This window comes from Sulfurimonas sp., assembly GCF_023229025.1.
Lineage (GTDB): Bacteria > Campylobacterota > Campylobacteria > Campylobacterales > Sulfurimonadaceae > Sulfurimonas.
Map to the genome: position 1 here is coordinate 1 of NZ_JALOAA010000010.1, position 57,671 is coordinate 57,671.

Consider the following 57,671-nt stretch of genomic DNA (forward strand, 5'->3'; position numbering starts at 1 on the left):
TGATTGGAAGAAGGCTTGTAGAATTAGCCAAAGTGCCCTTAGCTTCTTTAGCCCCTTTTGATTTACTACGCCCGTTGTGTTTAGGAAATAGACATGGCTAAAGGTGCTGTGACTCTCAAAATATTTTCTATCTTGTCCACTAGCTGAGCCTATAAATATCGCTTCGTGCCCCTCCTGCACCGCTGCTTCTACCAGAGCTTCTGCAATCATCAAGTGCCCGCCTGTTCCTCCTCCGGTTATGCAAAATTTCATCTCTTATCCAATCCTTGCATTATTGCATCTTCGCTTTTTTTGATGCCATCAATACCATACCTACTCCAATAGAAGCTGCTAAAATAGATGAACCCCCATAGCTTAGAAATGGAACTGAAATTCCTTTAATAGGGGTTATACCGCTAATCCCATACGCATTTACTAAAAAAGCAAATGAGAGAAGAAGTCCTACTCCAAGGCTAAAGAGGTAAACTCTTGAGTCCTTTGTACGGTTAGCTATCTTAAAAATTCTCTGAAGCATCCACATAAAGAGTACTACTACAACTAAAACTCCAAAAAAACCAAACTCCTCTGCAAGTCCTGCTAAGACAAAATCTGTGTGAATTTCACTTAAAAAACCGAGCTTAAAGGTTCCGTTTGCTACTCCTACGCCAAAGAGTCCGCCGTTATGTATGGCATTTAAAGAGTGTCCTATCTGATATGGTTCAACCTCGGTCGGGACTCTAAGCTGCGCGGCAATAGCATCCGGAAAAAGCTCCAATACACTATTTTGCGCAAGTGCCCACCATGATTTTATACGCAATATTCTATGCTCTGCGCTTACGATAAAAAAGACAAAAAGCATCATTGTTCCAACTAAGAGAGTCAAGAAAAATCTAAAACTACTACCGGCAAACATAAGCATAAACAGAAGTGTAAGTCCAATAACTACAACCTGCCCCAAATCATTTTGTACAAAAGCTATTATAAACATAGCTCCCACAAACACTACTCCATATGGAGCGAATCTTATATACTCCTCTTTTACGCCCATACCGTCATGATGACCAAGCTTTCTTGAGAAACTCCATGCCAAAAAATATACAAATCCAATCTTAAAAAACTCAACCGGAGCAAAGGAGAATCCAAAAACCTTTATCCATCTTTTTGCTCCTCCTACAGCTGAGACTAGATACTCCGGTAAAAAAGGCATAGCTATCATCAAGAGTGTTGAGCCAATAAAAAGCGTAAACCCGATAGGAGTCAGATGTTTATCAGGATCTCCTTGAGCTAAAATCCAAATAACAAGTATACTAAAGAGACCAAATATTGCCTGACGTAGCGCAAAATGGAACTCATTTACACCAAAAAGTATGGTTGTATAAACCGACAATGTATATGCAAGAATGATACTTATGCCGATAAGTGTCGACACAAGGGTAAAGAGTTTTCTATCTGCCATAAAGAGCTACTTTATTTTGTTGATTTTAAGAACAAACTCAACTTCTGCTTTAGATATATGAAGCTCTTTTGAAATAGTCTCTAAGGATACTCCCTGTTTATAAAGAGAGATGATTTTTTCATCATCATTTCCGTGAATTGAGGCAGGAATAGATATCTGTTTTACTCCGCTCTCTAATGAGGATATTCTTGAATTTACGTGCTCATCTATCATCAAAACGCTCTCTTCAAGCCTTTTTAAACTAAGAGATATCGGTTTGACCATATCATAAACAGTTCTCTCAACCTCTTGGTAAATCTCATCATCACTCATGCGATTTGTATTTTTTTTAATCCCTGCTTGCGTATCTCCGAGCTGTTTTTTAAGATAAAAAATCTCTCTGTTTAACTCCTCGGCAACCGTTGCTACCGAGCGAATATTTTTATTGTACTCTGAATCTTTTGTAAAAACATAGTAGATAAGGTACAAAATCATAGCTGCCATGGCAACTACTAAATATTCGACGTTTATCACTTCTAGATTCATTTTTTGCTCTCTTTTGCTTCACGTATAAGAACTCTCTCACGTGCAGTAAGATATGCGCCCCACTCTTTCTCATCACGTTCATGTATTTTTGTTATTTTTGCCAGAGACTCATCAAGGGCTGTAAAAAATATCCCTACATCTCTTCTTGGATGAACAGGCATATCAACCCTTCCGTAATATTCTGTACCCGCCTTTAAGAGCTTCTCCTCTAGTTTAAAATGCTCAAAACCTATAGACTCAATGGCAACTTTATGTGTTAGGGATACTCTCTTTGGCTCTTCATTTTTCAAAAATCTCTCTAAAGCGTCTATCTTCTTATGCAACTCAACCATAAGATTAAGTAAAACAGGATCGGTGTCGCTTGTATCGCCTTTGGCACGCGCTAGCTTTAACCACTGATTTATAGGGTCATCATCACTCTCGCTTAGCTGTTGATACTCTCTTATATATGCCTCTTCATCCGTCTGTAGTTCACTAAAGGCTATATCAATAGGTGCTTTTACTAATCTTACGCTCATAATAAAACCTTATCTAAAATAATTAAGATGAAAAAAACAATTCCAAGATAACCGTTGACTGTAAAAAAAGCACGATCTATTTTTGTAAAATCTTTTCTAACTAGATAGTGCTCATAACTAAGCAAAACAGCACTAAATAGTACTGCACTATATGCAAATGTATTAAGCTCTGCGACCCATACAAAGAGTGCCCAAAATATTATAGTTAGCACATGAAAAAGTGCAGATAAGAGCAGAGTTGCCTCTGCACCGTATTTTGAAGGGATAGAGTGCAAACCTCTCTCTTTATCAAACTCCATATCCTGCAAGGAGTATAGCAGATCAAAGCCTGCAACCCAAAACACAACTCCCATACTAAGCAAAACAGACCATGAAGTTATCTCGCCACTCACAGCTACAACTCCCGCTATAGGAGCAAGACCAAGCGAGAGTCCTAAAACTACATGCGCCAAGGATGAGAATCTTTTAAAATATGAGTAGCTTCCCAATATAAAAAGGATAGGAAAACTTAGAGCAAATGCTAGCGGATTTATCATATATGCAACCGCTACAAATACAAAGGCATTAACTAGAGTAAAAATCATAATGCTTGCAGCATCCAATCTTCCATCAACATTTGGTCTTGATTGTGTTCTTGGGTTTAGCGCATCTATCTCTCTGTCGGCAAATCTATTTAACCCCATTGCAAAATTTCTGGCACTTAATGCAGCAAAAACCCCTAAAATAAGCAACATGAACCCAAACCAGCCATCAGCCGCTACTACCATTGCAATAAAGATAAACGGCAACGAAAAGATTGAGTGTTCAAACATAACGAGTTCATTAAAGTCTCTAAGTTTGCTTATATACTGCTTCAAATTTTACCTTGGCGCTTTTTTGTTTTATTTTACCCAAAGTTGATTTAAAATGATATAATTTTGCCATGATTCAGCTCGCAATTATAGGTCCTACTGCATCGGGAAAAAGTGATTTGGCAATTAAAATCGCAAAAAAAATAGATGCTTACATCCTCTCAATCGACTCACTTAGTATATACAAAGAGATTGACATAGTCTCTGCTAAACCATCAAAAGAGGAACTAGAGGAGGTAAGGCATTTTGGCATAAACCTTCTAAACCCTGATGAATATTTTAGTGTTGAGATTTTTATAAACCTCTACAAAGAGGTAGTTACTGCATGTAAAAGAGATAAAAAAAATCTTATCATTGTCGGCGGTACATCATTTTATCTAAAATCACTCCTACAAGGATTATCAGATATCCCAAAAATTACACAAGAGTTGTCTCTGCATGTAAAAGCAAAACTAAAAAATCTGCAAAACTGCTATGAGTTTTTATCATCTCTTGATAAAGAGTATATGAAAAGTATATCTCCAAATGACAGCTATAGAATCGAAAAAGCACTTCTTATTTATGAGGCTTCAAAACTAACTCCAAGTGAGTGGTTTAAACAAAACCCAAAAAAGCCGGTTATAGAAAATCTGCCGATATTTAACATTGATGTCGGTAGAGATATTTTAAGAGATAGAATTAAAAAACGCACCCAAAAGATGCTGGCGTCAGGTCTTATCGATGAAGTATGTCGTCTAGAGCAGCGCTACAGAAGACTTCCGCACTCTATGGGTTCTATAGGCATTATCGAGGTTTTGGAGTATCTAGACGGCAGAGTGACGATTGAGCAGATGATAGAGAACATCTCAACACACACAGCGCAGCTTGCAAAAAGACAACAGACTTTTAACCGTACTCAGTTTGAGAGTGTAGTAAGTGCTCCGCTTGAGGAGTTAGAAGATATTATATTATCTTCTATACATTCTCAAAAGTGATCATATTTTTCCATTTTCTTTGCTCTTATATAGTGCCGAATCAGCAATATTCAATAGCTCACTAACTACAATATCTGTCTGTCTATTAAAAGTATATTTTAAAATATTAGAAACAGAATGTATTACCTCGTCACCTTTTATATGACCATAATTATCGTTATACAATTTAAAACTATCTATGTCACATATACCTAATGTGAAACTTGTGCCACCCCTCAATGCTCTATCGCATTCAATCTGCAAATTATCATCGAAATACCTTCTGTTATATAAGCCACTTAGTCCATCTGTAGTAGCAAGCTTGTCTAGTTCAATATTTCTTTGATTTAACTCTTGCAGTATAGAAACCTCAGTAGTAATATCTTTAAATACGACTACCACTCCATTATTTTCAAAAGGGGAAATATTAAGGCTAAGATGCATTGAAGTTCCATTTTTCTTAATAATTTGCTCTTTTACAACTCTCTTTTTTTTGTCTTTTATAGTCTTAAATATCGAGCATTCCTCTTTTGTGTGCGTGTCGTTTTTTAATATGCCATCATAAAATATAGCTTCAATGCTATTGTTTAAAATCTCATGTTTTAAAACACCTAATATTTCAAGAGCACTCTCATTTATGGATAAGAAGCGTCCATTATTATCAACAGTACAAGCACCATAACCTACCGCATCTAGCATTAAATTGTTTTGCAACTGATAGTCAAATCTATTTTTACAACAATCACTGTAAAACTTAACTCTCTTTAACAAATATAAAATTAAAATAATCAACAAAACTAAAATTGTATCAATAATCTTCACTTTAATTCCATATATTAATTTACTATATATATCAATATTATATACAGTATTGTTATATGTCATTATATATTGATAAACTTAAATTACAATACATAGCTTTTAATAAAGTGATTTTTATGAAAAATTTATCTGCAGTAAATGAGCAAGAATTAAAAAAATTTTACGCAATAGTATCTAGCAATGTCAAAAAAATAAGAAAACAAAAAAATAAACCGCAGCTAGATTTAGTATTAGAGATGGGATTAAAATCAACATCTTTTTTTAGTAAATGTGAAAATGTCAAAGATAATCACCATTTCAATCTGGAGCATATATACAAAATAGCAGTTGCTCTAAATGTTGATATTTCAGAGTTTTTTGAGGGAGTTAATACTATCTAAAAAACTCTCTATCTCCTCAGCTATCTCATCAACAGCCTCGGTCGCTTTTTTGTAGAGCACTTTTGAAAAGTAGGCGTCGTTTATGGCACTGCTTGGCTCATAGTTGTTTAAAATCGACCTAGTTGCAAACTGCGCCATCGTATTTACGCCTATGACATTACCGCTTGTGCCGATTACGACTAACAGTTCACAATCTTGAACATGTCTGCCCAGCTCCTCGTACTTGGGTGCCTGCTCGCCGAAAAAGACGATGTTTGGTCTAAGTTTTGAGCCACATGACGGACATCCTCCACCGTTAAACTCTCTTTGCTTTGTGTACCCTATGTCAAAGATTTGCTCACAATATGGGTCTTGACATCTAATCTCTCTTAAAAAACCGTGAAGATGTATGATATCACTGCTCTTTAGCCCAGCTTTTTCAAAAAGATTATCTACATTTTGTGTAATTACAACTATATCTCTGCCGTATCGCCTCTTCAGGTCGGCTATGACTTTATGGGCATAGTTAGGCTCTTTACTCTCTAGTTCAGCTCTTCTTTTGTCGTAAAACTCTATGGTAAGCTCTTCATGCTTTTGCATACTGTCGTAGTTACACACTACGCTCACGTCGTACTCTTCCCAAAGCCCACCGCTATCTCTAAATGTGCTTATGCCAGACTCCGCACTAATCCCCGCACCGCTTAAAATCAAAACTTTTGCCATCTATCTCTCCTAAGACAAAGCTACTGAGTTTAAAGAGTTTTTGCACTCTTTGCCAACTCTGCCCATGCCGAATTTGGTTCGGTATCTATCGCTTCTTGATACGCTTTTTGTGACTCCTCGTCTCTCCATAGCTTCTCTAACACGCTTCCTAGAAGATACTTCTGCCTTGCTCTATCGTTTTTATTTAGCTCTACTGCTTCTAAGGACTCAATAACCTCTAAGGCTTTACTATAGTTCTCTTTATCAATATATGCCTGATACAACGCAAACTCAACAAACGGGCTCTGTGCATATGAGCCTGAGTTCTTCTGTATAGCCATTATCTTCTCGCCGTACTCTATGACCATATTGCTATCTTTTATGTCACTTCCAACCGCCATAACTGCAACATACCTCTCTATATCTATGTAATCCTCTTTGTATTCTTGCACAAGTCTAGTTATGGATTCAATCATCTTTTGTTGATTTTCAAGTCTATGGTAGGTATCAAAGATGACTCTATATATATCTTTGTATTTAGAGTTTTTATCATCTTTTATAAGTGATACGAGCTCCTTGGAAGCCTCTATAACATTTGAGTAGTTTCCTGTAGCAAAATCAACTTTTATATATCTATATAGCCACTTCTTTCTCTCATTTATGTTTTTTGATTTGAGGTTTTTCTCAGCCATCTTTTTAGCCAACTCAAAGTCTGCACCCTTCATAGCGCACTCATAGACTCCGTCATCCCACTCGTCGGATAACTCTACTTTATAGCGCGAGGAGATAACAAGCACACTGTTGCACTCTTTTATTTCAAGTGCTTGTTTCATAGCTCCAATGGCTGCTTGAGTGATTAGCTCTGCAACATCTTGATACTCTTGAGGATTTAACTCTAAAAGTTCGCTCTCCATAGCAAGTGCTTCTGAGAATCTCTCATTTTGCATAAGAAGCTTCGCCTTCTCATATATCGCTTTGTTGCCGATGCTATCTCCATAATACTCATCTATGAGCTTATTATAGGTAGAGAGTTTAACGGAAGTGTTCTCATCATTTACATCAAAAAAGAGCCCATCTTTTGCAATCTGAACCTCTTGTGAATACATGCCGTCTCCAAAGAGTTCAATGTACTTATTAAGAGCAGCTAGAGCCTCTTTTTTATTATCTGTTTTACTTAGCCAGATTCCTATATTTCTAGAGAGCTCTTCATACCCATCCTCTACCGGCTCCATTCTCTCAAATAAAGCTTTTGCGATAGCTGCAGCTTGAGCAAACTCTCCGTTATCTGCTAAATCATACATCATATCCATTGATTTGTAGATGCCGATATTATAGAAATACTCCGGCTTTGCTTTTACTATTTTATCTATATGCAAAGCCGCCTCTTTTGGACTTGAATTATAGATATAATTTTGTGCCAACTTAAATGCAGCTTCTGCCGCAACATCTATATCGTCACTATTAGATAGCACTTTCTCATACAGAGTTCTAGCCCTTGACGTACTTCCTGAGAGCTCTAAAGACTCAGCCAAGTATATATATCCCCAATATGCATGAGCAGAGTTTGGGTGCTCACTAAATAGCCTATCAAAGAAATAATCAGCATCACTGCTCATACCTAATTTAGTATATGATTTTGCAATAAGAGAGAGTACCTCGGCAATATTCTCATCCGAGGAGTAATTTCTTAAGTACTCCTTTGCAACCTCGATAAGATTCTCATTCTCATCTAGTTTTGAGTAAACCCTGATTTTATAAAAGAGTAGTTCGGCTCTAAAAAGTGAGTTTGGATACTCTTTCATAATATCATTTATTAAATCAAGCGTAAAATCATAATTTTTCTCTTCATAATAGTTTTTGATTTTTATATATTCGGTTACATCTGCAACTTTTTTAATATATACAGGATTACCTTTTATATCTAAACTGCCAACATGCGGCAACATATCTTCTTGGTACGTAAAGGGGAAGTTTATGGCGTACTCTGTCTCTTCATACCCTTGGATATATGGTATCTCATCGGTGTAACCCACTATCATCCAATGGTTTGAGAGTTTAACATCTGAGCTAAATGTCGTATCTTCTTTGGTTAAATCAAATACAATAGCAAAGAGTTTCATTTTAAAATGTGGCTTAATAACTAAGAAAAAGGTCTCTTTTTTTGTCTGAGTATCTATCTCAAAAAAACTATTTTGTAGCTTTTGTAGCTTTTGTGAGGGGGATTTAGAAAATGCACAAACTATCTTAGAGACCTCTTTAAAGTCATCTTTAAACTCTTGACATAAAAACTTATTTGCATCTTTTATATGAAGTGTAGAGTATGGTTTATGATTCTCTTTTGCGCCTTGAAGAGATATTTCAAGGGCAAAAACATTGAGTGATAAAAAAAGAAGAAGTATTATCTTTAACAAATTAAATACCCCTATTTTCTAATATTATGCACCAAAACGAAAAACAGGTTTTTCGAGATTTACAAGGTAGTTTAATAACCGCTATTATATACAAATACCGTAATAAAATCTAAAAGTTGGTTCACTACTAAAAAAGCAAATATAGTTCCTATGGCTGCAATACCGATAATAGTTTTAAGCGGAAGTGTAGCATTAGAACTAAAAACTCGCCCATCATATCCGGCAACAGGCTCTCTCATAAACATATATACAATAAGTTTTAAGTAGTAATACCCTGCTATTGCAGAGTTAAGTGCCATTATAAGTGCTAAAACTGTATATCCACCCGTAACTGCTGAACTTATCATATAGAGTTTACCCCAAAACAGAGCAAATGGAGGAATACCTGCTAAGCTTAGCATAAAAAGGGCCATAATTGAAGCCGCTATAGGAGAGGCTTTAACCATTCCTGCAAATTTATCATAACTATGGTCTGACTGCTGATGAGCAGGAAGGTTTTTCTGTCTGCTTATCCAAAGCATAGAGAAGGATCCTAAGTTTGTAAAGCTAAAGAGTATCCAATATAGAAACAGTGCGCTGTTTGACTGCGTTGTGCCTATTAGAATCGCTGCCATAACAAAACCTGCATGTGAAATTGAACTATATGCCAACATTCTCTTTACATCTGTTTGTACTAGTGCCCAGATGTTTGCCATAGTCATAGTCAGTACTACCCCCATATAGAGGATTACTTCTAACCAAACAACACCACTGTGAATTAAAAACTCAAAAAATCTCATAACAACTATAAAAGCGGCTATCTTTGGAACTATTGACATATATCCTGCGAGTGCAGCTGATGAGCCCTCATAAACATCCGGTGTCCATGTATGAAACGGAACCATTGAGAGTTTAAAACCAAATGATGCAAGCAAGAAAACAACTCCGATAAGAACAAAGCCTATATCTTCATAGCTATTAGCAGATAATACTGCTGCTATTTGATTAATCTCAATAGAGCCTGTAAGTGCATAAAATATCATTGAGCCGAAGCTAAAAAATCCAGCTGCGAGTGCGCCCATTGTAAAATATTTTACAGCCGCTTCAAATGACTTGTCACGGTTATGCATAGCTATTAGCGTATATAGTGCTAAAGATGCCGTCTCTAATCCTACAAAAATAAGTATCAGATTATCCGTCGCAACCATAAATTGGAAGCCTGCAATCATGAAGAGAAATAGTGCAAAAAACTCAGGGTATGAGAACTCATGGAATCTTTTGTGCGTAAGTGCTAATGGTATAAAAAGCATTGAAGCAACAACAATGATAAATTGTGACAAAATAGCTAAGCCGTCTATCAACATAACGTCAAAGAGACCCATCACGGTTCCATTCTTCTCAAATACTCCAGCCGAATCGATTAAGGCTACAAAATCAATCCCTAAAATAAGAAGACTCAACATTACATATAGAGACTTATGTTGATTGCTTTTAAACAGATCAATAATTATGATTAGTAAGGCACCAACGATTGGAATCAACATTGGCACGAGAGTCATTAAGTTTAACGACTCTATAGAAACATTTATTGGTGATAACATTATTGTGCCTCCTTAGCCGAAGTTTTATTAATCAGAATATCCAAACTAGGAATTCTTTTTTTAGCTTCCTCTGAAATCGCTTTTTCATGCATTAATTGAACAACGCCTTCAACACTTGTGTTTATGGTTCCCAAAACAGGTTTAGGGTATATACCCAACCAAACTGTTATAATTGCCAATGGAATCAGAGCAAAGAGCTCTCTTCTGTTTACATCAGGAAGATTTCTATTCTCCTCTTTGGTAATTTCACCAAAAAACATCTTTTTATAAGCCGCCAACATATAGATAGCACCGACTATAATAGCTATACCTGCAAGAAGCGTCAATATATGAGACTGTTTATAAAAACCAAGAAGGCTTAAAAACTCACCTACAAAGTTAATAGTCAAAGGAAGTCCGACAGACGCCATCAACATAAGTCCAAATATTGTTGCATATCTAGGCATTACCGAAGCCAAGCCTCCAAACTCACTCATAAGTTTTGTATGTCTTCTATCATAGATTACACCTACAAGAAAGAAGAGTGCACCTGAGACGACACCATGAGCTATCATCAAAAAGACTGAACCCGTTATACCCTCAACATTGAGTGCAAATGTACCGAGTATGATAACACCCATATGTGATACTGAAGAGTAAGCTACAACCTGCTTAATATCTTTTTGCGCATACGCAACCATTGCAGTATAGATAATCATAATAATTGCTAACACTGCTATTGGGAACATAAAATAGACAGACGCATCCGGAAACAGCGGAAGTGAAAAACGGATAAATGCGTATGTACCCATTTTTAACAAAATTGCAGCAAGTATTACAGAACCGATAGTTGGTGCTTGCCCGTGAGCATATGGCAACCATGTATGAAATGGAAACATCGGTACTTTGATTGCAAAACCGACAAAAAATGCCAAAAAGAGCCAAATCTGAAAAGACTCAGGTAAAATCAGGCGATACCACTCTAAAATCGAGAAACTCCATTGTCCGGTTGCTTGGTAGTAAAAATATGCCATAAATAAAATACCCACAAGCATAACAAGTGAACCTGCAAATGTATATAAAAAGAATTTTACCGAAGCATAAATTCTAAGAGGTCCACCCCAAGCACCGATAATATAGAGCATAGGAACAAGAGAGAGTTCCCAAAATATATAAAATACGATAGCATCAAGAGCAGCAAATACACCAACCATAGTCATCTGTAAAAACAGAAGCGTGATTATCATATTTTTTACATCTTTTGTCTCGCCAAGAGAAGCGATACCTATCATTGTAAAGAATGCTGCAAGTATAATGATAAAGAGTGAAATTCCATCAACCCCTACAATGTAGTTAATACCGAATGTCGGAACAAGCGCAATCTGCTCCATAAACTGCATTCCCGATACATTACTATCAAACGCAAACCATAACCAAAGTGCAAGAAAAAACTCAATAGCAGCAACAGCTATCCCGTAAGAGCGCATGCTATCTTTGTTTACAACAAATCCAAGCATTCCTGCAAGTGCCGGGAAGAAAATTAAAATTGATAATATATGATCTAGCATCTATTAAACTCCTAAACCTGAGAGAAATGTTTTTATTTCTCCAGAATGTCTTGCTGCTAGTCCAAAGACTACAGCTAATGAGAGCAGAACAACCATTCCCGCTACCATCCACTTAAGCATCGTCGATAGATTACCGCTTTGCATATCTCTTGTTTTCTCGCCTGTTTGATAAAATATATTTGCTATGCCATCAACAGTTGCATCAACAACTTTCTGATCCACTTTTGTCCAGAATACTTCTGAGAGTTCCCTATACGCTTTTACAATATAATTTTCATAAAAATGTGGAATATAGTACTGGTTTATAAGCAGTTTATACCCAAAGCTATTCTCCATCTTAGAGGTTCCGTCAGGTACTTTAATATCTTTGCTTGTGTACTTTTTGTATGCATAAGCAATCGCTGCTATTACAAAAAGCTGTGTTCCTATAGTCATAATCCAGTATGTCGTAGCTGAGTGTACATGATACTCAGTTGCAGGAAGCAACTCCGTGACCATATTGAAGTATCCCATCTTAAACGCACCTGCAATAACAGCAAGAAGAAGAAGCGGACTCATCGCAACAAGCATAAATCTGTAAGCCTCATGCGGATCAATTCCAAAGTGCTTATATCTATCTTCACCATGAAAAATCAGTGCAACAAGTCTAAATGAATAAAATGCCGTCAGACCCGCAGTTAATAATAGTACAGCGTAGATAATAAAGTGATGTTCAATAAATGCGACCTCTAAGATTAAATCTTTTGAGAAGAAGCCCGCTAGTGGAAAAATTCCAGCTAGTGCAACGGAAGCTAACGTCATCATAATAAACGTTCCCTTCATCACCTTACCAAGTCCTCCCATCTTAAACGGGTCAAGCTCATCATGCATAGCATGCATAACGTTACCTGCACCCAAAAATAGAAGCGCTTTAAAGAACGCATGAGCCATAAGGTGAAAGAGTGCAACCCAGTAAGCGCCTAGACCTGCAGCTGCAAACATATATCCAAGCTGTGAAAGCGTAGAGTATGCAATAACTCTCTTCATATCGCGGTTTACAAGTGCCATTGATGCTGCAAAAAGTGCTACAAACGCACCTAGAGATGCTATAAATAGCCCCACATTAGGAATTAAGTCATAAAGCGGATTAGCACGAACTACAAGGTAAACACCCGCCGTAACCATTGTTGCCGCGTGGATAAGAGCTGAGACCGGAGTAGGACCCTCCATCGCATCTGCAAGCCAAGTGTGAAGCGGGAACTGAGCCGATTTACCCATAGCACCGATAAAGAGGAAGATTCCCATCCAGGTTAGTACTGCAGTATCAAGTGACGGCATTGCAGCAAAAGCCTCTTCATATTGAAGAGTGCCTGTGTTCCAGTAAATCAAGAAGATACCGATAAGCATCCCAAGGTCAGCAATACGGTTCATAATAAATGCTTCATTAGCTGCCCATGTAGCACTCTCTTTCTTATACCAAAAACCGATAAGTCCCCAAGAACAAAGACCAACACCTTCCCAACCGATAAATAGACCGGCAAAGTTATCACTCATAACAAGAACCATCATAGAGAACACAAACGCCGATAGCCAAGCAAAGAATCTATTGAAACCTTTATCGTGATCCATATAGCCGATTGCGTAGACATGAACAACAGTAGAGACTAAAGTCACCACTATCATCATTGTAACGCTTACCTGATCTACAACAAAGCCAAACGGAATGTAAAGATCCCCGGTAGCCATCCACGTCATCATCTCAACATGGATTGTATGCCCTGTCATCATGACAAGTATTAGAAGTACAAGACTGCTTAGAAATGAGACACCAAGTAAAATACTTGGAACAATCCCTGCAATCTTACTCTTTGGGGAAGCTCCAAAAAGTGCCGCAAACAAAGAACCAACTAGAGGTGAAAATAGTGCAGTATATAAAAATAATTCCATCTTTTATCCTCTCATCGTTGACATACTGTCAAGATCTATATTGTTATGTTTTTTATGCCAAACAATTAAAAGACCAAGACCTACTGCAACTTCTGATGCAGCAATAGCTATTACAAAAAATGCAAACATCTGCCCGGTCAAGTCACCATAGTAGTGTGAAATTGCAGCAAAAGAGATATTTACGGAGTTTAAAAGTATCTCCGTCGCAAAAAAGAGCATAAGCAGATTCTTTCTTCTCATAACTCCAACTAAACCTATTGCAAAAAGGATTGTTGAGAGTACAAGATAGTGATTAAGTCCTATTTCCATCATGGGAGCACCTTCTTACTTTTACTTTCTTCTCTCATTTCTAAAATCTCTTGTTCATTCATAAGAGTAAGAGAGAGATCCATTTTCTTTCCGGCAAGTACGATTCCGGCAATCATAGCAACTAAAAGCATTACAGCAGCTACCTCAAACGGAACAAGGTACTTCGTAAAGAGAACCATACCTACTTCTTGAACATTACCTGCACCCTCTGTAACAGGATAGAATGCCTCAATATTACTGCCAATGATAGGAGCAGAAACAATAAGAACAACCAAAACAGCACTGATTACACTTAAGCCAATAACTATAGCTTTGTTACCCTGCTTCTCTTTTACATCTCTTGTCGTATCAAAAAACATCATACCAAAAGCATAAAGAGCCATGACCGCACCTGAGTAAACAACGATTTGTACCGCACCTAAAAAGTCAGCACCTAAAATAAAGAAAAATGCCGATATAAAAATCATACCTGCCGCTAATGCCGATAGAGCGTATAACGCTTGTGAAGTTGTCACCGCTATATAAAACATCGAAATAGTCAAAAAGGCAAACAGATAAAATGCAACTGCTTCAAACATAACCAAACTCCTTAATATGCTAGAGGTGTTTTTTTAACACGCTCATCTTCATGTGGTGTAACTGCGCCAAAACCTTCAAACTCTAACTGAGTTCCGGCTTTCATCTTATCTAGTGGCGTTAACATGTCTTGATACATTATGTAGTGCTCTCTCTGATCAGATGCATTTTCATACTCTCCGCCGTGAGTAATCGCAAGCTCCGGACAAACTTCTGCACAGTAACCGCAGAAGATACAGCGACCGAGGTTGATGCTATATTCGGTTACCTCTTTACGAGAGTTCTCATCTAGTTTTGTATCTATTCTAATACAGTTACTTATACAAATCTTCTCACAAAGACCACACCCAATGCAGCGCTCAGTGTCTGACTCCCAAAGTCTTTTCATCTCATGTACAGCACGGTATCTAGGACCAATTGGCATCTTCTCCTCAGGGTACTTTATCGTGTGAGTATCAAACTTTATCATCTCACGCAGAACTACCCATAGACCTACAAAAAGTTCACCTCTAAAGCTTCTTTTGAGTACTCTTTTAAACTTACCCCATCCATCTGTAGGATAAGGCGCAATATCTACCATATAGTAGTTGCTATCTATCTCCGTGACATTTCTGTTTTTAAAATGTTCTTCTATCTGTTCGTTATGCATATCTATCCCTTACATCATTACTATACCGGTGATAACTATATTTATCACTGCTATAGGCATTAAAACTTTCCAACACAACCACATCAATTGGTCTGGTCTTACATCAGGCCAAGCTGCTCTTGTCCATAAGAAAAAGAAGAAAAAGAACGCAACTTTAGCTAACAATCCAAGTGCTCCCAAGAAACTTCCGTCTCCATATCCACCCAAGAAGATAAGAGCCATAACAAAAGAGATAAAGAACATATTTGCATACTCGCCTATAAAGAAAAGTCCCCATCTCATACCTGAGTACTCTGTTCCAAAACCGTCAATAATCTCATGGTCGTTTGCTATTAGGTGAAACGGGGTACGACCGGTTTCGGCAAATGCCGCTATCCAAAAAAGGATAAATGCTACCGGCTGAGACCATACTATCCAGTCAGTAATTCCACCTGCTTGATACTCATTAAAGTCAATTAAAGAGAGTGAGCCAACCATCATAATAGGAGCTAAGATCGATAATCCTGTAATTACCTCATATGAGATAAATATAGCCGCACCACGTGCAGCTGAGAGAAGTGAAAATTTATTTGCAGAAGCCATACCGCCAAGGAGCGGACCATATAAGCCAATACCCATGACTCCAAGTATATATAAAATTCCGATATTAATATCTGCGACTATCGGGTGAACTTCATATCCAAAGAGTGTAAAAGATGGTAGAAAAGGGATAGCAGCTGCAGCCATAAAAGCAGTTGCTGCTGTAATTACAGGTGCAATTTTAAATATTCTGCCGACTACGTTTTTTGGAACGATATCCTCTTTTGTGAAGAGTTTAATACCATCAGCCGCAACTTGAAGTAGTCCAAAAGGTCCAACATTTACAGGTCCTAAACGACGCTGCATAAATGCAAGAACTTTTCTCTCAAAATATGTTCCGATTCCCGCTAATGCAGAAAATATGAGTAAAATTACGACAATTTTTATAACTGTCTCAATCAAATATGCTGTTTCCATATATTACACCTTTTCAATCGAAGCTGTTGTAAAGCGGTATGAGCTAAACAGTGCCTCTGAATTTATTTTAGAATCAAATGTCGGTAACAGTATGATGTCGCCGCTTATTTTATTATCACTTACAATATTTGCTACAAGTTCACCGCTATCGCTCTTAACTCTCACAATATCTCCCTCATTAAAATCAGATGTACTTAAGAACTCTTCACTCATATAGACACCGCTTACCTCATCAAGGTTTGTAGTCTTGTATGTAAAAGGAGTAAACTGTCTTACAGGGTTTGCCATATAAATCAGAGTTCCCTCTAGTTTATCTTCATTAAATTTCTCTACACTCTCATCTCCACTTTGCGCAACTGCAATATTGTCTAGAAGATAGCCACGATGTTCAGTGCCGTCATTGTCGTAGTGATTTGGCAAATCATCAAACTCTTCTGCTCTAAACCCTTGTTCTACAGGAAGCATTTTGGTATATTCAATAACAAGCTCAGCTTTTAAACCAAGAGCATTTGCTATGTCGTTTAGCTCATAACCGTTGTAACCGATAGCGGCATTTGTAGGGTTAGCTCTCTTGTTTATACTAGTTAATGTTCCCTCTTGCTGATTGATAGCAGGCATATCTAAATCACCATCACCTAAAGCTGAGAGCGTAAAGTCGCCTTTTGTGTTATAACCTACCGTATATGAACCGACTTCATCATCAAGCTCACATATAAGTGCAACACCTAGCGAGTTTGTAAGCGTAGGTATCATAGTTAACTCAAACGGACTATACTTCTCAATAAGCGCTAAAAGACGTGCAAGGTTTTTCGAGTTTGGATGAGTATATAAGTCCGGTCCTGCAATAAGAGCAAAGGTATCTTTTTTCTTAAGGTTTTTCTCTAGTGTCTCCATAAAATTATCATCAGCACCTAAAATCTCTAAAAGACGGTTATCATCTACTTCAACCTCTTTTGATACTTTTTTAGGAACCATCTTCTTCTTCTCTTCCTCTACCTCTTCCTCTTCGCCCGTCTCTTCATTTTTCTTCATAACCTTAACTATTTCGGTAATCTCTTCTTTAATTACCTCTTCAACGGTTATAGTTTTTGTTGAGTGAAATGAAGCTAGATACTCAACTATCTCTGAAGGCAGTCTCTCTTTATCCCCAAATAAATCAAGAATCAGATACAAAACTATCTCTTCTTGAAGTGGAGCGTGATACATAGTCATGATACTCTTGCCAAGCCCTTCAATAACAGGATCTTTTACAGGATGGAAGTAAAGTCCTGCACCCTTGTTGACGGTCATAGAGTTATTTAACGCATATCTTGCATTTGGATTGTCACTTTTAATAGCAGTTCCTACCGAGATGACAAAGTTTGCATTGTGTGTTGCTTCAAGGTCATAACCGTAAAGTTTTGTTCCGCTAATTTCGCTGTAATTTTTTAAGAATGTCTGAAACGCTTTTGCCTCACTGTTTACAAGTTTATAGCCATACTTCTCTTTTAGCTTCTGAAGCACTAAAGCCTCTTCATTTGTAATAGTAGAAGTAAACTTTATCGTATCTGCTTTTTTAAACGCTTCTACTGCATTTGCAAATGCCGCCTCGTCTTTAGCTTCAACTCTATTTTGATAATCAAATCCGTATCTTCCCGCGCCACAAAGTGAAACATAATTCCACTCATTCATAACACGGTAAATTTTATCATCTGTGTTATCAATGCTTGTATGTTTTACGTCATAACTTATCTGGCATCCAGCAGAACAGTGTCCGCATGTTGCAGGAATCTGTTTGCACTCCCACGCATTTGTAGTGTATATATAGTGAGTATCTACTAGTGCGCCAACAGGACAAACCGCAGCACACTCACCACAACTAGTACAATCAAGCATCTCTTCACCGCTTGTTAAGCCTATAAGAGATTTATTTAACTTGTTCCACATAGCGTATGCATCTTTTGGCATACTCTCTTTATATTCAGCTTCTAGTGCATCGGCACCGCGAGGTACGGTTTTGAGCGAGTTGTCACCAATCATATCTTTACATGCAGTCACACATCTCTCACAAACGATACATAGACCCGGATTGTAGTGAATATGTCCCCAGTCAATATCGCTTCTATCTACATCTTTAACGGCATAGTTCTGTGCATCTACGCCCATCTCCAGAGTATAATTTTGAAGTTCACACTCCCCGGATTGGTCACAAACACCGCACTGCAACGGGTGGTTTACATCATAAACCTCCATAATAGCGCGACGCTCTTTTATAATATTTTCGGTAGATGTTACAACACTCATACCCTCTTTTGACTTCGCATTACAAGCATATACCTGCTTGCCGTCTGCTTCAACTAGACATAATCTACATGCAAGCGTAGGACTACATCTTGTCAAGTAGCATATTGCCGGTATAAAGATATCATTTGCACGAGCGGCATTGAGTATATACTCACCCTCTTGCGTCTGAACATCTTTCCCATCAATGTTTATAGTAATTTTACTCATTACATTACTCTCGCTATTTTTGATTTTTCAAATCTGTATCTACCTGCATCTACACTTATGTCAAATGTAGGATTTAGAGCTACAGTTCCTTTAAGTTCATCATCTAACTTAAATTTTCTCTGGATTTTTCTTCCCCCAAAGCTAATCTCAACTATATCCCCGTCGCTTATCCTAGCAGCTACGCTAAATTGAGCAGAGCCATGTAGGAAGTTGTCCTTAGGAAGTTGCTGAGCTTTTAGAGTGTAGTTATTAAACTGCAGTACAGGGTCGCAGTGGTAGATAATCGTACCGTTAAACTCAGGCAGGTCATCAAGCTCTTCAAGCTCTGCGTTTGCTTCACAAAAAACCTCATCAAGCAGATAACCGCGGTTATCTTCACCCATTGACGATAAGAAGTTCTCTAAATCATCAAAAGCTACCTCTTTAAAACCGGCGCTCTTGCTTAACTCTTTTGTATACTCAACAGTCTCCTCTTTTTCAATACCAAAAGAGCGAGCTATATCATTTAGGATATATCCATCAAACTCAAGTGAAACATTTGTAGGAAGCACTCTGTTATCTATGCTTACTACCGTCCCTTCTTGTTGATTTAGTGCCGGTACTGCCAAGTGGGCACCATCTAATGAGGAGATTACAAATGAACCTTTTGCATTGTATCCCACTACATTTGAGATATCCTCATCACGATCTAGTGAGTTAATAAGCGATACGCCAAGAGTGTTTACCTCACGAGGAACAACAACTAAAGAGAAGTCGCTGTACTTCTCGATAAGTGCCGCAAGTTTAGCGATATTTGCAGCTCTCTCATGAGCTATAAGGTCGTTGCCTATTATAAGTGTTCGTTTTTTAGCCCTTGAGAAAGATTTCATCATTAAAGAGAACTCCTCTTCTCCAATGTTTGTCTCTGCGTACAAATAACCAAAATCTAAATCCTCAAAAAATGCTCTCTCTTTGTCATCTAAGTCTGCATCTTTAAGTATTGAGTGAGCCAGAAGTGCCATAACACCCTCTTCAGTTCCCACTTCGTACTTCATCATCTGGGTAGTAACATTTTGCATCAGAGCATCTTCCATAGGGTGCGCATAAACGATCTTTGCACCGTTATGTTTTGCAGCGGTTGTCATAGCATATCTAACACCCGGATTGTCAGTTGCTATTCTACTCCCTATAACTATCACCGCGTCTGATTGCTTGATTGCATCAAGAGAGCCGCTGTGATGCAGCTTACCGCTTATAGAGCTGTATGATTTCATAAACTCTGCAAAGACTCTTGCATCTTCATTAAATAATTTTATGCCGAGCTTATCTTTTAAAAGCTCCAGTATATGCGCCTCTTCATTTGTTATTATTGAAGAAAATCTAATAGCCTTTGCCTCCTTAAGAGCCTCTATAGCACTATTAAATGCACTCTCATCTTTTATGGCTTTATTATCAAAGTCAAAACCAAATCGTCCTGCTCCGCAAAGGGAGGTAAACTCAAAGTTGTTTTTAACTCTATATATCTCATCATCGCCATTAATAGAGCTGTGTCTAGTCTCATACTCAAGCGGACATCCGGCAGAACAGTGCGCACATGTCGCAGGAACACGGTTAAGCTCCCAAGCATTTGCTCTATACTTAAAACCGCTGCTTGTAAGCGCGCCAACAGGACAAACTGCAATACACTCACCACAGAATGTACAATCAAGAACGTCGCTTCCTTTTGGAACTATAGTAGATTTATAACCACCTAGCTGTATCTCGATAGCATCGTCACCTATAACCTCATTACAGACATGAACACACTTCTCACACATAATACAAAGCGAAGGCTCATAGTCGATAAGTCCCCACTTTTTCAAAGGGCGAAGCTGGTCACGAGCAGAGAAACTTTGACGCTCTACATCAAACTCTAGAGTCTTATTTTGAAGGTCACACTCTCCTGATTTATCACAAACACCACACTCTAAAGGGTGGTTAACATCATAAAGTTTCATAATGTTTGTTCGCTCATGATTAAGCGCTTGAGAGTTTGTAGTTATCTCTATACCCTCGACAGGCGGTGTGTTACAGCTAAGAACAAAACCATCCATACCGCTTGCTTCAACAACGCACATACGACATGATGCACATGGAGTTGTCTTGGAGATATAGCACATTGTTGGGATATAGATGCTATTTTTTCGAGCTACTGTTAGTATTGTCTCGCCTTTTTTTGCAACTACCGAGATACCATCAATTTTAAAATTAATCTCTTTATTCATCTCGCCCATCCTTATGCCTGCACCATTGCTATATAGTAACAACGCATACAGCGCTCTGCTTCACTTAGCGCCTCTTCTTGGGTAAATCCCAAATTAACTTCTTTGTTGTTGTATTTACGATCTTCTACTTCAAGAACTTGACTATGCTCTCTAGGAACTCCGGCCATCCATCCTGTGATTTTCTCTTTTTTATCATAAACACGAAGCTTTCTAAGATGGTCTTCCATAATCTCTTCGTCTGTTAAAGTAATCTCACCGGTTTGCACATAACGCGCTATAACAGATGCTGCACGTTTTGCTTGTCCTACGGCATTGACAATAGTCATAGGACCATATTCACAATCCCCAGAAGCAAAGATACCCTTGCGAGATGTCATGTAATCCTTGCCATTTGTCTTAATAGTCGCCCATGAAGTCTTCTCAATCTCCCACTCTTCAGGAAGAAGCTGTAAATCAGCTGATTGAGAAACTGCAGGGATAAGATAATCAGCCTCTATCTCATATGAAGCACCCTCGATTTTAACAAGCTCTGCACGTCCTCCATCAGGATTTGGAACTAACTCAAACTTATCTATCAAGAGAGATTTAACTACATCATCTTCATCTCTTAAATCAGCTACTGCGGAGTGAAACAAAAACTCAACTCCCTCTTCTACTGCCTCATGGTACTCTTCATAAGTAGTATTGCGAATAATTGTTTTCTCATCTCTACGATATATCATATAAACTTTTTTCGCATTTGCACGAATTGCACATCTTACAACATCCATAGAAGTAAAACCGCCTCCTACACAGACAACAGTTTTACCTGTTAAATCAACATATGGAGTTGTTAAAAGGTTCTTCTCTTGCTCCTCTTTTGAGATTTCATAACCATACTTCTCATAAAGGTTTACTTTATCGAGGAAGTCTATTGCGCCCCAGTACCCTTTTATCTCCGCTCTTTCGTTGTTACAGTAAACTTTTTTTGAGATTCTAGTTCCGGTTGCAACCATAATTGCATCATACTCGCTCTCAAACCTTCTCATGTCATCGGCATTTATCTTAGAGTTAGTTATAAAGTTAACTCCCATATCTCTTACACACTCTATATCTTGATTGTACTTATCAATCGGCATTCTATACTCAGGAACACCTACGGCAACTTCACCGCCTAAAACAGGAAGCTCCTCATAAACATCAATATCCACGCCCTCTGCCGCAAGATAGTAAGCAGTAGTTAGTCCTGCAGGACCTGCACCGATAACCGCAACTCTTTTGCCTACGTTTGGTTTTTTCTCCATAGGGTGAAAGAAATCATATCCGTGGTCGGTCTCCCAATCTGCACCAAGACGCTTGAGTGCCATAATAGATATAGGCTCATCAAGGTTACTGCGGCGACATGCATCTTCACATGGATGTGGACATACACGCCCACAAACATGCGCTAACGGCATAGTTTGGCGAGTTGCAATAAGAGAATCATCCATCCTAAGGTCTCTTACTCCCTCAATGTATGCAGGAATATCTACATGAGAAGGGCAAGCATCAGAACAAGGTGATGTAATCTTTGCGATATAACCTATTGTCTCATGATAATGTTTTGATGGCTTCTGCTCATTTATGCACTCTAAAAAAGTATCTTCAAAATGAGTCATAAGATCAATTATTGGATTTGGAACGGTTTTTCCAATCTCACACTTTGAAGTAATCTGCATACTTTTACCGATCTCTTTTAGATGGTCCAAATCAGCTATGCTTCCCTCTCCGCGAGCAATCTTATCTAGTTGATCATATAAAATTCGTCCACCCCAACGTCCCGGTGCGCATCTTCCACACGCTTCAGAATACTCCTGATACTGTGCTGCATACTCCATTGCCAGACGGATGACATCTACATTTTCATCAAAAAGTGCCACGCCGTCCCAGCCTATAAAAGCTCTAGATTCACGGTGACTATCATACTGCGCGGGCAGATTGTAAGCTGATTCTTCCCACTCCTCTTGCGGCTTGTTGATGTTGTTGATAAACTCACCGTTCCAAGTAGAAAAATATACTTTACTCAAAATTCAAATCCCACTTATTTTTTTGTTACGATAGTCCAGTCGACTTCGTTAAACTTTAAAGAGTTTAATAACTCATATCCGCACTCTTTTACCAGATCTGCCGATCTTTGAATCGGAGAAAAATCCCCGATTTCAAATAAAAAAATTGCTACCTCACCAGCTTTATGAGTTGCTAAAATCTCTCTCATTCTAGGCTCAAAACCATCCTTTAAGTGTCTTAAATCATATCTTTTCATTAGCGATCAACCTCTCCAAATACGATATTTGTCGTACCGATTATTGAAACGACATCCGGAATATAGTGCCCCGGTAGAAGATCAGTTAAAATTCCTGTATGCCAAAATGACGGTGCACGAAGTTTAAGTCTGTATGGATAAGGTCCGCCTTGAGAGTTGATGTAAAAACCAAGCTCCCCTTTTGGAGACTCAGTCGCTACGTAAACTTCTCCAACAGGTGGTCTCATACCTTGAGTAACAAGAACAAAGTGCTGCATCAAGGAGTAGTTCTGCGTCATTATGTCAAGCTTTGGAGCAGAGACATATTTAGGCGCATGAGCCATCAACTCGGTTTGATTACTCTTAACACACTCTTCATACATGTCTATAGTTTGATAAAGAATCTTTGCAGACTCTCTCATCTCTTCCATATAGATGCGGTATCTTGCAAAGTTGTCACCCTTATCTGAATATGGCACTTTAAACTCTACTTCATCATAAAGCTCATACGGCTCCTCTTTACGAATATCCCAAGCAACACCGCTAGCCCTTAACATTGGTCCTGTACATCCCCATGAAAGTGCCATCTCTTTAGATATTACTCCAACCTCTTCCATTCTCATAAGCCAGATACGGTTAGTGTCAAGAAGATCTTCATAATCTTTGATATTTTGAGGAAGTTTATCTAAAAATGTTTTGAGCTGAGCGATAAATGTATCTTGAATATCAAGCGGAACACCGCCTATACGGATAGCGGCGTGAGTAAGTCTCGCTCCACAATATCCTTCGATGATATCCATAAGATATTCTCTCTCGCGAAATGCAAAAAGGAAAACCGTCATAGCACCGATATCAAGTGCAGTAGTTGCTAACCAAAAGAGGTGACTCATCAAGCGGTTAATCTCTAGAAGCATCATACGAATTACTTTAGCGCGGCGTGGCACTTCAAGACCGATTAGCTTCTCAACCGCAAGAGCAAATCCATAGTTGTTTGAAGATGAAGCAATGTAGTCCATACGGTCTGTTGTGGGCATAAACTCATTATAAATCATATTTTCAGCCATCTTCTCCATACCACGGTGAAGATATCCGATATCCGGATGTGCTTTTACAATCATCTCTTGTTGAAGGTGAAGCATTAAACGAAGTTGTCCGTGAGCAGAAGGGTGCTGAGGACCGAAGTTGAGTATCATCTCATTATCTTCTCGATCAAAGGTAATATTTTCAAAAAACGGGGTTAATCTATTTTTTACTTGCATGTCACCACCTATCTTTGAGGGTCGTCAACGACAACCGAATCTTTTTTATCAAATTTTTTAATCATAAATACGCCGCCCTCTTCTTGATAATTCTGCTCATTCTTAGGCTCATTACCGGTAATCTTAGTTCCCTTAGGCACCTCATGTCCAAGACGTGCAAATCGCTCAGAGTCATATCTATCGACTTTTGCGGTGTCACGAAGTTCAGGCCCTATAATATCGCGCGCCTCTTTTCCGTAAATCTTGTCAACTTCATACCATGCAGCAAACTCATCGCCTTGAAGCGGATATGTTTTTAGAAGTGGATATCCTTGCCAATCATATGGCATAAGAATTCTTTTCATAAACGGGTGTCCGTTTGCTTCAATACCAAACATATCAAACATCTCACGTTCAGACCAGTCAGCTGAGCGAAAAAGCTTCTCAACGCTATTTACCGCTTCACCCTTGTTAATGAACATCTTTATACGAATGCGCTTGCGTTTGTTCATACTAAGCATCTGATAAAAAATCTCAAAACCGCCTCTATCTGCAAGCCAGTCAATTGCGCTCATCTCGCTTAGTTGAGTATAGTCGCACTCATCTCTTAAAAGCTCTAGTACTTTATAGTTATCAGAAGGGTTGATAAAAACAACCATCTGCTCAACTTGGATATAGGCATCAAGAACATCTACTTTTGCTTTTATAGCCTCTAAATCTGCGGCAAAAATCTCATCACTCTCTACATGTAGTTTCGGAACTTGTGGAGAGACATAGTATCTATCGGTATAGTAGGCTTTTGCCTGTACATTATCTTTAGGTTTATAAGCTCTCATTACATCAACCTTTTAGCAGTTTGTGCTCTTGAAGCTTTGTTGGCACGAATTTTTTTCTGAAGTAGCATTACTCCATATTGAAGCGTCTCAGGACGAGGAGCACAACCCGGAAGATACAAATCAACCGGGATGATTCTATCTACCCCTTGAACAGTAGCGTAAGTGTTAAACATTCCACCCGTATTTGCACATGAACCCATAGAGATAACCCATTTTGGCTCAGTCATCTGATCATAAAGTCTTTTAATAAACTCTGCATGTTTTTTTGTAAGCGTTCCTGCAACTATCATAACGTCTGCTTGACGAGGAGATGCTCTAAAGATTGTTCCAAATCTATCGAAGTCATATCTTGAAGCACCCGAAGCCATCATCTCAATACCACAGCATGCAAGACCGTAAGTTAGAGCCCAAATCGAGTTTGAACGTCCCCAGTTTACAATCTTGTCTATGCTTGTAAGTGCAACCGGCAAACCACCGTTTTGCGTATAATTTATTTTATGTTGTGCCATTCAAGCGCTCCTTTTTTCCATGCATAAATAAAACCTATCGTTAAAAGCAGTATAAACATTAACATCTCGGCAAAACCGAACCATCCAAGCAGTTTAAAATCAACAGCCCAAGGAAACATAAAGATTATCTCTACATCAAATAGTAAAAAAAGCAGTGCAAATAGATAAAACTGCGGAGAGATTCTGTTTGGCTGTTTTGTAACCTCAGGTCCACACTCATAAACTGAGAGTTTAATTTTTTCATTACTTTTAGCCGCTAACGCACGACTTGCCAAACGCGCTATTATTGTTGTTACTATAAATGCACCGAATGTTAGAAGGAAAAGTACAAATACCCCGAAATAAGGATTTGAAGTCACTACATGCTCCATATAACCTACCTTTATTATAATTATTTTTTAAAACGCATAAAAACATAAGCCGTTTGACTTAAATATTTTCATATATTTTTAGAAAAAACAGTTAGGGGGATTGTAGCAAAAAGAGTATTAAATAAAACATTAAGGCGCTATTTGAAGAAGTCTGTGTTACTAAATACTACATATTTTTCTGACTTATTCTATGCAATGTGTAAATCAGAAACACAAATAAAAGAGAATTATTGTAAAGTGACATTTTTCATTTCTCAAGATATATAAAAAAAGTATTTTAATTGTTTAATTATGGACGAGAGTCTAGTAAGGTACTCAAAAGTATTTAGGAGTTATACTCTACTTACCTAATTAAGAATAAAAAGGAGTTCTAATGTATTTTTCTAAAACAGCAGCAGTTTTATTGCTAACAGGTTCTTTGGCTTTTGCTCAAACTCTAGAGAGTGGAAAGTTTTATGTAGGCGCAAACTTAGGGATAAACATACCGTCTGTAGATTCACGAAGTAACGATGCTGGGAGAGTAACAAGTATGTCACTTGGTGAGGTTGGTGCAATATATGATTTGCATGCGGGATGGCGTGTATATCTAGAAAATAGTTTTCATGGTCTGGAGTTCTCATTTAAAGATACAAACGGCGAAGGAAATTATGTGGTAAACTCTTCATCAAATTTAGGCGGCAGTTTTTATACTAATGAATCATATGAGCTAAGCTATAAAGGCGGTTACGAATTTACACCCAAAACTTATGTAACAGGGCGTTTTGGATATGGAAGAATTGATGTTGATCACGCTATCAGGGGTAGTACAGAAATTCAAAATGGTACATTTAGTAACTCCTTAGACCTTTTTATTTTAGGTTTAGGTATGGAGTATTCCATCACCTCAAATATAAATATAACTGCTGAGTACAGCTACCGTTTTGCAGAAGATATTGACAAACGACATATGTATTTAGATAATAGTGGAGACTACACGGATATAAAAGCTGAGTTTACAGATCACTCTATTTTATTGGGTGTAAATTATATATTTTAAAACTTTAATTACAAAAGAGCCTTAGAAGCTCTTTTGTTTTTAATTTTAGTACTAAAGTATACACCGCTTCTTAAAACCAAAATCTAAATCCCGTAGTTATATAAACTTCATCTAATGGTACAACGTCATCCGTATTACCAAAATTTTTACTCCATTGTATTCCTATATAGGGAGCAAACTCTCTTACAAACTCATATCTAAGTCTCGCTCCTAAAGTAAGGTTTGAAAAACCGCTTCCTATACCCATCTCTAAGTTATCTTTTGAGTATGCTTCCATCTCTATACTGGGTGTCAGAATTAGTTTTTGAGTAAAAAGTGCTTCATATTCGGCTTCTGCTCTAAAACCTATATTTCCTTCATCGCCTACTAATACAACTGCTCTTATTTCAAAAAAGTATGGAGCTAAACCTTGAACACCTATCACACCCCAAGTTTTGTCTGACTCTTCTGTTTTATCATAAGCAACCCCAAGTTGAACATCCCAGTAAGGCGTTGTTGCTCGAGAATAAACTAGCTGATTCTCACTCTTAAGTGAACTTACATTATCAACCTTTTCTCCTTCACTATAGATATAAATCTTGTTTAAATCATACCCCACATAGGCATAACTCTCCCAAGCAGTTGCTTTTTCATCATTAAACTGATACTCTAACTTATCTACCATAACAGTTGCTCTTAAAATATCTCCACCACTTCCATCCGCAAATGCAGATTTACTCAAGACTAATGCTAATACTGCTGCTAATAATAAATTTTTCATAATAACTCCCACCCTAAAGCACTACAACTTTTCTAAACATATCTCTCATATGATAAAGAAGGTGACAATGATAAGCCCAAGAACCTTTTGCATCTACATTTACGCGAAAGCTTATTTTTGAACCTGGTTGTGCTATAACAGTATGTTTTCTAGGTAAATGATTATCATCTCCCGTCTCTAAATCACTCCACATTCCATGAAGGTGCATAGGGTGATTCATCATTGTGTCATTAATGTATGTAATCCTTAATCTCTCCCCATATTTAAACTCCAGCGGTTTTGCATCTTTATATGCTATGCCGTTGATAGTCCATATATATCTATGCATATTGCCGGTTAACCTTAGTATGATTTCTCTATCCGGATATCTGTCATGTGTTGTAGGTGCTAGAGATCTTAAATCAGCATACGTTAGAACTTTTCTGCCGTTTGCTCTTAATCCAACCCCTGGGTCATTTAGTCTATATTGTGGGTCTATTGCTCTCATGGTAGTTTGCACCCCTCTATCTTCCTCTAAAGGAGTTATAGGAATATTTACGTTATTCATATTCATCTCCATTTTAGAACTACTTGCAGACATATCCATACCTCCACCACACTTCATAACACTCTCATGCTTCTTTGGAGGCTCTTTCATTGATGACATATCATGCTCTTGTTTTGCTTCTTTCATCCCAGACATATTCATACCCATATCAGCATGCGATAAAATACCGACCTCATCCATTTTGGGCGTCGGTGCGACTATTGATGCATCATATGTTAAAGCCCCAAGAGCATATCCGCTTCTATCAAGAGATTGTGCAAAGATTGCATAAGCTTTGTTATCTTCCGGCTCAACTATTACATCATAAGTCTCTGCAACGCCAATTCTAAACTCATCTACCTCTACAGGTTGAACATAGTTTCCATCTGCTGCTACCACCCTCATTTTAAGTCCGGGGATTCTTACATCAAAAAATGTCATTGCCGCTGAGTTAATAAAACGAAGCCTTATCTTTTGAGAATTTTTAAATATTGCTTTAAAGTTTGTTGCCGGATTTTGCCCATTCATCAGATAGGTATATGTATATCCTGTTACATCAGATAAATCCCTATCCGTCATAGCCATATTGTTCCACATTTTTCTCTGGTTAAATGCGGTAAAAAAACCTTTTTCCCTCACTTCTGTAAGAAAATCTCCTACAGTTCTTTGATTAAAGTTGTAGTAATCAGCTGAGAGTTTAAGTTTTCTATATATGGAAGATGGCTTCTCATCTGAGTAATCTGAGAGTAAGATGACATACTCTTTATCATAATCAAGTATCTCCTCTTTTGGCTCTATAATTATTGCACCATAAACACCTGTTTGCTCTTGAAATCCAGAGTGTGAGTGATACCAATATGTCCCACTTTGAACAACTGGAAACTTATATGTAAAAGTCTCCCCGGGGCGGATTCCATCAAAACTAATCCCAGGAACACCATCCATAGATGCTGGGAGAATAATACCATGCCAGTGAATTGATGAATCTTCTTCAAGGTTATTTGTTACGTTTATGGTAATTTCATCACCCTCTCTCCATCTGAGAGTTGGACCTGCTAGCATTGAGTTTACTGCAGTAGCTACCGACGGTTCGCCTGTTATGTTTACACTTATTTTATCTATTGTAAGATTAAATTCAGTTGCGCTTAACTCCTCTGTATCTCTACGAGTTAAAATTTTCGTGCTTGCGTTTAGACTTATAGGAACAGTGGTAGCCAACGCAGATGCTACAACACCTTTTACAAATACTCTTCTAGAGATGTTTAAAGTTTTATTACTCATCTAGGACTCCTACTATTTTGTCTGTAACTCTTTTGAGGCCTTTTTAATCTTATCTTATTTTAGTAAAAAGTATAAATATTTTAGCAATGTAGCTCTTAAATCAGAAGATACAATACTTGCTTGCATTTTTAGGATAAAATCATAAACTTAATTACTTTTTCAAGAGGGGGAAGGCATTATGGAGCATTTAGAAGCAACTCTTCATGAACTTCTGCTTAATAGAGAGTGGGGTAAGCTCAGGCGTTTACTAGCAGAGCACGACTCCTTTAATCTGGCAAATCTTATCGAATATAGAGAGGATGAAAATGAAATAATCCTCTTTAGACTTTTAAAAAGAGCGCAGACAAAAGAGACTTTTTCTCTTCTTTCTCATGAGAAACAACTTGAAATTATTCAAAAATTAGCACAAAGCAATCATAAGCTCTCCCTCTTACTAAATGATATGGATCCCGATGATAGAACCGCACTTTTTAAAGAGCTTCCAAAAGATATAGCACAAAGGCTTATCAACTCTTTGTCTCCAAAAGAGCAAACGATAGCGATACAGCTACTTAAATATCCCAAGGATAGTATCGGGCGTTTGATGACACCTGAATATGTCGCAATAAAGCCTCACAACACGGTAGAAGAAGCCTTTGCTCATATTAGAAAATATGGCAGAGATTCTGAAACATTAAATGTGATTTATGTTGTAGATGAGAAGCGAAAACTTTTAGATGATTTGCGTATCAAAGAGCTTATTCTTGCCTCACCGACGCAAAAAATTACCGAGCTACTTGATTACCGTTTTATTGCTCTTAATGCGATGGATGACCAAGAAAAGGCTATCGCAACATTTCAAGATTACGACAGAGTAGCGCTTCCTGTTTTAAATGCCGATGGCACTCTTGTGGGCATCGTATCCATCGATGACATCATGGATGTTGTAGAAGAGGAGTCAACTGAGGACTTCCATAAATTTGGTTCTTTTTCAAAAGCAATTAGTAATCCCCTCAAAGAGCGCATTATTAATCTTTATAAAAAGCGTATAGTTTGGCTTGTGCTGCTTGTTTTTATGAATATCTTCTCAGGCGCGGCACTCGCAAACTTTGAGGCTCTTATACAATCAACCGTTGCTTTAGTTTTCTTTTTGCCGCTTCTAATAGATAGCGGAGGAAATGCCGGTTCCCAATCAGCAACGCTCATGATTCGCTCCTTAGCCATCGGAGATGTTAAGCTTACCGACTGGTACAAGCTCATAGCAAAGGAGATAGGCGTGGCTTTGTTGCTCGGTATAACGATGGCATTGGCGATTGGAGTTGTAGCTAGTTTTAGAGCCCCTGAGGTTATGTTTGTTGTATGTTTAACTATGGTTATTGTTGTTTTAGTTGGAAGCCTTATAGGACTACTTTTACCATTTATCTTTACAAAACTCAAGTTAGATCCGGCAACAGCAAGTGCTCCGCTTATTACCTCCATAGCAGATATTAGTGGTGTTTTAATCTACTTCTCTATAGCATCATGGTATTTTGGGGTTATTTAGAAGCTTCTTGATTGTGTAGTATTATTAGTTATTAAGGTGCTAAACTATACACTAAAAGCGTAATTATTTTACTAAAATATTTTTACTGCCTTACTCATTAAAGATAGAAGAGTTTAAAAAGGTACTGAGACCAAATATAAAAAGGAATCAATACATGGATATAGACAAAACAATTTTTCATGAGACAGAGGAGAAGATATAGATGGAGACACCACTTTTAATCTCATTTTCTCTATATATGTTAGTTATGTTAGGCATTGGGTTTTACTTCTACTTTAAAACTGATGATTTGAGCGATTATGTTCTTGGTGGTAGAGGCTTGGGTCCGGGGGTAACAGCCCTTAGTGCCGGTGCATCTGACATGAGCGGATGGCTACTTTTAGGGCTTCCGGGGATGATGTATAGTGATGGTTTAGTTGGTAGTTGGATTGCTGTTGGACTTTTTATTGGAGCATTTTTGAACTGGCACTTCGTTGCAAAACCGCTTAGAGTCTATACTCACTATCTTCATGACGCTATTACTATTCCTGATTATTTCTCAAACAGATTTAAAGATAACAAAAACTCTCTAAGAGTTATAACTGCTATTGTTATTTTAGTTTTTTACACCCTCTATACATCTTCAGGACTTGTCGGCGGTGCTAAACTTTTTGAAGCTACATTTAACTTAGAGTATTCAACTGCACTAATTGTCGGTAGTTTTATTATAGTCTCTTACACATTTTTAGGCGGATACAACGCTGTTAGCTGGACAGATTTTATTCAAGGTATCCTTATGATGTTAGCTCTTGTAATCACGCCTATGGTAGTCTTATATGATGTCGGCGGATTAGGTGAAGCCATAAGAGTCATAAATATTCATGAAGCAGAGATGCTAGATATTTTTAGAGGAAGCTCCATTATTGGAGTTATTTCACTTCTAGCTTGGGGGCTTGGATATTTTGGTCAGCCTCACATCTTGGTGCGTTTTATGTCCATAAGAGATGAGAATGAGATGCATCGCGCAAAAACTATAGGCATGACTTGGATGGGATTATCAATACTTGGCTCACTAGCTGTTGGTTTCTTTGGTTTTGTCTATGTTATGGCAAATGGAGTTGACTTACAAGATAGTGAGAAGATTTTTATAACTCTCTCTCAACTACTTTTTAACCCTTGGATTGCAGGATTCTTACTCGCTGCTATTTTAGCTGCTATCATGAGCACTATTGACTCTCAACTTCTAGTTTCATCTTCAGTTTTAACAAGAGATATCTACCATGCACTCTTAAGAGAAGAGGCAAGCAACAAAGAGCTTGTTTGGGTTGGTCGTGCTACTGTTATAGCTATTGCACTCATCGCTTGGTATATCTCAACAGATGAAAATTCGAGTGTCTTGCAGCTCGTCTCTTACGCTTGGGCCGGTTTTGGTGCAGCCTTTGGACCGCTTGTGATTTTATCTCTATATAACCAAAACATAACAAGAGTAGGAGCAATAGCAGGAATGGTAGTTGGCTCTTTAACAGTCATAATCTATAAAAATCTAGAGGGTGGTATATTTGATCTATACGAACTCTTGCCTGGATTTATCTTTGCGTGGATTGCTATTTTACTCTTTAGTAGAGTTGGCGAGAGTGCGTCAGATGATTCCAAAAAGATATTTCAAGAGGTTCAGGATAAACTAAAAGCGTAGCTTGCAGCTACCTTTTAGTACTAACTCTATTTCTACCGCTATTTTTTGCCTCATAAAGAGCATCATCGGCTCTTTTTAAAGCCTGCTCAATATCTGCCTCATTCTCTACATCTATTTGAGCTACGCCTATGCTTACCGTAAAGTTAAAATCTTCATTTTTTGGAGAGATGAGAGTTAGTGACTCTACTAGTTTGCGTAACTTCTCGGCTAAATAAGTGGCATCTTGGAGTGCAGTATTTGGCAGCAGTATAACAAACTCCTCGCCTCCATATCTACAAACTATGTCGCTTTGTCTTTGAGTATCAAGTAGAAGCCGTGATAAATTAATCAACACTTCATCGCCAAATTGGTGTCCATAAGTATCGTTTACCCTCTTAAACCTATCTATATCAATCATGAGAATAGATAGATGTTTCTTCTCTCTTTTAGAGATATTTAAAACCTCTTTAGATATCTCGGTAAAATATCTTCTATTGTAGAGCTTAGTCATAGGGTCAGTTGATGCTAAGAGCTTTAACTCTATCTGTTTTAGTCTCTCTTGCTCTTTTTCCTCTTCCATGATTTTAAATTTATGTGCAACCAAGTAAGAGAGTAGTAGCGCCTCAATAATAAGACCGATACTTGTACCACGAGACGATATATAGTTAGAGTCCGCAAAACCGGTAAAATACATAAGGGCATAAATGCTAAAAAATAGATAAAATGTATGGGCAAACAGAAATATTTTTACAAGCTTATCCCCTCTTATGTAGAGGTTAACAGCAACCCACAAAAATACAATAAGAGCATAATTATGGGATAAAGCTAAAATCTCTAAAGCAGTAGTAAAATCTACAATGCCATATAAAAAGTTCAATAGCGAAACAACTATGATGCTAGATAATAGCTTATGCTCAAATTTATACTTCTCTTCTGTTTTAAAAATTGTTTGAATAAAAAGTGCTAAAAAAATGGGAGCTAACATTATCCCAAAGTTAAATCTTGCAGGAGTATCCCCATATATTTGAAAATAGTGTGCCAATGAGCCATAGACATAAAGTATCCACATAGTTGAGGAGATGAGATACAAAGAGTAGTAGAGATACTCTCTATACCTCGAAGAGATAAAGATGAGCAGGTTGTATAGAGCCAAAGCCAAAAGAAGCCCAGAGATTAGCACTGCATCTACTTTTTCATATATTAAATATCTAATAGACTCTTTTTGTGAATATATTAAAAAGTTGTAAAAATGGTAGGCGGGAGTTTTTTGATGCAGATATATTGTCTTGTACTTATCTGGCTTGATTGAAAACTCAAAAACTGCATCTGCGCCGTTGAGTTGCTCTTTGGCAAGTGGACCATATGGAACAATAGCTTGATGATTTACAAGTTTATCACTACTGTCTACTTCAAAATACTCTATGCTTGTAAATTTAAAAGCTGTGTCTTGATGTAAAAATATAGTCTGTTCTCTCTTTGTTTCATTAAAGAGTTTTATTTTTACCCAAACGTCTTTAACTTTAATACCCAAAGAGTCCCTGTTTGGACCTTGCTTAAACTGCTTAGATTTAATATCTTCAAACTTTACTTCATTCGTTTTATCAACAAGATAACTTAGCTCAAAATCTGTAATGCTAAAAGTATCAGAATCTATTTTTACGACAGGCTCTGCCAATAAGAGTGAAAAGAGCGATAAAAATAGTACTACCAATCTCATATGCTTTTTCTTATATTTTATTTAACTACTCTATAATATCTAAATTGAGTTTATATAAGACACTATTGTCTCTTAAGCTCTATTTTATAAGCAATTTTTGGATTGACTAAACTTCTATAACTTGCCTATACTAACGCTAAATTTATATTTAAAAAGGGGCAAACATGAGACATAGGACTAAAACACACCTCTTAAGCAAAGAGCAGATAGAGGAGCTATTTTTGCGAGCTGAAGTTGGGCGGCTTGGAACTTTTTCTCAAGATGGTTTTCCATATATCCTGCCTATGCATTTTGTATATTTTGAAGATAAAATATATATGCACGGCTTACCAAAGGGTAAAAAAATTGACAACATTGCGTTTAACCAAAATGTCTGTTTTGAGATAGATGAGATGTTCTCTTTATTGCATGAAGGTGTTAAAAATCCTTGCGATGTAAACACGGAGTTCAATAGTATTATCGCTAACGGTACAGCTTCAATCGTAACTGATTTTGATGAGAAAAAAATCGCACTATCTAAAATCATAGAAAAATTCACTCCTCATCTAGCAGATAAAGAGATGCCTCTTAAGATGATAAATACAACCGCTGTTATAAGAGTGGATATTTTAGAGTGCGTAGGAAGATATTACAAATAAGGGAGAAATCTCTCCTTTTAAAGTTCATTAAACTTCTCTGTTTTGTTTATTTAAAGACTCATAAGCAATCAGTATTTTTTTGCGCTCAATTCCCCATCTATAGCCACTCATAGCTCCACTTTTAGCTATGACTCTATGGCAGGGGATAAGATACCCTATGTGGTTTTTTCCAATGGCACTCGCTACCGCTCTGGCTGCTTTTGGTTTATCTACAAAATTTGCTATATCTTGGTAGGTTGCTACTACCCCGTTTGGCAGGTTTAAAAGAGCTCTCCAGACATTTACTTGAAGATTTGTCCCCTTTACGTAAAGGGAGTATTTTTTATTTTTTATAAAGATATTTTCTAGGTACTCATTTGCGGCTTTTTCATCAAAACAGAGATTTGCATTTTCCCAAAGCTCTTTAAATCTACTGAAAATCTCATTTTTATTATTATCAATAAAACCCAAATAACAGATGCCTTTGTCCGTAAATCCTATCAAAGCCTCTCCAAAAGGAGTTTCTCCAAATCCGTAAGTTATTAAAACATCTCTGCCCTTTTCTCTCCACTCCCTTGGAGTTACCCCGATTAGGTTTACAAAAAGTTCATGCAGTCTGCTTGAGCTTGAGAGTCCCATATCTAAACTGCTCTCAAGTATGGATTTGGACTCTTTTATATGCTCTTTTGCATAGTTTAGTGTGACGCTGTGTAAAAACTGCATAGGAGTAACACCTACATACTCTTTAAATACTCTTATAAAGTGGTATTTGCTCATGCCGATATTTTTAGCGACTTCATCAATTGAAGGGTGCTCTTTGAAATTCTCATCAATATATTTGATTGCTTTTTCTATCTGTATATAGTTGCTATTAAAAGTATGCATCGCCTCTCCAAACTCTCAAAAAAACCTTAGTAAGTCGATTGATTGTAAATCACAAAATTCCTAGCTAATTCTTCTAACTCTCTGTTTATTTTAGCATGGAGAACTTTATCTTCAATATTATCTAAAACATCGCAGATTTTATTTGCGATAAACTCAAACTCTTTTTCTTTCATACCTCTTGCCGTTAATGCAGGGCTTCCTATTCTGATACCCGAGGTTATAAACGGTGTTCTCTTCTCTCCCGGAACTGTGTTTTTATTTACAGTTATTCCCGCATCTGCTAAAGCAGCATCTGCATCTTTACCCGAAAAAGGTCTGTTTAAAAATGATACCAAAACAAGATGATTGTCCGTTCCGCCTGAGACAAGCTCAAAACCTCTTGCAAGCAGTACTCTCTCAAGCACTTTAGCATTTGCCTTTACTTGTTTTGCGTACTCTCTCCATGATGAATCTAGCACCTCTTTAAATGCAACTGCCTTCGCAGCTATAACGTGGACAAGCGGTCCACCTTGAGTTCCGGGGAAAATGGCTGAGTTGATTTTTTTAGCAATCTCCTCATTATTTGTCATAATCACACCGCCTCTTGGACCTCTTAGAGTTTTATGTGTAGTAGTTGTTACAACATCGGCATAAGGAAATGGGCTAATATGCTCGTTCGCTGCAACAAGACCTGCAACGTGGGCAATGTCGGCAAATAAAATAGCACCAACCTCATCGGCTATCTCTTTGAACTTTTTAAAGTCTATCTCTCTTGCGTATGCACTAGCACCGCAAACTATAATTTTTGGTTGAGTGATTTTTGCAATCTCTAAAACTCTCTCATAGTTGATTCTTCCATCAAGCTCTACCCCATAATAAAATGCCGAGTAGTTTTTACCTGAAAAAGATGGTTTGCTTCCATGAGTTAAATGTCCACCATCAGAGAGATTCATACCTAAAATTCTATCTCCTGCTTGAAGGAGTGCCGCATACACGGCAGCATTTGCTTGACTTCCTGAGTGGGGCTGAACGTTGGCATAAGTACAACCAAAGATTTTACAAACCCTCTCAATCGCCAACTGCTCAATGGCATCAGCTTCCTCACAACCACTGTAGTATCTCTTATATGGATACCCCTCAGCATATTTGTTAGTAAAAACACTTCCCATTGCCTGCATAACCGCTGGGCTTGTAAAGTTCTCACTAGCAATCATCTCAAGGTGATTAGTTTGTCTCTTTAGCTCTTTTTCAATAATTGAAAAAACTTCACTATCTGCAACATCCAAGCTTGCGTTTGATATAAAACTCATCTTTTTTCTCCAACCTTTGATTTTTAAAAGGATAACCGAATTAAAAAGATTTAACAATCCAAAAATTGCTATTTTAGTAGAGTGTTTTATCCTCTTTTGCACTCCATGCTACAAAGGGTTTTAAGCACTCCTCTCTGTCGATATTTTTTAGCTTTAAAGTCTCTTTTTCATAAAACTCTTTATCTCTAAAGCCTATCTTATCGGCATCTTCACTTGTCGCCCCATAATATACTGTTTTTATATTTGCCCACTTTATAGCACCCAAGCACATCGGACATGGCATACATGTAGTATATAGTTCGCATCCACTCAGATCAAACGTATTAAGCTTTTTTGAGGCTTTTCTTATAGCATTTATCTCTGCATGAGCAGTTGCATCGTTTTGTTTTAAAACTTGATTATGAGCTTTTGAGATAACCTTGCCGTTTTTTACAACAACTGCACCAAAGGGTCCGCCATGATTATGTTTCACACCGTCAAATGCCTCTTTTATCGCTTGGAGCATAAAGTTATTCATCTTATTTATTTAAAAACCCCATAAGTTTTTCACTGTCAAAACTTGCGTCTTTCTCTTTTTTAATCTCTTGCTCAAAATCTTCTAAAGTAAAGAGCGGTTCTTCTCTTACTGCGACTCTATATGCCGTATTTTTTATAATTAGATTTATCTGCCCGCCCGTTAGTGAGTAACTTGCAAGCTCATTTACATCAAAACCGTCCTCATAAGGAGCATTTACGGGAAGCATCTTGTTCCAAAGAGAGAGTCTCTGCTCTTTGTTTGGTTTTTTAAACTCTATCTTGTAGTTGAAGCGTCTTGAGAATGCCTTGTCTATGTTTTCTAAAAGGTTTGTAGTAGCGATAAGTACGCCCCTAAACTTCTCTATCTGCTCCAAAAAGATATTTTGCATCTGGTTATGCATCTGATCAGCTCCGCTGCTTGCTCCGCTTGAGCGTGCACCCAAAAACTGATCTGCTTCATTTAGTAGAAGTATCGGCTCTGTCTTTGTTTTTTCACACAAATCGTAAAAAGTATCAAAAATCTTACGAACATTTTTTTCACTCTCTCCTACATACATAGAAAGAATCTTTGAGCAGTCAAATGCTAAAACCTGACGCTTTAGAGATTTTGCAAGCGAATATGCCGTCATGGTTTTACCCGTTCCTGCTGCTCCGTAGAAGATTATTCTTGCATCAATACCGCTCTTTTTATCTTTTACACCCCACTCTACAAGTCTGCCAACAACCTCTTTATCTAGCTGTCTCATAAGATTTTGGAGTGTCTCTTGAGTATCATGCGCAAGTACGACATCTTCTAGTGAGGTCTCAGGCTCTACAAGCTCAAAAATATCCTGCTCATCTATAAGAGTATTAAGTTTTATACGACGAACTTTTTTGTTTTTTTGTGGATGAATAATGCTTTGAAGAACATCATCGACAATATAAAATGCACGTGAAATTCCTCCAAAAGGATTAAGCATCTCCTCATAATCAATAATTCCCTCATTTATAAGGTTTGAGCCATCCTCTAAAAGAGAGCGGTTTTTTATACGCTCATACTCATCAAGCGATATCAGCTCAATTAGCGTGTTCATATCACGCAGGGATGAGTCTGTGGCACTATACTCCTCACGAAGAAGGGCTAGAAAAATAACCTGCTCTTTTGAGTCCATCTTTTTTTGCTTGAAAAACTTATCAAGCACCAATTTTTCCGGAGTCTGTGCGACTCTATCTTCTATACGCTTTTCTAATATTTTCAACTTAGCCTGAGTTCTATCAATCCCCAAAGAGTGCTCATGTACATTTTGGCGGATTGCACTCATCTTTTGGTAGAGGTCTATTCGTAAAAACTGATCTTGAAGATACTCAAGATGATCAGAGTATGGCTTAATGTCAGGCAGTTCACTCTCTAAGGCTCCCTCTTGAAGCAGTTTTAAAAATGACGGCGAGAGACCGACTGCGCTGTTTAAAAGCTCTAGAGGTGTTACTTCTGAAATCTTTATAGGCGTAAAGCTTTGCTGATGAAGCCAGCCTAGTTCTAAGAGAAGCTTTACCTCTGAAATATGCTTAATTGCTTCATACTTTTCTTCGCCGTAAATCTCTTGCAAAAGATCAAGTATAACAGCATCATCTTCTCCTCGCATATATCTTTTCGCAAGTGTCTGCAACAAGCGTGCTTCTGTTTTGCTACACTTTAGCTGTGCGTAAATAAGCGTTTTTTCTATATCTTTCGCTTCTAAAAAATCGATTAATGTTTCCAATTATTTCCTTAAAATTTATATTCTATTGCAGATGAGATTATCAATACATTTGAGTTTGAAAACTCTCCATCTAGCTTAGCGTTTGAGACCGTTCTATCTTCTCTTATGGAGTAAAGAGCGGCTAACCCTATACTTATCTTCTTATCTATTTGATATCTTGAACCAAAAGAGAACGAAACGGAGTCACTACCGGGCATCTCAAACCCTAATGTCGTTTCAGGTACAGGTGACTCATCTATAATAATACCGCCCATTAGAGTAAATTTATCTAATTTTTGAGTAATACCCAGACGATAAGCACTTGAGTCTTTCCAGTTTTTTGCAACCGGCTCACCAAAAACAAGATTTGTAACAGGATCTACGCCTGCACCATAATTAAAATCAAGCTCCTTATACTCAGACCAAAAATTTCTCTCATAGACAAACTCTATAGTTGTATCGCTTAAAAAAGTATAAGCAACAGCCGCATTAAAAAGTGCAGGAACAACTACATCTACCGATGCACTGCTGTTTGACCTATATATAGCGCCAAGCCCGCCGCCAAATTTATTTGTAGTGTCTCTATAAAAGAGTGTAGCATCCCCATCGATGCTTAAATCTACTTTTGAGCGGTATGTCAAAGCCGCCTCAAATTCAGGTGTCGGCTTATATGATAGTGCCAGATTATATCCAAAATCTATAGAGTCGCCATTCATATCGCGCAATGCGGTAGGCGAGGTACTCTTTACCACTCCCTCTGAATAGATAGCCCTAAGACCTAAAGCAACAGCAACTTTATCGCCTATAGGAAGTGCAACACTCGGGTTTATTTCAAGAGTTTTAAGCGTAAACTCTTGTGCACTGTATATAGCAGGCGCATCTTCCCACCTCTTTGAGAGACCGGCAGGAGATACTATGCTAAGCCCAAAGCGAGCACCGCTAATCTCTGGTGAAACATAGCCAAGAGAGGGAACAAAAAAGTTCTCTTTTTTTGAGTTTATATCTATGCCCGCCGCTTCATAATCTACATCGCTAAGTCCGATATAGATTAGATTTGCTTCCATAACCGCTTCATCTTTCATAAAAATCATATTTGCAGGGTTATAGTATGCGGCATCGGCACCACTTGCATGTGCAACATTTGCGGCACTAAGTGCAACAGAGCCAAGCGAAGTCTCCGGAATCTTATAGCCACTGGCAAACAGAGTAATTCCTAGTGCTAAAAACAGAACAATACTTCTCAACAATTTATATCCCCCACCTCTATTAAAAGAGCTGATTTTACACAAATAGCCCTTAATCTACAAAAGAGTATAAAAGCTCTATCTCCTCTTTCCAGATACTATCATCAATAGTCTCTAAGATAAGCGGAATATCATCCATTCTCTTATCATTCATGATAAATCTAAATGCATCAAGTCCAATCTCGCCTTTTCCAAGTGAGTGATGTCTATCTACACGTGAAGCAAATTTTGCTTTTGAGTCGTTTATATGCATCCCCATAAGATACTTAAAGCCGATAACTTTATCAAACTCACTCCAAGTTTTATCATACGCCTCTCTTGTCCTTATATCATAACCCGCAGTAAACATATGACATGTATCGATGCAGACTCCAACACGGCTTTTATCCTCTACTTTGTCTATAATTTGCGCTAGATGCTCAAACTTCCAACCGAGATTGCTTCCTTGCCCTGCGGTATTTTCAAGAACAAGACTAACGCCGCTTGTTTTATCTAGAGTTCTATTCATAGCATCTGCAATTTTATCAAGAGACTCATCTTCACTTATCTTCTTAAGATGGCTTCCCGGATGAAAATTAAGTCTATCTAATCCTAATAGTTCACATCTTTGCACCTCATCTAGAAATGCATCCATCGATTTTTCTCTTTTGTCGGCTTCAGGATGCCCGAGATTTATAAGATAGCTGTCATGAGGAAGTATATGTTTGGGCAAAATCCCGCTTTTGTCTAACGCCTCCTTGAACTTATCTATCGTCTCGCTATCAAGCTCTTTAGCACTCCATTGCCTTTGGTTTTTGGTAAAGAGTGCAAACGCTTTTGCACCGATAGCCACGGCATTTTCTACCGCATTAAAAACTCCTCCGCTTGCACTTACATGTGCGCCTACAAACTTACTCATCTAAATCCTTTATATTAAATATTATTGAATTTTTTCTATCTTTAAAAAAAACACCCTTTGACTCCACTCTATAGCTTATATCAACCTCTTTATCTTGAATCTTTTGAGTAAATCCACCCGCAGTTTTACTTAGATTTATACCGTTGTAAATTGCTTTTGAGAGCAGTATGTTTTGAAGCGTGTCATCCGGATATGCTTCATTTAGATAATCTTTGTTGAAACCTCTTTTGCTCATACAGCCGTCACTAACGCAAATAAGATGATTTATAGCTATCTTCTCTATGCTTTTGCCTGCCATAAAGAGTTCAAGCTCTATTGATTTGTCACTGTTACGAAGATAACCAACGTCTGAGAACTTAATCTTTGGCGATTTTATGGTAATGATTTTTGTCTGTGTATGCTCATAGTTTTTTATGCCGCATGAGCTAAAAAAAAGAGTGAAAACAAGTAATATATATTTCATAAGCGAATTGTACCAACATAAAACTACAAATCATAAAACATAGCCACCAAATATTATTTAAAGAGTGATAAAATTCCAAAAAAAATTAAAGGATGCGCATGTACGGTAAAATCCAAGCAGTTGTTCAAAGCAAAAACTTCACAAATTTTATAACTTTACTAATTATACTAAACGGCATAACTATGGGGCTTGAGACTTCAAAAGAGTTTATGGTTAATTTTGCTTCATTTACTTCACTCTTTAATACATTTGTAATTTCAGTATTTACGGTAGAGATAGTGATGAGAATCTATGTTCACAGGCTCTCTTTTTTTAAAGATCCATGGAGTATTTTTGACTTTACAATCGTTGCAATTTCACTAGTTCCGCTAAGTGCAGGCTTTGAGATTTTAAGAGTTTTGAGGGTTCTAAGGCTCTTTAGATTAGTAACGGTAGTTCCGCAGATGAGAAAAATTGTCTCCGCACTTATAAGTGTTATCCCCGGTATGCTCTCAATCGCCGCTCTTATGAGTCTCTTTTTTTATATCTTTGCAATTATGGCTACACAGCTATATTCCGAGAAGTTTCCCCAATGGTTTGGAACTTTAGGCGAATCTTTTTATACGCTCTTTCAAATCATGACACTAGAATCTTGGTCTATGGGAATAGTTCGCCCTATCATGGAGGTTTACCCGCTTGCATGGATATTTTTTGTGCCGTTTATCTTTATAGTTACATTTGTTATGATAAACCTCATTGTTGCTATAGTAGTTGATGCGATGTCGATTATAAACAAAAAAGAGCAAGAGCATATAGTTGAAGAAGTTCAAGTAGCAAACAACAGTACAAATAGTGAACTTGTAAAGCTAAGAGAAGAGATTACAGAGCTAAAATCCTTGATAAGAGCAGGTATAAAAACCTAGCTTAAACGGTGCTAGGTTAGTATGCAACAGTTCTCATGCGTGAAATGATATGATCTGCATCGTCACCTAAGTGCTCTTGAATCATAGTATATAGCATCTGCTCCTCTTTCATATTATGCTGTTGCATTAATATCATAAGAGTCTCAGAGATACCAAAAAACTTATCATTATCTTTGGCTTGGATAGCATCCTCCATCTTTGAGAGAAGCTCTCTCATCTGCTCATGCTCCATCACCATAACCTGAGTTGGACCCTGAGTCATACCTGATGCATTTTCAAACTGTGGAAAAAGAACCATCTCCTCCATCTTAAAGTGGTTTGTCAAAGCATCAGAAAACTCTTCAAACTTTGATAATGCCTCATCACTCTTAGAAGCAACTGCATCTTCCATCTGCGCAAAAATTTCATCACAATCTCTATGATCTTGAGTCATAAACTCTTTAATATTAGACATTTTTTATCCTCGTTGTTTTTTTTTAAATTTGATTAAAATCTATAAAGTGCATAAGAAATCATACTCACATAAAGGGTCATGTAAAATAGATATACATATATAAACACTATGCTTAATTTAAGATAGTTTGCTATAGATAAAAATACATACACAAACAAGTTGAGTATCCATAACTGTATCAAAGTTCCCCACTCAATAGTGATGCTATGACTTATTTTAAGCATCCCTGCTATTATTATGCTCCAAAATATTACTGTGTGAAACAGTTGTAACCTGTCAATCCAAGTAAATATAAACCTTCTCTTTGATTTATTAAAACTTTTATTTGCAACAACATCTTCTATGTGTGCAAAAATCTCATCACAAACATTGTGCTCTTGAGTTATAAAATTATTAATATTAGACATTTTTCACCCTAATTTAATTTGGAAAAAATTATACTCTTTTCTTACAAAAATTTAATTGACAATCATCAAACAAGACTCTTGTCTCTAAGAGCTTTTATGTCAATTTGCCATATTTTAAACCTTTGCTTACAAATTTATATATAATCAATTTATGAAAATACACATAGATATAGATTGCTTTTTCGTAAGTGCCGCTCGCATAAATGACCCATCGCTTGAGCGTAAACCTGTTGCAATAGGTGGGCGGAGTGATACGAAGATATTTAGCAAGGATGCTAAAAAACAGACGGTAAACTTTGAGAACTCCGGCTCGTTTGTGCCTACTTTTTATAAAACTTATGAGAAGAGTGATGATGACTTAAACGCCTTTAGAGATGCGGACGGTAGAGTTAGAGGCATACTGACAACTTCAAGTTATGAGGCAAGAGCTTACGGCGTAAAAACTGCTATGAGCATAAGAGAGGCTTTGACATTATGTCCACAGCTTATTATAAAAGCACCCAACATGACGCTTTATCAAAAACTCTCTCATGAGCTTCATGAATTTTTGCAAACCAAGATTCCTTTAGTCGAGCAGGCAAGCATTGATGAGTTTTTCGGAGATTTAAGCGGTTGGGTAGATGATGAGGATGTGCCTCGTTTTATCGATGATTTGCGTCATGAGATAAAAAAAGTCACTAAACTCCCCGTCTCTATCGGCGCGGCAAAGACCCGCTATATTGCAAAGCTTGCAACATCTCATGCAAAACCCTTTGGCAGCAGAGTCGTTTATGCCCATGAAATGGATAGTTTCATAGATAAAATTCCGGTAGGAGAGTTTGCTGGGATAGGCAAAAGTATGAAAGAAAAACTAAGCTCTGTCCAGATTCATACTCTTGGGGATTTGAAAAATAGACGAGGAACAGTTGAGTCTTGGGGACCTTATGCTAAAGAGCTATATGCAAGAGTAACTGGGCAGAGTGATGAAGAGATTCAGACAAAACATCTAAGAAAAAGCATCGGTATCTCTCGAACTTTTGACCCTCTTTATGATAGAAGTGAACTCAGAAGAAGAGTGCATGTTCTTGCTCGTCATCTTAGTTTTGCCATCTTAAAACTCAAAGTAATTCCTACCGTTTTTCATCTTGGCATCGCTTATGAGATGAAGCAAAAATCTCATAAAAACATAACACTTTGTGAGGTTTTTACAGAGAAAAAATTTGACTCTCTATGTCAATCCCTATTCAATGAAGCCGACATTCACAAAAGACTCCATGCTATTCGTATAAGCATAAACTGCTCAAGCTTTACTAGAGAGTCAAAAAGAGAGCTCTCTCTTATCGGTTTTAATGATGAACAGAAGATGCAAAGATTGACCAAATATTCGCAAGATATAAGAGAGAAATACGGTATAGATGTGTTGAAATGGGGAAGTGAATTATGATAGAATAGAAGAATGATAAAGAACAAACTTTTGGAGCAGTTTCGCTCATTTTATTCAAGAAATTATCCAGATGATATGGAGACTCAGATTGAGTATTTTTCAATCTTTGGTGGACTTGGTTGGGAAGTAGATACAACCCAAGAGGCGACTGCTTTAATCAAAGAGCTAATCCTTGATAGGTTTGTACTTTTAAGAAAAAAGATAGAAGACTTAACTATGGCTGACAGAGGTTGTTTGCGTCTTTTGCGTGCTTTAGCCGTAGGTGATAGAAAGATATTTTCAGCTTTTAACAGAGCCGGTCTTAACAACGCAAACGGTGGAAGTGCTCTAAATTTTCTAGAGCAAAAAGGGCTTATTCAAATAGAGTTCTCAAGAGAGGAGCCAGCTCGTAGCCTTAACCCAAAAGGCAAACTCAAAAGAGAGGTCGCAAGATATAGAATCTCTCACAAAGTTCTCTTCACTCACCCTTTTGTAAGATTTTGGTTCTACTTTGTAGCTCCATATACAAAAGAGATACAAGAGGGTAATTACGATAATTTTTTTAAAGATTTTAACAAGAGAAGGCATAGTTATACAAGTCTAGTTTTTGAAGAGTTATCAGAGGTTTTACTAAACTACAATCTCAGAGATTCTCAGATTTTAAGCTCTGGGAGCTACTGGAGTGCAAATATAGAGATAGATATACTTACTATAACTAAAGATGAGAAAATTTATGTCGCAGAGTGCAAATGGTCAAATCGCAAAGTAAATAAAAGTGAGTTGCATAAACTTTTAGATAAGTGCCAAAAACTCGGTATTGAACCGACACAAGCGGTTCTGTTTTCAAAAAGAGGTTTTTCCAAAGAGCTTCTAAGCCATCAAGGCAAAAAGCTTGCCCTATATAGCGCGCAAGACTTTGAAGCACTTGTTAAAAACATAAAAAGAGATGAGCTAATAGAGGATTTTTTTTAGTTTATTCTTAGTGCAGAGTATGCTTCTTGAAGAAGTTGAAACTTTTGTGTGTAGTGCTCAACCATATGTGGAGCTTCTTGTAAAACCTTATCAGGATGATACGCCTTTGCAAGCCTCTTATAACTCTCTTTTAAACTATTTTGACTAGCCCCGATTGGACACTGCAATACCGCATAAAAATGATTTTTTTGCTCATCTTCCTTGTCGCTACATAGATTTCCAAAACTATATTTTGCAAAATCACTATAGAGCTTGCTCATGAAGCGATTGTTGTAGCTATACTTTATCCGGTAATGCAAAACATTTCGCTTATTAAGCGCTCTCTCTAATCTAGCTTTTGCCTTATAATCTGAGACATCAAGGACTAAAGATATATCCGTTCCCCTCTCTACATAAACTTCAAGCTGCGAACGAAGATAACTTAAAACCCAAGAGTTTGGGTAGCCCAGTGAAATCAATACTGTATCACTATTGTAGGCATAGAGATTAACAGTTATCTCCTGAGGTTCCTCTTGTTTGTTAAGCTCTATTCTAATTGGCTGATTTCCAAACTTAAGTAGTGAACGAAGAAAAAACTCATGTGAAAAGTCATGTTTTAAAGCGTGGTGCTGGCTTAATTGACTTATGAACAACTCTCTCTCTTGAGCTAAAACTTCATTTCTAAATACCATGACGGCTTTAGGCAAAAAAAGCATACCTCTTGAATGATTATTCAAGAAATTCTTCATCCACTCACTGTTTAATGTATCAAAATCTGTAGTAACGAGAATAAGATTATCTCTTAATACTATATCCATCAACTTAACCTCTATAGAGTTTTTACTAAATCAAAGCAATAAAAGTTCCAAACTAACAGATATTTTTATACATTGCAGGTTGTCTATCTCTTATAAGTCCCCAGTACTCTCTTTGCTTTTGATTATCTTCTATATCAAACTCTGCATAAAGAATCTCCTCTTTATCTCTAGAGGCTTCTGCAATTTTTGCACCCGTATAGTCTGTTATAAATGATGAGCCGTAAAAATCAAGGCTACATGTCTCGCCCTTCTCTTTGCCGATTCTATTTGCAACTACAACGGGTACGGTATTTGTAGCGGCATGTCCCATCTGAACTCTCTGCCAATGCTCTTTTGAGTCAAGATGAATCTCAGGCTCACTTCCAATAGCTGTCGGGTAAAAGATGATCTCCGCTCCCATTAGCGTTAAAGCTCTTGCCGTCTCACAAAACCACTGATCCCAACAGATACCGACACCTATTTTTGCATACTTGGTATCATAGACTTTAAAGCCCGTATTGCCTGGTTTAAAGTAGAATTTCTCTTCATATCCGGGGCCGTCTGGGATATGCGTTTTTCGGTAGTTTTCCATAATAGTGCCATCGGCATCTGCGACGACTAAGGAGTTAAAATAACCCTCATCACTCTTTTCAAAATAGCTTATCAAGATAACTACTTGAAGCTCTTTTGCAAGTTTAGCAAAGCGTTCTATTAGCTTGTTTGCTTCCCTTGGCGATGCCCATGAGAAATATTTTTCATCCATATCTTTACAAAAGTACAATCCCTCAAATAACTCAGGCAGAAGTATAATCTGCGCACCTTTTGAGGCTGCCTCTCTAGCTAATCTTTCGGCTTTATCTATATTTGCAGCTTTATCTTCGCCCATCTGCATCTGAATAGCACTAACCTTAACCATCTTCTACCTCACTAGACGCTTTTAGCTTTTTCCATCTTTTTTCTCTCAAACTTCATCTTGTCTTGAAACTTTTTACTTCTATCTTTTGCAAAAACCTGCATATCTTCAATCTCATCCATCTCATCAACTATCTCAGCGCCCAAAAGCGTCTCAATTGCATCTTCAAGAGTAACAACACCAACTGTTTGACCATAACTGTCATAAACTATAAATAGATGTGTTTTTCGCTTTAAGAACTGATCTATCAGAGTAGGTACAGGAATATTTTCTGATACCATATGCACTTCATGCGAAATCTTTTCTAACGTCGTTTTGTCATTATCTTCATTGCTCTCTTCAAGTATTCTTTGACTAAAGACAATACCGACTACGTCATCAAGCGTCTCGCCATAGATAGGGATTCGAGAGTGAATGTACATTTTATCATCTTCTATCGCTTCTTCAATAGTTGTTGAGCTAGGCAGAGCAAAAACAACACTTCTTGGTGTCATAATATCTTTTGCTTTAATATTTTTAAGTTTTAGGAGGTTCTCAATCAGATCACTCTCTTTACTTAAAATAGCACCCTCTCTCTCACCCATAGCGACAATTGCCATAATCTCATCACGCGAAAAGTTGCTCTGATGCTTCTTGTTTCTTGAGATATACTTTGTCAAAAATGATGAAAACCAAGTAAAAGGAGCGCTAATTGTCATCATAAATGAAATCATATATGCAGAGGGCACTAAAAGTCTTTTCCAGTAGAGCGCGCCTATAGTTTTTGGAATAATCTCTGAGAGGTACAAAATAAGAAGCGTTACAACAAAAGCAACTAGTGTTTGCCACTCCTCCCCAAAAAGAATCTGTGTTTGAGCACCAACACCGGCTGCACCCATTGTATGGGCAAAGGTGTTTACAGTCAAAATTGATGAAATCGGCTTGTCAATATTTGACTTGAAGCCTTTTAGCTTACTTACTAGATTTTCATTATGATCTTTAGACAAACTTTCAACATATGAGTTTGTGCTTGATAACAATACTGCTTCTAGAATCGAACATAGAAACGATATTAAAATGGCAAGTGAGAGGTAAACAATGAGTAGAGTCATAGGATTGCTCCTACATAAACATGGGTAAAACTACGCGAGGCCGGGTCGCTTTGGGTCATTATAAAATTTCCTTTTAATTTTTGCGCAAATTATAGCACATTAAGGTTACAGCAAAGGGAATTATCAAAAAAAGGTACATTTTGTATCATATTAGTAAATATATTTTACTTATAAAAGCATGCACTCATGTATCCGACAACACTTTGCGTATCTCCGCTTGCATCTGCACTTGTCCTATAATCTAGCAACTGCGCCTTGAGCCCAAGTTTTTTTGCACTTATTAGCAGTGCTTCTACGCCAAGCTTTCCGCATGCTTCGCATCCGCTATGAAGTTTGGCTATATCAATATTTTGAACTGCTTCAAGACAAATATTGTCAAGTCTAGTCGCATTACTAAGATTGTGAAAGTGACTCAAATCAGTACTTATTATAACTCCGCAATCTTCAAGACTTAAAACATAATCTATAATTTCAGATAAACTAGAGGAGTCTGCATAAGAGTAAACAAGCTCAACTATCTCGGCATCTTCAAAGTAGTACTTTATGAAAGGAAACTGCACCTCTGTACTATGCTCCATATGAGCTTCGGGATTACATGAGAGAGCAAACTTCTCCTTTAATGCCTTTTGCAAAAAGCTTGAGTTATTTAAATCTCCAAAGGGTGTCTCATAGACCTCATAGTTACATAAAGAGACCCCTTCAAACCCTATTTTATGAGAAGGACCAATAACTACAAACTTTTTAATCCCGCTATTTTCTAAAACTTTATATGCTATATTTGCGCTGTAACCTGAGTAGATATAACCTGCATGAGGAACTATCACGGCTCTGCTTTTAATAGCAGGCAAAACATTATCCTCCTCATAGACCGTACTAAAATGTTCAAAATATCTCTCAATCTCAACAGCTCTCGCCGGATAAAAAGATCCACTAACGCTCATTATTCGTTTCATTTTAATCTCCTGCTTCTTTCATTATAACAGAGGTATCTTATCAAACTCTTCGTCAATTGCTTCAACTCTGTATCTATATATGAGAGGGTGCTCATCGTACGCTGATGGGCTTAATCCTGCTTTTGCACTAAGATGTTCTAAAAACTCTTTTGGCGATTTTAGCTGCTCCCAAACTTGAGGTAAAAATGTCCCCTGATACCTATGATGCTTAAAGATTAATCCATCTACATTAGGCTCTACCTTTGTGAGTAAATCACTAAAATCTTCATACTCTAATATTTCTGGCTCACTAAGTACAGAGACTTCTAGATTAATTTGTGAAAGCTCTTTTTCATAAAGCGGATTAAATCTAGGATCCTTAAATGCAGCAGCTTTGGCATTTTGAACAACATCGTCATAGAGCGAGCGATAAGCAACAATGGTACCTATACAACCCCGCAGATGCCCATCATGCTTAAGTGTTACAAATGTCGCACCATCTTCGTTTAAAAATGGGTATTTATCAAGAAGAAGCTTCTTGTTAATACTATATGAATTATTAAACTGCTCAAGTATTGCATTTTTTGCAATTTTAAGTAAAACAGAGTCTAGCATTTTAACTCCTTTTTTTAGCCCACTATCTCTCTTAAGGCATCTTCAAATTTTTCATAATGAAACACAAATCCATGTTCTAGCAGTCTTGAAGGGTAGACCTCTTTTGAGTCAAGAATAACATTAGCACCCTCCCCAAAAATCAGCTTTATCAAAAAAGCGGGAACACAAAAAAATGTCGGGCGCTTTAAAACTTTGCCCAAAATTTTTGTCTGCTCTATATTTGAGAGAGGATATGGAGAGGTAAAGTTTACCGAACCGGTTATGGCAGGAGTTTTTATTATAAACTCTACTGCTCTTAGTAAATCTTCTATGTGTATCCATGAGACCATCTGAGTTCCACTTCCAAGCTTCCCTCCGACTCCCATTTTAAAAGGAGGCAGTATTTTATCCATAGCACCGCCCTCTTTTGCAAAAATCACGCCAAACCTCATCTGTACAACTCTTACACCTAAAGGCTCTGCTTTTTTAGCCTCTGCCTCCCACTCCAAGCAAAGGGCAGACAAAAAATCATCGGCATACTTTTTAGAGTCATCATCATGAGAGTAGTTAGAGTCGTAAATACCAACGGCAGAAGCACTCAAAAAAAGCTTCGGCTTCTCTTTACATATCTTCATTGCATCTACTACTTTTTTTGTGCTATCGATACGACTGCTGCGAAGCCCCTTTTTGTACTCATCGCTCCAACGTGCCAAGATGGTTGTTCCGCTTAAATTGATTAGGATGTCACAACCCTCCAGCTGTTTGGCAATACTTTCTATTGTAGTCTCTTGGCGTATTTTCAGACCTACTATTTTATTGTGCTGTGGATTGAAAAACTCCTCTAGTTTAGAACCCACTAATCCGCTTTTACCACAAATTGCTATTTTAAGCTTATTGCCTATTGACATGTGAGACTCCTTGAGATTGCATCTGCTTTAATTATATGTTTTAGTTAATAAAAAAGTCCTTACTATTTTATTATAACTCCAAAAGCACCGTATCTCTTCTTGTTACTTCAAGCTTCTTACATGCGCTCTCAAAAGCCCCACTCTCACCTATTAGAATGCATTTATGTTTTGCTCTTGTAACTGCGGTGTAAATCAACTTGGTATTGTGCATGATATAGTGAGAAAAACTTATAGGAATAACTACTATATCATACTCCATGCCTTGTACTTTATGAATAGTTAGTGCGTATGAGAGCATCAGATGACTACGTAGCTCTTCATACTCATAAACTACCACAACATCCTCATTTGGATAAAATACGAACACTTGTTCATCATCTTCATTTATCTTAAAGAGAAGTCCACTCATGCCGTTAAATATTCTCCTGTGAGCAGAATCTTCACCGCTTTTAAAACCTTCACCGCTCCATGATGTCATGTTCTCATTTTTGGTATGAACTACTTTATCCATCAGCCTAAACTCCACACCACCCTTTTTCACGCTTTTTTTAGGATTTGGATTGAAGTACTCCTGCAAGACACTATTAAGGTTGTTAGCACCTAAAACTCCGCCTTTCATAGGCGTTATAACCTGAAAATAGTTCAGATACTCTTTTATAAGTTTGTTGCTTAGTCTGTATCTTGCTTTTTTAATTGACTCCACAACCTTATGGGCAATCTCGCTTACAATCTGATTTGAGTTAGCTTCTCGCATCTCTTGTAGCTCATTTTGGGAGAGTTGATTTTTAAGAGCGTAGTAGTTCCGCATACTAACATCAATAAACTCAAAATCCTCATACTCATCCCTATACTGAGGCACTATCCCCTTTCTTATGTCATTTGCAATCAAAGTTATAGCTTTATCTTCACTCTGTCTGTAAATCTTTGTAAGTTTTACTATCGGTGCCAACTCCAGAGTCAAAACATCACTCAAAACATTCCCCGCGCCAATTGGCGGAAGCTGTGCATCATCTCCGACAATAATAACTACCGCCTTTTTGCTAACCTTTCTCATCACTCTTGCAAACAGAGAGGAGTTTATCATGGAGGCTTCATCTATGAGAACAACAGCGTATGGAAACTCATCTCTATCTTCAAACTTAACTAAAAGCGATTGAATTGTTGCACTCTCATAACCTGTCGTATCCGCAATGCGCTGAGAAGCTATACCGCTAAGTGCACATGTCATTATCTCTTTTTTGTCATATCTTGTGTTTAGCAAGTCAAGTATAGTTTTTGAAGTCGTGCTCTTTCCCGTTCCTGCATATCCGACTAAAAAGAGCAGAGATACACCTTCGTTGATTTTTAAAACTGCCTCTTTTTGCTGCTGCCCAAGCTTTAGCTCATGAGAGTCTAAAAACTCATCCAAGTCTTTAACAAACGCCCCACTCTCTTTTTTTGCCCTAGCCTTAAAATCATCATATAAAAACTTCTCAGAGTCATAGAGTCTGGCAGGGGAGACGCGGTTGTTTTTCATGATAACAATGCTCTGCTCGCTCACTCTCTCGATAAGTGCTGCTTCATAGAGGTGGTTTTTACCCTCAAAGGAGAGAAGTTCATTGAGCCCGCTAAATAGTATCTCTTTTGAAACACAGCTGTTTCCCTGTTGTTCGCAGTAGTTTAAAAGAACATAATCCATTGCAGAGCTTATGCGGTTGTCATCCTCTTTAGCAACTCCCATTTTAAGTGCGAGCTCATCAGCTCGTTTAAAACCGATACCATTTATGGAGGTGAGAATATAGGGGTTGTTTTTTATCTTCTCACGTGGCTCATCTACATCTTTCATAGCAGTTGCGATTATCGTAAGAAGCGCTTGTGAGACATCATAAGGAGTTAAAAATTCACCAAGCTCTCTCATAAAACGAAACTTCTTCCAGCTTGTCTGAATCTTTTTTAGCCGCTTGGCTTTGATGCCGCTAAACTCTAAAAGCCTCTCTATATTATTGTCCAATATATCTATGAGTTTTTCATTCCCAAAATGCTCAATAAGCTCGGCAGAGAGTTTTTTTGTAAAGCCTTTTACAATCTTGTTTAGAAAGAAAAAAAGCTCATTTTGATTTACTTTGATTGAGTCAAACTTAAAAGTTTTTCCATATTTTTTATGCTCTTCCCACACACCCTTAAGTGTTACGGCAGAGCCTTTTATGTGAGAGACTTCACTCTCATGATAAGTGCCGCTAACTTTTTCACCGCTCTTTAAAACAGCTATAAAAAAGCCATCATCTTCAAAAAGGATTTTGTCTATTTGACCGATGAGAGTTTCATTCAAAGTTTAAATCTTTTCTTCATAAACTATTTTAAATAAATTTCATTTTTGATATAACTGTTATTTAACCAAAAACAGTGCTTTGTATAATCTTGCATATTTGTGACTCTATCTTTTACTGGAAGTTTTAAAGTGTCATTTGCATTAATTGCATGTGGTCTTACATGTGAAATCTTACTAAACTTTTTTGATGGAAAATTTGTAATTCTGACTTGTTTACCACCTTTATTAGTTTGTATTTCTTTAACAATATTTCCATTTTTAACTATTTTTTTTGTATTTTTCCAAACCCTCTGAACTTCTTGCAAATCTTTATAAGGCATGTTCCAAAATTTTACTTTTTTTAATTTAAGTGTGTTATTTTCATATTGAAAAAATATGAACAAAAACTTATGTTCAAATATTTCTTTTATTTCCGATTCTTCCCACTTTTGAGAAACTATTTCATTGTATTTAAAGACGGGAAAAGATATATCCTCAGCTGGAAGATTGTTTTCTTTTAGGCGCACCGTTTTAACTATGATATCTGCTTTTGAAAACTCTTCGATTTCTTTATTTAACTCAATTCCTAAAATTGCTTTTGAGAGATTTGCATAAAAATTTTTTGCTTTTTTATTTATAGATATATTAAGTAACTCTAAAATTTCTGAGACACTCTTACCATAGTAAAATTGAAATTTTGAAACTACAATCTCTTCAAGAGAAGATGATTTTACAACTTCTAAAGATGATATGACTTTTCCATATATTGGATTTTTTCCAGATAGTGAAGCAATAATATGATTAACATATCCTTGCTTTAATGAGTACGCTCTTTGTTTTGCTTTTATTTGTGAATGTGGCTGTTCTCTTAAGTTACCACCTTTTGAGCCTTTTGTACAAGCTCCCAAATAAAGAGTATCCCCCTCGGAAAGCTCATGAGCTTTTCCATTTTTAATTTTGTTTGTGATTATCTCCCAGTCATTTTTTATAATTTCCAAATCAATTTCAGGGAAACTCCACTCATCTGCAATTTCAATTTTATAATCTAAAAAATTTTTATCTAACTCATGAAGATAAAAAATTAAGAGTAAGTTTTTATTTTTTTTCCAGAAAGAGCTGTTCTCAAAACTTTGCTCAGTAACTTGCATAAAATTAATTATGTTTAAAACTAATCGCTCTTTAGAAACATAGTGCAGTTTTTTTAATCTCTTTATTGGAGAAGATTTTAATTCAAGTCTAGCTTCTTTAAAATCAGGTTCAGAGTTTGAATTTGGTTCATATAAAAAATAATATTTTTCCAATAATTGACCGAAATTTCCTTTATTTTTTATCTTATCTGGCTCAAACTCCAATTTACATTTAACTCTTAATGTTTGATGAATTAACTCTTTAGCATAAGCTACAATAGAAGTTTTGCTGTATATATCATATGGAAGTTCTCTCATTTCTCTAACTCTTGCAGCAATTTTTCTCCAAGTCTCTCAACCACTCCTACGACTAAAGCATTTCCCATTAGAAATGCTCTTTTGCTATCACTTACACCAGCTGTATGATTATCTGGAAACATATTTAATCTCTCTAATTCAACTGGTGTCAATCTTCTATACCTTCCATCAACACAAACAACATGCTTAAAGCGTGAAGCGCTTGCTCCGCCTTCGCCAGTTATAATTGTTCTAGAAGGTTTTTTTAAACAATCTGGAAATGACATACTTCCTTCACTATAGAGATATTTGTGTCCTGTTGTCTTATTTACTCTCTCAATTGATTTTGAGTTTTTGTGATATTTCCACTTTTCTAGCTCTTCATCACTTATATAAAACTCTTTTGGCACATCATTTTCATCCTGTAAAAAATCGCCAAGTACACTAAAGCTTCCTCGATATTCAGCTTTACATGCGGATGTATAACAGATTCCTTCTATCATGTATCCAGAGTCATAAAAACTATTTTTATTAGGGGTGTTTTTATTAAAATTATCTGTAATATCAACCAAATCATTAGAGAGTTTTAAGGAGAATATATCATCTTCTTGGATTCTCTTAATAGGAAATGTTTTGGCAAAGATTCCATCTTTACTCAGTAACTCAAATGGTGTTTTTTGTTGCAAATTCAGATACGGTTTTGTCCCATTTTTGTATGCCATTATAAAAACTCTTCTTCTTCTTTGTGGCATTCCATAGTCACTTGCATTTATAACTCTCCACTCAACTCCATAACCAAGAGAATTAAGAGATGATAGAATAATTGCAAAATCTCTTCCCCTTTGAGAAGCAGGAGATTTTAAAAGCCTATCTACATTTTCAAGCAGAAGATATTTTGGTGCTTTTTCTTTTTTTTGTTCCAAAATTCTATATATCTCCCACCACAAAACACCCTTTTTACCAACAATTCCATGTGAGTTTTTAAGAGTACTTGCAACAGAGTAATCTTGACATGGAAAACCGCCTACGAGTAAATCATGATCTGGAATTTGAGAAACATCGACAGTAGATATATCATCATTTGAGTGGTTTTCATAACCAAATCGAGCACAATATATATCAGAAGCATGTTGCGTTTTTGTAGAGGGTTCCCACTGATTGCTCCAAACTACGCTATAAAACTTATTTTTAAAACTGGCTTTTTCTAACCCTAGTCTAAAACCGCCAACCCCTGCAAATAATTCAACTGTTCTTATAGACGATAATTGCGAAATTTGCATGTTCATAGTTAACTCATTCATGTTGTATGTAAATAAATTTGGTATCTTCATACTATCTTCCTCTAAAATTAATTAGGTTCTATAGTAATTGAAATTTAATAATCTTCTAAAAAATATGACAGATTGACATATTTTATTTTTATAAATTTGTTTATTTTACAAAATTATATCCAAACTTACTCTTGATAACTTGAACTCTCTTTGTGTCACATCAAAGACATCTTTTTATGTTACCATCTTGATTAATTTATTTTAAGGAAAATATCATGCAAAACAAAACAGTTTTAGTAACAGGGGCAAACGGTGGGCTTGGAGATGCTTTTGTTCAAGTTCTTCTAGAGCAAAAAGCAAAAAAAATTTATGCAGCGGCTAGGAGTATAAGCACGCTTGCGCATCTAAAAGATATAAGCAACATTGAGCTTTTGGAGCTTGACATAACCGACATCTCTTCTGTAAAGGCGGCAAGAGAGAAGGCGAGCGATATAGATGTGCTTATCAACAATGCCGGTATTAACTCAAACGCAAGAGTTTTTGATGGCGACTTTAGCGACTTAGAAGTTAACTATAAAGGTACGGCAAATCTCTGCGAAAGCTACTTTGAGTATGCAAAAGAGCATAAGATGCAAATTATTAACATCTCTTCAATCGTCGCTCTTTGCAATCTCCCCATCATGGCAAAGTACTCTATCTCAAAAAGTGCTCTACACTCCTTTACTCAAGCCTTAAGAGCGGAGTTAAAAGCTTATGATAGCGAAGTTTATGAGGTTTTTGCAGGGCCAATTGACACAAGACTAACAGAAGGCTCAGAGATGCCAAAAGCAGACCCTATTGATGTGGCAAAGAGGGTTCTAAAAGAGGTTAAAGAGGGTGTATTTGATATATTTCCAGATGTTTTTGCCCAGATGGTAAAAGAGAGACTTGCAACTGACCCAAAAGGGGTTGAAGCGAATTTTACTAAGTCACTCGCGGGTTAAGGTCTTACGCCTTAACTCTCTTGATTCTATCCTTTTCTTGTGCCTTATAAAGCTCGGCGCAGCCACGTGAGAGTTCACGGATTTTTAGGATGTAGTTTTGTCTCTCAGTCTGGCTTATTGCTTTTC

General features: G+C 37.2%; 55 protein-coding genes (1 of these 55 running past the window's edge). 10 read left to right on the forward strand and 45 right to left on the reverse strand.

The genetic code is table 11. The features are described from left to right. From M0Q20_RS03735 to mqnP, 5 genes are all read right to left on the reverse strand, one after another. The coding region (locus M0Q20_RS03735) for a glycosyltransferase (RefSeq protein WP_295058824.1) at window positions 1–252 on the reverse strand (252 nt) is incomplete at its 3' end. A gap of 19 nt (window positions 253–271) precedes the next feature. Next, window positions 272–1,435, reverse strand: coding sequence for an FtsW/RodA/SpoVE family cell cycle protein (locus tag M0Q20_RS03740; RefSeq protein WP_295058825.1), 1,164 nt, complete (start codon window positions 1,433–1,435; stop codon window positions 272–274). A 6-nt stretch (window positions 1,436–1,441) separates the two neighbouring features. After that, window positions 1,442–1,960, reverse strand: coding sequence for a hypothetical protein (locus M0Q20_RS03745; protein WP_295058826.1), 519 nt, complete (start codon window positions 1,958–1,960; stop codon window positions 1,442–1,444). Next, window positions 1,957–2,478 carry a hypothetical protein gene (locus M0Q20_RS03750; RefSeq protein WP_295058827.1) on the reverse strand — a complete coding sequence of 174 codons (522 nt, stop codon included), beginning with the start codon at window positions 2,476–2,478 and terminating at the stop codon, window positions 1,957–1,959. Before M0Q20_RS03750 ends, M0Q20_RS03745 begins: the two co-directional genes overlap by 4 nt. Further along, window positions 2,475–3,335, reverse strand: coding sequence for a menaquinone biosynthesis prenyltransferase MqnP (gene mqnP, locus M0Q20_RS03755; protein WP_295058828.1), 861 nt, complete (start codon window positions 3,333–3,335; stop codon window positions 2,475–2,477). Before mqnP ends, M0Q20_RS03750 begins: the two co-directional genes overlap by 4 nt. Window positions 3,336–3,400: 65 nt before the next feature. On the opposite strand from mqnP, the gene miaA reads away from it, so the two are divergent. Further along, the gene (gene miaA, locus M0Q20_RS03760) at window positions 3,401–4,303 is read left to right on the forward strand and encodes a tRNA (adenosine(37)-N6)-dimethylallyltransferase MiaA (RefSeq protein ID WP_295058829.1); all 903 of its coding nucleotides are present in this window, start codon (window positions 3,401–3,403) and stop codon (window positions 4,301–4,303) included. Here the strand turns inward: miaA and M0Q20_RS03765 are convergent, their stop codons facing one another. Beyond that, window positions 4,304–5,104 carry a sensor domain-containing diguanylate cyclase gene (locus M0Q20_RS03765; protein ID WP_295058830.1) on the reverse strand — a complete coding sequence of 267 codons (801 nt, stop codon included), beginning with the start codon at window positions 5,102–5,104 and terminating at the stop codon, window positions 4,304–4,306. A gap of 116 nt (window positions 5,105–5,220) precedes the next feature. Here M0Q20_RS03765 and M0Q20_RS03770 point away from each other — a divergent pair, with 116 nt between their 5' ends. Beyond that, window positions 5,221–5,484 (forward strand): helix-turn-helix transcriptional regulator, encoded by a 264-nt coding sequence (locus tag M0Q20_RS03770; RefSeq protein WP_295058831.1) that lies wholly within the window; start codon window positions 5,221–5,223, stop codon window positions 5,482–5,484. Here M0Q20_RS03770 and M0Q20_RS03775 read toward each other — a convergent pair. The 17 genes from M0Q20_RS03775 to M0Q20_RS03855 form a co-directional block, all read right to left on the reverse strand. Continuing rightward, a complete protein-coding gene (locus M0Q20_RS03775; RefSeq protein ID WP_295058832.1) occupies window positions 5,452–6,186 on the reverse strand; it encodes a Sir2 family NAD-dependent protein deacetylase in 735 nt (244 codons plus the stop codon). The genes M0Q20_RS03770 and M0Q20_RS03775 overlap by 33 nt on opposite strands. 29 nt (window positions 6,187–6,215) lie before the next feature. Continuing rightward, window positions 6,216–8,576 (reverse strand): flagellar protein, encoded by a 2,361-nt coding sequence (locus M0Q20_RS03780; protein WP_295058833.1) that lies wholly within the window; start codon window positions 8,574–8,576, stop codon window positions 6,216–6,218. Window positions 8,577–8,647: 71 nt separating this feature from the next. Then, window positions 8,648–10,156 carry an NADH-quinone oxidoreductase subunit NuoN gene (gene nuoN, locus M0Q20_RS03785; protein ID WP_295058834.1) on the reverse strand — a complete coding sequence of 503 codons (1,509 nt, stop codon included), beginning with the start codon at window positions 10,154–10,156 and terminating at the stop codon, window positions 8,648–8,650. Continuing rightward, complete coding sequence (locus tag M0Q20_RS03790; protein WP_295058835.1) at window positions 10,156–11,703, reverse strand: NADH-quinone oxidoreductase subunit M; 1,548 nt, start codon at window positions 11,701–11,703, stop codon at window positions 10,156–10,158. Before M0Q20_RS03790 ends, nuoN begins: the two co-directional genes overlap by 1 nt. A 3-nt stretch (window positions 11,704–11,706) precedes the next feature. Then, window positions 11,707–13,629 (reverse strand): NADH-quinone oxidoreductase subunit L, encoded by a 1,923-nt coding sequence (nuoL, locus tag M0Q20_RS03795; RefSeq protein WP_295058836.1) that lies wholly within the window; start codon window positions 13,627–13,629, stop codon window positions 11,707–11,709. 3 nt (window positions 13,630–13,632) lie between these two features. Further along, window positions 13,633–13,941, reverse strand: coding sequence for an NADH-quinone oxidoreductase subunit NuoK (gene nuoK / locus M0Q20_RS03800; protein ID WP_294927830.1), 309 nt, complete (start codon window positions 13,939–13,941; stop codon window positions 13,633–13,635). Further along, entirely contained in the window at window positions 13,938–14,516 is a 579-nt protein-coding gene (locus M0Q20_RS03805) for an NADH-quinone oxidoreductase subunit J (RefSeq protein WP_295058837.1), read from the reverse strand. Before M0Q20_RS03805 ends, nuoK begins: the two co-directional genes overlap by 4 nt. Before the next feature lie 11 nt (window positions 14,517–14,527). Further along, window positions 14,528–15,163, reverse strand: coding sequence for an NADH-quinone oxidoreductase subunit NuoI (nuoI, locus tag M0Q20_RS03810; protein ID WP_295058838.1), 636 nt, complete (start codon window positions 15,161–15,163; stop codon window positions 14,528–14,530). A 9-nt stretch (window positions 15,164–15,172) separates the two neighbouring features. Further along, a complete protein-coding gene (nuoH, locus tag M0Q20_RS03815) occupies window positions 15,173–16,159 on the reverse strand; it encodes an NADH-quinone oxidoreductase subunit NuoH (RefSeq protein ID WP_295058839.1) in 987 nt (328 codons plus the stop codon). 3 nt (window positions 16,160–16,162) lie between these two features. Then, a complete protein-coding gene (locus M0Q20_RS03820; protein ID WP_295058840.1) occupies window positions 16,163–18,649 on the reverse strand; it encodes an NADH-quinone oxidoreductase subunit G in 2,487 nt (828 codons plus the stop codon). Next, complete coding sequence (locus tag M0Q20_RS03825; protein ID WP_295058841.1) at window positions 18,649–20,892, reverse strand: NADH-quinone oxidoreductase subunit G; 2,244 nt, start codon at window positions 20,890–20,892, stop codon at window positions 18,649–18,651. Before M0Q20_RS03825 ends, M0Q20_RS03820 begins: the two co-directional genes overlap by 1 nt. A gap of 11 nt (window positions 20,893–20,903) precedes the next feature. After that, a complete protein-coding gene (locus M0Q20_RS03830) occupies window positions 20,904–22,937 on the reverse strand; it encodes an FAD-dependent oxidoreductase (protein ID WP_295058842.1) in 2,034 nt (677 codons plus the stop codon). A gap of 14 nt (window positions 22,938–22,951) precedes the next feature. Then, the gene (locus tag M0Q20_RS03835) at window positions 22,952–23,173 is read right to left on the reverse strand and encodes an NADH-ubiquinone oxidoreductase subunit E family protein (RefSeq protein ID WP_295058843.1); all 222 of its coding nucleotides are present in this window, start codon (window positions 23,171–23,173) and stop codon (window positions 22,952–22,954) included. Further along, complete coding sequence (gene nuoD, locus M0Q20_RS03840; protein WP_295058844.1) at window positions 23,173–24,411, reverse strand: NADH dehydrogenase (quinone) subunit D; 1,239 nt, start codon at window positions 24,409–24,411, stop codon at window positions 23,173–23,175. Before nuoD ends, M0Q20_RS03835 begins: the two co-directional genes overlap by 1 nt. An 8-nt stretch (window positions 24,412–24,419) precedes the next feature. Then, window positions 24,420–25,226: an NADH-quinone oxidoreductase subunit C gene (locus tag M0Q20_RS03845; protein WP_295058845.1), complete on the reverse strand. Its 807-nt coding sequence runs from the start codon at window positions 25,224–25,226 to the stop codon at window positions 24,420–24,422. Next, window positions 25,226–25,735, reverse strand: a complete 510-nt coding sequence (locus tag M0Q20_RS03850) for an NADH-quinone oxidoreductase subunit B family protein (RefSeq protein WP_295058846.1) — start codon at window positions 25,733–25,735, stop codon at window positions 25,226–25,228. The genes M0Q20_RS03845 and M0Q20_RS03850 overlap by 1 nt, the downstream gene beginning before the upstream one ends. After that, on the reverse strand, window positions 25,717–26,106 hold the full coding sequence (locus tag M0Q20_RS03855; RefSeq protein ID WP_295058847.1) for an NAD(P)H-quinone oxidoreductase subunit 3: 390 nt from the start codon (window positions 26,104–26,106) through the stop codon (window positions 25,717–25,719). Before M0Q20_RS03855 ends, M0Q20_RS03850 begins: the two co-directional genes overlap by 19 nt. A gap of 373 nt (window positions 26,107–26,479) precedes the next feature. On the opposite strand from M0Q20_RS03855, the gene M0Q20_RS03860 reads away from it, so the two are divergent. Beyond that, complete coding sequence (locus tag M0Q20_RS03860; RefSeq protein ID WP_295058848.1) at window positions 26,480–27,142, forward strand: outer membrane beta-barrel protein; 663 nt, start codon at window positions 26,480–26,482, stop codon at window positions 27,140–27,142. A gap of 70 nt (window positions 27,143–27,212) precedes the next feature. On the opposite strand, the gene M0Q20_RS03865 is transcribed toward M0Q20_RS03860, so the two are convergent. Next, the gene (locus M0Q20_RS03865) at window positions 27,213–27,902 is read right to left on the reverse strand and encodes a copper resistance protein B (protein ID WP_295058849.1); all 690 of its coding nucleotides are present in this window, start codon (window positions 27,900–27,902) and stop codon (window positions 27,213–27,215) included. 13 nt (window positions 27,903–27,915) lie between these two features. Beyond that, on the reverse strand, window positions 27,916–29,709 hold the full coding sequence (locus M0Q20_RS03870) for a copper resistance system multicopper oxidase (RefSeq protein ID WP_295058850.1): 1,794 nt from the start codon (window positions 29,707–29,709) through the stop codon (window positions 27,916–27,918). A gap of 178 nt (window positions 29,710–29,887) precedes the next feature. Here M0Q20_RS03870 and mgtE point away from each other — a divergent pair, with 178 nt between their 5' ends. Then, the gene (gene mgtE / locus M0Q20_RS03875) at window positions 29,888–31,231 is read left to right on the forward strand and encodes a magnesium transporter (RefSeq protein ID WP_295058851.1); all 1,344 of its coding nucleotides are present in this window, start codon (window positions 29,888–29,890) and stop codon (window positions 31,229–31,231) included. A gap of 202 nt (window positions 31,232–31,433) precedes the next feature. Beyond that, window positions 31,434–32,903 carry a sodium/proline symporter PutP gene (gene putP / locus M0Q20_RS03880; RefSeq protein ID WP_295058852.1) on the forward strand — a complete coding sequence of 490 codons (1,470 nt, stop codon included), beginning with the start codon at window positions 31,434–31,436 and terminating at the stop codon, window positions 32,901–32,903. Between the two features lie 7 nt (window positions 32,904–32,910). Here the strand turns inward: putP and M0Q20_RS03885 are convergent, their stop codons facing one another. Then, window positions 32,911–34,599 carry a diguanylate cyclase gene (locus M0Q20_RS03885; RefSeq protein ID WP_295058853.1) on the reverse strand — a complete coding sequence of 563 codons (1,689 nt, stop codon included), beginning with the start codon at window positions 34,597–34,599 and terminating at the stop codon, window positions 32,911–32,913. Window positions 34,600–34,763: 164 nt separating this feature from the next. Between M0Q20_RS03885 and M0Q20_RS03890 the strand changes: the two genes are divergently transcribed. After that, a complete protein-coding gene (locus M0Q20_RS03890) occupies window positions 34,764–35,237 on the forward strand; it encodes a pyridoxamine 5'-phosphate oxidase family protein (protein WP_295058854.1) in 474 nt (157 codons plus the stop codon). Window positions 35,238–35,264: 27 nt separating this feature from the next. Here the strand turns inward: M0Q20_RS03890 and M0Q20_RS03895 are convergent, their stop codons facing one another. From M0Q20_RS03895 to M0Q20_RS03925, 7 genes are all read right to left on the reverse strand, one after another. Continuing rightward, window positions 35,265–36,101, reverse strand: a complete 837-nt coding sequence (locus M0Q20_RS03895) for a methylated-DNA--[protein]-cysteine S-methyltransferase (protein ID WP_295058855.1) — start codon at window positions 36,099–36,101, stop codon at window positions 35,265–35,267. A 26-nt stretch (window positions 36,102–36,127) separates the two neighbouring features. Continuing rightward, complete coding sequence (locus M0Q20_RS03900; RefSeq protein ID WP_295058856.1) at window positions 36,128–37,390, reverse strand: serine hydroxymethyltransferase; 1,263 nt, start codon at window positions 37,388–37,390, stop codon at window positions 36,128–36,130. A gap of 73 nt (window positions 37,391–37,463) precedes the next feature. After that, complete coding sequence (locus M0Q20_RS03905; RefSeq protein ID WP_295058857.1) at window positions 37,464–37,907, reverse strand: nucleoside deaminase; 444 nt, start codon at window positions 37,905–37,907, stop codon at window positions 37,464–37,466. 1 nt (window position 37,908) lies between these two features. Continuing rightward, on the reverse strand, window positions 37,909–39,645 hold the full coding sequence (locus M0Q20_RS03910; RefSeq protein WP_295058858.1) for an ATP-binding protein: 1,737 nt from the start codon (window positions 39,643–39,645) through the stop codon (window positions 37,909–37,911). 8 nt (window positions 39,646–39,653) lie between these two features. Further along, window positions 39,654–40,871 carry an outer membrane protein transport protein gene (locus M0Q20_RS03915; protein WP_295058859.1) on the reverse strand — a complete coding sequence of 406 codons (1,218 nt, stop codon included), beginning with the start codon at window positions 40,869–40,871 and terminating at the stop codon, window positions 39,654–39,656. Between the two features lie 49 nt (window positions 40,872–40,920). Further along, window positions 40,921–41,766: a deoxyribonuclease IV gene (gene nfo, locus M0Q20_RS03920; protein ID WP_295058860.1), complete on the reverse strand. Its 846-nt coding sequence runs from the start codon at window positions 41,764–41,766 to the stop codon at window positions 40,921–40,923. Beyond that, on the reverse strand, window positions 41,759–42,229 hold the full coding sequence (locus tag M0Q20_RS03925; RefSeq protein WP_295058861.1) for a hypothetical protein: 471 nt from the start codon (window positions 42,227–42,229) through the stop codon (window positions 41,759–41,761). The genes nfo and M0Q20_RS03925 overlap by 8 nt, the downstream gene beginning before the upstream one ends. Window positions 42,230–42,327: 98 nt before the next feature. Here M0Q20_RS03925 and M0Q20_RS03930 point away from each other — a divergent pair, with 98 nt between their 5' ends. Beyond that, window positions 42,328–43,131: an ion transporter gene (locus M0Q20_RS03930; protein ID WP_295058862.1), complete on the forward strand. Its 804-nt coding sequence runs from the start codon at window positions 42,328–42,330 to the stop codon at window positions 43,129–43,131. Between the two features lie 16 nt (window positions 43,132–43,147). Here M0Q20_RS03930 and M0Q20_RS03935 read toward each other — a convergent pair whose 3' ends face one another. After that, complete coding sequence (locus M0Q20_RS03935) at window positions 43,148–43,585, reverse strand: hemerythrin domain-containing protein (protein WP_295058863.1); 438 nt, start codon at window positions 43,583–43,585, stop codon at window positions 43,148–43,150. A 32-nt stretch (window positions 43,586–43,617) separates the two neighbouring features. Then, window positions 43,618–43,992, reverse strand: coding sequence for a hypothetical protein (locus M0Q20_RS03940; protein WP_295058864.1), 375 nt, complete (start codon window positions 43,990–43,992; stop codon window positions 43,618–43,620). A 151-nt stretch (window positions 43,993–44,143) separates the two neighbouring features. On the opposite strand from M0Q20_RS03940, the gene M0Q20_RS03945 reads away from it, so the two are divergent. Both M0Q20_RS03945 and M0Q20_RS03950 read left to right on the forward strand, forming a co-directional pair. Then, complete coding sequence (locus M0Q20_RS03945; protein WP_295058865.1) at window positions 44,144–45,415, forward strand: DNA polymerase IV; 1,272 nt, start codon at window positions 44,144–44,146, stop codon at window positions 45,413–45,415. A gap of 12 nt (window positions 45,416–45,427) precedes the next feature. Further along, on the forward strand, window positions 45,428–46,366 hold the full coding sequence (locus tag M0Q20_RS03950; RefSeq protein WP_295058866.1) for a DUF234 domain-containing protein: 939 nt from the start codon (window positions 45,428–45,430) through the stop codon (window positions 46,364–46,366). Here the strand turns inward: M0Q20_RS03950 and M0Q20_RS03955 are convergent. From M0Q20_RS03955 to dcm, 9 genes are all read right to left on the reverse strand, one after another. Further along, window positions 46,363–47,163, reverse strand: a complete 801-nt coding sequence (locus tag M0Q20_RS03955) for a J domain-containing protein (RefSeq protein WP_295058867.1) — start codon at window positions 47,161–47,163, stop codon at window positions 46,363–46,365. The two genes, M0Q20_RS03950 and M0Q20_RS03955, sit on opposite strands and share 4 nt — an antisense overlap. A gap of 52 nt (window positions 47,164–47,215) precedes the next feature. Beyond that, window positions 47,216–48,058, reverse strand: a complete 843-nt coding sequence (gene aguB / locus M0Q20_RS03960) for an N-carbamoylputrescine amidase (RefSeq protein ID WP_295058868.1) — start codon at window positions 48,056–48,058, stop codon at window positions 47,216–47,218. A gap of 11 nt (window positions 48,059–48,069) precedes the next feature. Continuing rightward, entirely contained in the window at window positions 48,070–49,146 is a 1,077-nt protein-coding gene (locus tag M0Q20_RS03965) for a CNNM domain-containing protein (protein WP_295058869.1), read from the reverse strand. A gap of 164 nt (window positions 49,147–49,310) precedes the next feature. After that, complete coding sequence (amrB, locus tag M0Q20_RS03970) at window positions 49,311–50,099, reverse strand: AmmeMemoRadiSam system protein B (RefSeq protein ID WP_295058870.1); 789 nt, start codon at window positions 50,097–50,099, stop codon at window positions 49,311–49,313. 21 nt (window positions 50,100–50,120) lie between these two features. Next, the gene (gene amrA, locus M0Q20_RS03975) at window positions 50,121–50,693 is read right to left on the reverse strand and encodes an AmmeMemoRadiSam system protein A (RefSeq protein ID WP_295058871.1); all 573 of its coding nucleotides are present in this window, start codon (window positions 50,691–50,693) and stop codon (window positions 50,121–50,123) included. A gap of 14 nt (window positions 50,694–50,707) precedes the next feature. Beyond that, a complete protein-coding gene (locus M0Q20_RS03980; RefSeq protein WP_295058872.1) occupies window positions 50,708–51,580 on the reverse strand; it encodes a TIGR01777 family oxidoreductase in 873 nt (290 codons plus the stop codon). Window positions 51,581–51,650: 70 nt separating this feature from the next. After that, the gene (locus M0Q20_RS03985) at window positions 51,651–53,888 is read right to left on the reverse strand and encodes an AAA family ATPase (RefSeq protein WP_295058873.1); all 2,238 of its coding nucleotides are present in this window, start codon (window positions 53,886–53,888) and stop codon (window positions 51,651–51,653) included. A 23-nt stretch (window positions 53,889–53,911) separates the two neighbouring features. Continuing rightward, the gene (locus M0Q20_RS03990) at window positions 53,912–55,312 is read right to left on the reverse strand and encodes a Sau3AI family type II restriction endonuclease (RefSeq protein ID WP_295058874.1); all 1,401 of its coding nucleotides are present in this window, start codon (window positions 55,310–55,312) and stop codon (window positions 53,912–53,914) included. Further along, complete coding sequence (gene dcm, locus M0Q20_RS03995; protein ID WP_295058875.1) at window positions 55,309–56,622, reverse strand: DNA (cytosine-5-)-methyltransferase; 1,314 nt, start codon at window positions 56,620–56,622, stop codon at window positions 55,309–55,311. Before dcm ends, M0Q20_RS03990 begins: the two co-directional genes overlap by 4 nt. Before the next feature lie 215 nt (window positions 56,623–56,837). Here dcm and M0Q20_RS04000 point away from each other — a divergent pair, with 215 nt between their 5' ends. Continuing rightward, window positions 56,838–57,545 (forward strand): SDR family NAD(P)-dependent oxidoreductase, encoded by a 708-nt coding sequence (locus M0Q20_RS04000; protein ID WP_295058876.1) that lies wholly within the window; start codon window positions 56,838–56,840, stop codon window positions 57,543–57,545. 4 nt (window positions 57,546–57,549) lie between these two features. Here the strand turns inward: M0Q20_RS04000 and glyQ are convergent, their stop codons facing one another. After that, a protein-coding gene (glyQ, locus tag M0Q20_RS04005) for a glycine--tRNA ligase subunit alpha (protein WP_295058877.1) crosses the window boundary here: on the reverse strand, window positions 57,550–57,671 show its final stretch. Its footprint extends 760 nt past the window's final position; only the last 122 of its 882 coding nucleotides appear in the window; its start codon lies beyond the right edge, outside the window; it ends in the stop codon at window positions 57,550–57,552.

What these genes read in the sequence shown, in the direction of transcription:
- M0Q20_RS03740 (WP_295058825.1), bottom strand. Translation starts at nt 1,435, where the DNA reads ATGGCAGATAGAAAACTCTTTACCCTTGTGTCGACACTTATCGGCATA.
- M0Q20_RS03745 (WP_295058826.1), bottom strand. Translation starts at nt 1,960, where the DNA reads ATGAATCTAGAAGTGATAAACGTCGAATATTTAGTAGTTGCCATGGCA.
- M0Q20_RS03750 (WP_295058827.1), bottom strand. Translation starts at nt 2,478, where the DNA reads ATGAGCGTAAGATTAGTAAAAGCACCTATTGATATAGCCTTTAGTGAA.
- miaA (WP_295058829.1), top strand. Translation starts at nt 3,401, where the DNA reads ATGATTCAGCTCGCAATTATAGGTCCTACTGCATCGGGAAAAAGTGAT.
- M0Q20_RS03770 (WP_295058831.1), top strand. Translation starts at nt 5,221, where the DNA reads ATGAAAAATTTATCTGCAGTAAATGAGCAAGAATTAAAAAAATTTTAC.
- M0Q20_RS03775 (WP_295058832.1), bottom strand. Translation starts at nt 6,186, where the DNA reads ATGGCAAAAGTTTTGATTTTAAGCGGTGCGGGGATTAGTGCGGAGTCT.
- nuoN (WP_295058834.1), bottom strand. Translation starts at nt 10,156, where the DNA reads ATGTTATCACCAATAAATGTTTCTATAGAGTCGTTAAACTTAATGACT.
- M0Q20_RS03790 (WP_295058835.1), bottom strand. Translation starts at nt 11,703, where the DNA reads ATGCTAGATCATATATTATCAATTTTAATTTTCTTCCCGGCACTTGCA.
- nuoL (WP_295058836.1), bottom strand. Translation starts at nt 13,629, where the DNA reads ATGGAATTATTTTTATATACTGCACTATTTTCACCTCTAGTTGGTTCT.
- nuoK (WP_294927830.1), bottom strand. Translation starts at nt 13,941, where the DNA reads ATGATGGAAATAGGACTTAATCACTATCTTGTACTCTCAACAATCCTT.
- M0Q20_RS03805 (WP_295058837.1), bottom strand. Translation starts at nt 14,516, where the DNA reads ATGTTTGAAGCAGTTGCATTTTATCTGTTTGCCTTTTTGACTATTTCG.
- nuoI (WP_295058838.1), bottom strand. Translation starts at nt 15,163, where the DNA reads ATGCATAACGAACAGATAGAAGAACATTTTAAAAACAGAAATGTCACG.
- nuoH (WP_295058839.1), bottom strand. Translation starts at nt 16,159, where the DNA reads ATGGAAACAGCATATTTGATTGAGACAGTTATAAAAATTGTCGTAATT.
- M0Q20_RS03820 (WP_295058840.1), bottom strand. Translation starts at nt 18,649, where the DNA reads ATGAGTAAAATTACTATAAACATTGATGGGAAAGATGTTCAGACGCAA.
- M0Q20_RS03825 (WP_295058841.1), bottom strand. Translation starts at nt 20,892, where the DNA reads ATGAATAAAGAGATTAATTTTAAAATTGATGGTATCTCGGTAGTTGCA.
- M0Q20_RS03835 (WP_295058843.1), bottom strand. Translation starts at nt 23,173, where the DNA reads ATGAAAAGATATGATTTAAGACACTTAAAGGATGGTTTTGAGCCTAGA.
- nuoD (WP_295058844.1), bottom strand. Translation starts at nt 24,411, where the DNA reads ATGCAAGTAAAAAATAGATTAACCCCGTTTTTTGAAAATATTACCTTT.
- M0Q20_RS03845 (WP_295058845.1), bottom strand. Translation starts at nt 25,226, where the DNA reads ATGAGAGCTTATAAACCTAAAGATAATGTACAGGCAAAAGCCTACTAT.
- M0Q20_RS03850 (WP_295058846.1), bottom strand. Translation starts at nt 25,735, where the DNA reads ATGGCACAACATAAAATAAATTATACGCAAAACGGTGGTTTGCCGGTT.
- M0Q20_RS03855 (WP_295058847.1), bottom strand. Translation starts at nt 26,106, where the DNA reads ATGGAGCATGTAGTGACTTCAAATCCTTATTTCGGGGTATTTGTACTT.
- M0Q20_RS03860 (WP_295058848.1), top strand. Translation starts at nt 26,480, where the DNA reads ATGTATTTTTCTAAAACAGCAGCAGTTTTATTGCTAACAGGTTCTTTG.
- M0Q20_RS03865 (WP_295058849.1), bottom strand. Translation starts at nt 27,902, where the DNA reads ATGAAAAATTTATTATTAGCAGCAGTATTAGCATTAGTCTTGAGTAAA.
- M0Q20_RS03870 (WP_295058850.1), bottom strand. Translation starts at nt 29,709, where the DNA reads ATGAGTAATAAAACTTTAAACATCTCTAGAAGAGTATTTGTAAAAGGT.
- mgtE (WP_295058851.1), top strand. Translation starts at nt 29,888, where the DNA reads ATGGAGCATTTAGAAGCAACTCTTCATGAACTTCTGCTTAATAGAGAG.
- putP (WP_295058852.1), top strand. Translation starts at nt 31,434, where the DNA reads ATGGAGACACCACTTTTAATCTCATTTTCTCTATATATGTTAGTTATG.
- M0Q20_RS03885 (WP_295058853.1), bottom strand. Translation starts at nt 34,599, where the DNA reads ATGAGATTGGTAGTACTATTTTTATCGCTCTTTTCACTCTTATTGGCA.
- M0Q20_RS03890 (WP_295058854.1), top strand. Translation starts at nt 34,764, where the DNA reads ATGAGACATAGGACTAAAACACACCTCTTAAGCAAAGAGCAGATAGAG.
- M0Q20_RS03895 (WP_295058855.1), bottom strand. Translation starts at nt 36,101, where the DNA reads ATGCATACTTTTAATAGCAACTATATACAGATAGAAAAAGCAATCAAA.
- M0Q20_RS03900 (WP_295058856.1), bottom strand. Translation starts at nt 37,390, where the DNA reads ATGAGTTTTATATCAAACGCAAGCTTGGATGTTGCAGATAGTGAAGTT.
- M0Q20_RS03905 (WP_295058857.1), bottom strand. Translation starts at nt 37,907, where the DNA reads ATGAATAACTTTATGCTCCAAGCGATAAAAGAGGCATTTGACGGTGTG.
- nfo (WP_295058860.1), bottom strand. Translation starts at nt 41,766, where the DNA reads ATGAGTAAGTTTGTAGGCGCACATGTAAGTGCAAGCGGAGGAGTTTTT.
- M0Q20_RS03925 (WP_295058861.1), bottom strand. Translation starts at nt 42,229, where the DNA reads ATGAAATATATATTACTTGTTTTCACTCTTTTTTTTAGCTCATGCGGC.
- M0Q20_RS03930 (WP_295058862.1), top strand. Translation starts at nt 42,328, where the DNA reads ATGTACGGTAAAATCCAAGCAGTTGTTCAAAGCAAAAACTTCACAAAT.
- M0Q20_RS03935 (WP_295058863.1), bottom strand. Translation starts at nt 43,585, where the DNA reads ATGTCTAATATTAAAGAGTTTATGACTCAAGATCATAGAGATTGTGAT.
- M0Q20_RS03940 (WP_295058864.1), bottom strand. Translation starts at nt 43,992, where the DNA reads ATGTCTAATATTAATAATTTTATAACTCAAGAGCACAATGTTTGTGAT.
- M0Q20_RS03945 (WP_295058865.1), top strand. Translation starts at nt 44,144, where the DNA reads ATGAAAATACACATAGATATAGATTGCTTTTTCGTAAGTGCCGCTCGC.
- M0Q20_RS03950 (WP_295058866.1), top strand. Translation starts at nt 45,428, where the DNA reads ATGATAAAGAACAAACTTTTGGAGCAGTTTCGCTCATTTTATTCAAGA.
- M0Q20_RS03955 (WP_295058867.1), bottom strand. Translation starts at nt 47,163, where the DNA reads ATGGATATAGTATTAAGAGATAATCTTATTCTCGTTACTACAGATTTT.
- aguB (WP_295058868.1), bottom strand. Translation starts at nt 48,058, where the DNA reads ATGGTTAAGGTTAGTGCTATTCAGATGCAGATGGGCGAAGATAAAGCT.
- M0Q20_RS03965 (WP_295058869.1), bottom strand. Translation starts at nt 49,146, where the DNA reads ATGACTCTACTCATTGTTTACCTCTCACTTGCCATTTTAATATCGTTT.
- amrB (WP_295058870.1), bottom strand. Translation starts at nt 50,099, where the DNA reads ATGAAACGAATAATGAGCGTTAGTGGATCTTTTTATCCGGCGAGAGCT.
- amrA (WP_295058871.1), bottom strand. Translation starts at nt 50,693, where the DNA reads ATGCTAGACTCTGTTTTACTTAAAATTGCAAAAAATGCAATACTTGAG.
- M0Q20_RS03980 (WP_295058872.1), bottom strand. Translation starts at nt 51,580, where the DNA reads ATGTCAATAGGCAATAAGCTTAAAATAGCAATTTGTGGTAAAAGCGGA.
- M0Q20_RS03990 (WP_295058874.1), bottom strand. Translation starts at nt 55,312, where the DNA reads ATGAGAGAACTTCCATATGATATATACAGCAAAACTTCTATTGTAGCT.
- dcm (WP_295058875.1), bottom strand. Translation starts at nt 56,622, where the DNA reads ATGAAGATACCAAATTTATTTACATACAACATGAATGAGTTAACTATG.
- M0Q20_RS04000 (WP_295058876.1), top strand. Translation starts at nt 56,838, where the DNA reads ATGCAAAACAAAACAGTTTTAGTAACAGGGGCAAACGGTGGGCTTGGA.